Origin of the sequence: Nostoc sp. (assembly GCF_036917655.1) — a bacterium.
Taxonomy (GTDB): Bacteria; Cyanobacteriota; Cyanobacteriia; order Cyanobacteriales; family Nostocaceae; genus Nostoc.
Window position 1 is genome coordinate 1 of sequence record NZ_JBALCY010000053.1, and the last position, 57,671, is coordinate 57,671.

Sequence of the window (57,671 nt, forward strand, 5' to 3'; positions counted from 1 at the left end):
TTGAGGAGTTGACCACTGCTGACATCCCAGATTTTGATCGTCTTGTCACCACTTGCAGAAGCTAACTGTTGTCCATTGGGGCTGTAGGCGACGCTAATGACCCTATCGCTATGACCAGTCAGGGTTTTGAGGAGTTGACCACTGCTGACATCCCAGATTTTGATCGTCTTGTCAACACTAGCAGAAGCTAACTGTTGTCCATTGGGGCTGTAGGCGACGCTAATGACCACATCGCTATGACCTTCTAAGGTATTCACCTCGATCGCACGATTTTCTTTCGGCTCCTTTGGTTTTAAGTAAACTGCTTGCTGTAAAGTTGCTACAGTTTGCATTCGGGTATCGCTTCTTTCTAGCGCCGAAGGTGTGCGTTTGAGTTTTTCACCTGCCTTTAAGGCTGCTATTAAGGCATCTGCATATTGTCCAGATGCCAAAAACGCTTCTGAAGAATTATTAATAGCGTTAATTTCATTAATATCGGCTTGTTTTCTTTGCTCATTTGCCTCTTTTGCCGATCGCCATGATAAACCTGCCAAGCCAGCGAATACTAATACTGCGGCGACGGAACCAAAAAGGGCGCGTTTGAGAAAGTTATTCAGTTTCGCGTCACTCAGTTTTCTTTGTTCTCGTTCTTTTTCCAGTTCCGCCATCACCTGCTTTAACTTCGGTTCCTGTTGCTGGCGAATAAAGGCTGCGATGTAGTCGTGTACCAGTTGATAACGATCAGCCGGGTTCTCTGGTAACAAAACCACCAAGCCGGATTTGACAAAAATATCTAATACTAAATCTAATTTACTGATTTCAACAGCTTTATCTTCCCTAGCCTCTGATCCCCCCGCCTGTGGCGACCCCCTTAAAAAGGGGGTTGAAGAAATTAAGCCCCCCTTTTTAAGGGGGGTTGGGGGGATCTCCGAGAAGTAGGGGAGCAAATCGCGTTCCAACTCAGCGCGAGTCTTTAACGGGCGAGTTCCTTTTTCATCCGTCAGCAAATACAGTAATATTTCTGCTGCTTGCTGATTTTCTTCACCACAATCATTAACAACTTCATTCAAATAACGCTTAACCAATTCGTCCTTAGTGCCACGCTGCTGATATTCTGCCAGAGTTGTAATATTCTCCGTTTGCAGTTGCGCCCCCACAACCTGCAACTCAATGGGACGAACTTCACCCAATTCTCCGGCTAAATCTTGCACTAGTTGTTCAACTAAAGCATCCTCTAAGCGAAAACTAGTATTTTCAGTTAAACGCTGAATAATTGACTTTGCATCAGCAGGTGAGAAATTCCCCAACTTGTAAAGCACATTATTACTGAGAATGTCATTGCCAATAATCTTGAGACTAGGCAAATCATTGCACTCCAGCAAGTAATGGATGTAATCCACCCGCAGCGATAAGATAACCTTCACCGATAGAACATTGAGACACTCTCCCAGAAACTCAAAGAATTGCTTCCTTTGTGCAGGTTCGGTGTAAACAAAGAAAAATTCCTCAAATTGATCAAAAATTAACACCGTGCGGAGGTTGCGCTGTTCGTTTTCGCGTAGTCGAGTGATTAAGGACTTTGTAGAGACGCGATTCATCGCGTCTGCACTAGGAAATGAAGAAGACGAGAGAAGTAAAGAGTGGGTATTTTGAATATCAAAGGTTGAAGTTTCGAGTTCAGAGGTCGAACTTCCGAGTTCAGAGGTCGAACTTCCGAGTTCAGAGGTCGAACGTTGAGGTTCTAACTCTCCCGACTCAGTAAAGACGCGATGAATCGCGTCTCTACAAACTCCCCATTCCTCACTCCCTGCCAAAAGCTTCCCTAATTCTTCCACCCAGTTAGTATAAACACGCATTACCACCGGCAAATAATCTTGAATACCGATCGCTTTATTCTTTAAAGCTGGCACTAATCCCGCATTCACCAGAGAACTTTTGCCTACACCCGATTGCCCATGAATTACTATCAACTTATAATCAGGGCGACCCATGCGTTCAATTAAACGTTCTACATCCAATAGGCGACCAGATGCAGCAATTTCTGGGGCAATATTTCCTTGGGGAGAGTTTGAGCGCAATGTCTCTACAAATGCCTGTTTTGTAGCTTCTAACCTACCCGCACCAATAAAAGCCCGCAAACCAAATTGCTGTTCAATGGAACGCCGTTGCTGTTTGATTTTGTATGCTTTGAGATATTCTTTCTGCTCAAAATAAAGCTGCTGCAAAAACCTGAGAATATCCAAATAAAGCCTGACATCTTCTAGGGGATTACCCACATCCCTAGCAGTTTCTAAGCTGAGAGTTGCCTCTTGAATTTCACCTAAATGGTATTGAGAACGACCTAAGATAAATTGATATAAGCTCAAATCTTTTGATTTTAAAACCCTTTCAGGAATATCAGATAAAACCCCTGACATATTCGCTGATTCCAGATTGGGAATTGCCGCGAAAACTTTCAAGGCTTGCTTAACTAACTGATTTGCTTTCACCCAGTTATTTTGAGCTAAACCCACTTCAGCTAAAAAACCGTAATCCTTGGCTAATTCCCTTAGCTGGTTGTTAGTTTGATGGATTACTAAAGCTTGTTCTACAAGACTCTGTAACGTTTCCCACTTTTGCAAGTCTCGCAAGATATCACCGAATTTAACTACTGTATTGGCGATTAAATCTGGACTTTGAAACTGATAAATAAAATTTATATACTCTTGAATATAATGCCAAGTTGCTTGCCAATCTGGATGATTAATATCTTGATGTTTAAAAGCTTTGAGATAACAGCAAAAGCCAATCTCACCAAGGACTTTTAGCTGTCGTTCTAAATTACTACTTTGCTGCCATAGCTCAAAAGCTTTGTGATAATGCTGTAGCGCCGAATCTTTTTGATTGTTTATCTGTTTGATAAAACCTAATAAAGATTCTAAATTAGCTTGAATTTCTAAATTATAAACATCTGGTTGATTGAGTAAATCTCTTTGCGCTGCTTCTAACTCATTTTCCAGTTTAATATATACATCGGCGCTACAATTTAAGTTATTACTAAACCATTTATTAGCCGTTTCGCTGAGAAAATCTACTAATTCTTGTGTTGATATATCAAAATTTCTCGTAGTTGCCCAACTTTCCAAATCTGGTGCAAACTGTATTAGTTGCTTGTAGATTTCATCGTCAATCCACAACACTAAGGGAAAAGCAAAATTCTTGCGAAACTCTTCCCGCACCTGATTCGCAGAAGTTAACATCAGGGGCAAATTCTGCACTGATTCCAAACCCACAACCATTACACAGGCTGGTATTTCTTCGCTGAATTCATCCTGAATCGCAGTATAAAGAGTCCTGTGAGATTGCTGCACCGCCAAGACACGAATTTCGACTTGACAAATTTCCCGCAATCTGGAGATTAAGCGATCGCGCAAGCTAACATAATTACACCGGGCCAAAATCAGCTTAAACTGTCCCACAGAAGACTCAATCGCCCAAGCTAATTGTTGCAGAGTGCGTAGGTGTAGCCCGTCGTAGACATCGCTGTTTATATAGTGATCTTCTGGTGGTTGCGAGTCTGTCATAAGCTAAGGATTTAAGACTACAAAATTAAACTTCCTGGCGTTTTAACTCCTGTATCAATACTTGAGTATTACCCCACCCTAACCCTCCCCTTGTAAAGGGGAGGGAACTAGATTTTCCGGTTTCCCCCCTTGGAAAGGGGGGATTAAGGGGGGTAATTCAACTTGTCTGTACACTACCTGATTCCTCATTGCAACTCTCTGGCTTCAGCCAAAATGGGATTAACATCAAACCAAGACTCCCCACCATCCCGATATTCAAAGACAAACCGACTGCGGATTAGTTTTTGATATCCGTGGTCATCACTCACCTTTTTCCTTTCCTTGACATGACGTAACAATTGCCACTCATCATCAGAAATCGGTAACATTATTTCATTCCGCCGAGAACGAATAACTTGCTCTAAGGTTTCACGGGTGAGGGGAAGACTCATTTCTTCCATAATCCAGGTATTCAGTAGCCTCAGCACGTCCCGCACATGACCACCGCTCATTTTACATAATCGTTCTAAGCTAGCAGCACTATCAAAAATCTCGGTAACTTTATTTAAACGCTCCTCTGGTGTAAACTCAGGAAAAGCTCTAGCTAATACCATCTGCTGCATCAGTGCCATTCCCTGTGTATGAACACTGCCATCAGTCCTTTGTACAGGTACCATTGGTAACACCTTGGGATCTTCTGGGAAACGCTGGGTTAGCATTCCGTAATCGTTGGAAAACTTCAAAGCCAAGGGCATAGTGTAGAGTAGATGACAATTCAGCCTTGTCAAAAACTCACCCTGATCGACAAATAAATATTCCTGTTGCGGACGACCCCAAGGTTTGGCACGATTATCTATGCGGTCAAGATTATCGACAATTACCACTAGACCCTTTTTACCTTGCTGTTTGAGTTTAGCGATCGCAGGTTCCAACAATTCTTGATTAATCGCTTCCAGCAGCTTAGTTTTCTGCGGTGCCAAATACTGATTAAGTTTTTCTCGCAGCGTGGGGTCATTTTTCATCTTTGCCGTGATTTCACCAATGCCCACAGACAGAGACAACTTTTCTTTTTCTGAACTGACACCAAAATCGCCGACATTGGGAACCTTCACTTTGACTCCCGTCACCTCAGAGTTTAAGACCTTCCAAGCACCTTGGAGCAACTCATTAAACTTGTTGGGTGTCTCCAGTATAATTTTATCCAGACTTTGACTCACCCGCCGAGCGATCGCTAGTAGCACATCAGCAATATCGACATCAGTCATTTCCAAGTCTTCACTGGACTCAAAATAGACGACATGGAAGCCTAACTTTTCCAGTTCTGCCTGTAACCGTAATAGTTCTGTCGATTTTCCACAACCAATATGCCCAGTAAATAAAGTGCAGGTGGGTTCATTGGGCTTAAAATAAGTAATTTTCTGCATCAGCTTGCCAAGAATATCCCCACCTCGGACTGAGGAAAAATCTATGTAATACTTGCCATCAGAGCTATTATTAACAAACAGAGTTCTGCTGGGATCGCTAGCCTGATAAAATTCCCGTAAATCTATGGGCATAATGCTGGTAGTGCAACTATCTTGTATTGTCTTAGATATCCTTGTTCAAAAGGATAAAGTTATTTACATGTTTGCATCTCAATATTTCGGAGAATTTTTGCTTTTGCTACCTCAAAGGTGAGCTAATGGTTTTAGGACTGTTGTCCCTTGAGCGAGGTACAAGAGCCCCACCCCCTACCCCTCCCCGCTCTTCGAGAGGGGAGTATGAGGGGAGTAATATTTAAGTGATCTGCAAAAAACTAGACTCTTTTTTGATACTATTTAAGTCCGGACTCTTTAAATATTGATTGACGTATGAGCAAAGGTACCCTGTTTGATAAAGTTTGGGACTTACACACCGTTGGTACACTTCCCTCAGGGCTGACGCAACTATTTATCGGGCTTCACCTAATTCATGAAGTCACCAGTCCCCAAGCTTTTGCAATGTTACGCGAGAGAAGTCTAAAAGTACTGTTTCCAGAGCGTACCGTTGCCACGGTCGATCATATTGTGCCCACAGAAAATCAGGCGCGTCCCTTTGCCGATAGCTTGGCAGAGGAAATGATTCAGGCGCTCGAACATAACTGTCAAGAAAATAACATAACTTTTTACAATATTGGTTCTGGTAGTCAGGGTATAGTTCATGTGATCGCTCCCGAACTGGGACTTACTCAACCAGGAATGACGATCGCTTGTGGAGATAGTCACACTTCCAGTCATGGGGCATTTGGTGCGATCGCATTTGGTATCGGTACTAGTCAAGTCCGGGATGTTCTGGCTTCCCAAACCCTCGCCCTTTCCAAACTGAAAGTCCGCAAAATTGAAGTTAACGGCACTCTCAACCCAGGAGTTTACGCCAAAGATGTCATCCTGCATATCATCCGCACCCTTGGCGTTAAAGGTGGTGTGGGCTATGGCTACGAATTTGCAGGTACGACATTTGAGCAAATGAATATGGAAGAAAGGATGACTGTCTGCAATATGGCGATCGAAGGCGGTGCTAGATGCGGCTACGTCAATCCCGATCAAGTCACCTACGATTACCTCAAAGGCAGAGATTTTGCCCCCAAAGATGCAGATTGGGATCAAGCAGTGGCTTGGTGGCAATCCATCAAGAGCGATGCTGATGCCCAGTACGATGATGTGGTCGTATTCGACGCTGCGGAAATTTCTCCGACAGTTACCTGGGGGATTACTCCTGGTCAAGGTATCGGTATCAACCAGTCAATACCTCAGCCAGAAGAACTGCTGGAAGAAGACCGATTTATTGCCGAAGAAGCTTACCGCTACATGGATTTATATCCTGGTCAACCCATTAAGGGCACCAAAATAGATGTCTGCTTCATTGGTAGTTGCACCAACGGCAGAATTAGTGATTTGCGAGAAGCTGCGAAAATCGCCAAAGGTCGCCACGTTGCAGAGGGAATCAAAGCCTTTGTTGTCCCTGGTTCTGAAAGGGTGAAGGAAGAAGCGGAAGCTGAAGGACTGGATAAAATCTTTCAGGAAGCGGGATTTGAATGGCGTGAACCGGGATGTTCGATGTGCCTGGCCATGAACCCTGATAAGCTACAAGGAAGACAAATCAGCGCCTCCTCCTCTAACCGCAACTTTAAAGGAAGACAGGGTTCATCCTCCGGTCGGACATTGTTAATGAGTCCGGCGATGGTCGCCACTGCTGCGATTAAAGGCGAAGTCTCTGATGTGCGCGAGTTGCTGTAACCCCTCCCTGCAAGCGAGGGGAATGGAGAAATCTCAATTATTCAAGTAAGAACTTAAGTTTATGGTGAGTGAAGTTAAAACAGTTTCAGGGCGCGGTATACCCTTAGTGGGCAATGATATAGATACCGATCGCATTATTCCCGCGCGATATTTGAAAGCCGTTACCTTTGATGGGTTAGGCGAAGGCGCGTTTATTGATGACCGGAAAGCACTTAAAGGTGAACATGCCTTTGACCAACCCCAATACCAAGGCGCGAAGATTTTAATAGTTAACCGTAACTTTGGCTGTGGTTCATCACGGGAACATGCACCCCAAGCGATCGCAAAATGGGGAATCCAAGCTTTAATCGGTGAAAGCTTCGCCGAAATCTTTTTCGGTAACTGTGTGGCAATGGGCATACCTTGTCTGACAGCCGATGCTGTTACTGTTAAACAACTGCAAGAGTTAGTCGCTGCCAATCCCCAAGCTGCCGTGACAGTGAATCTGGAAACTTTGCAAGTGCAAATTGGTGATTACACAGCCCCAGTTGCGATCGAAGAAGGTACCAGAAGCACATTTATTTCTGGAACTTGGGATGCTTGCGGTCAGTTGGTGGCGAATGCTGACCAAGTTCAGGCAACGGCTGCAAAATTACCCTACGTCGGTTGGGGCAATTTAGCCGCGAGTTATAGCATTTCCTAATGACATGAAGTACATCATAGCCCCCTCCCTCGCTTGCGGGGAGGGGGTTGGGGGTGGGGTTCTTGTACTTCACTCAACTGAGAAGCGCTATAGTATTCTCTCATTCCCCGGCAGAGCCAGGGAATGCTCATTGATGGACTGCCGTCGTCATTACCGCAATGCACTAGGCGTTAATATTGAGGTAAAGCTAACAATAGCCTGATCTGCTTGAAATTTAGTAGGGCAGGCATATAAAAAAGTGACTTTAAACCATGTCATTATTAAACACTCCCCTCACTAAAGAAGATTTCATCAACTCTGGCTGGCAGGACGTGGTTAAGAGTAGCGAGAGAAAAGAGTGTTTGACTTATACCAATTCTCCATGAAGATGCACTAAATTATTAGAAGCAGAAACTTTCTTTGCAGGGTCATGGGAAATAACTTTCGAGCCGAGGTATGTGAAAGCCGTGAAGAACTACAACATCGATTGCGCCATGCGCTGACAGCTACAACTAAAGAACGGTTGCAAATGCTGTATTGGATTAAGACCAAAGCGATCGCCACAAGACAGGAACTATCGCAACGGCTCTTACGAGACGAATCAACAGTATACCGATGGTTGAAACGGTACAAGCAAGGTGGTATTGATGCATTACTCGAAGTTAAAACAGCCCCAGGCAAGTCAGGTTTAATTTCAGAAACTGTAATGAGTCAACTACATGAACGTTTAGGTCAACCTCAAGGATTCAGGAGTTACAGCCAAATTCAAGAGTGGCTCACTCAAGAGTGCCAGGTTGTAGCTGCGTACAAGACTGTACACAAAATTGTGCGCTACAAACTCAATGCCAAATTGAAAGTACCACGCCCCCGCAGTGCAAAGGCTTTGCCTGAAGTCCAAGACGCATTTAAAAAAAACTTCCAGAAATAATCCAAGTATTATTGCGTTATTTGGGGACGGATAAACAAGTACGTTATTGGTGTCAAGACGAAAGTCGTTTGGGACTCAAAACCCTTACTGGTCGTACAATTACCCTCAAAGGAGTTAAGCCTGTAGGCATTGTTAGTTGGCAACGGAAAAACTTTTACCTGTATGGTGTGGTCGAACCAGCAACTGGAGATAGCTTCTTCTGGGAGTTTTCTCACCTTGATGGTACGTGTTTCCAAGATTTTTTAGACCTTTTTTCAAAAGCATACCCCGACGCCCTGAATTTGGTACAAATGGACAATGGCAGTTTTCACAAATCTTTGGACTTAAAATGGCCCAATAATATCATTCCAATTTTTCAACCTGCCAACAGTCCTGAGCTTAACCCCATTGAACGCTTATGGGAAGACATTAAGTACAAATTGTCCTGGGAACACTGCACAAATTTAGATGAGTTGCGGCAGAAGCTAAAATATGTTCTTGATTCCATTTCTCCGGAAGCGATGCCTACGGCGGTAAACTACGCTTCGATTTGTGGATGGAATTACATCACCTCAGCTTTATTAAGTGCAACTTCATAGAGAATTGGTATTACAACAGAGTCTTCTGGAATAAGGCACAGGAAGCAAAAGAGGCAGGAAATGTCAGAGAACAGTCTGTCTTTGAGATTCTGGTGGTTGTGACTGATGCTGCAATCCAACCGCGATCAAATGAACTGTTGAAAATCCCTTGTCTAATTTATTTCCATCTGGAATTATTAATGAGATGGGTATTTAGGAGGATGGGACAATATTCAGAAGAAATTCTTTGATGAAGGTGCAATCTTTGACAAAATTCGAGTTAAAAAATCTTAGAATTTTCGTTATCTAATCATCTTCTCTAAAGCAATTTGCAAATCTTTTGTCAAATCGCTCACAGCCTGTCTAGTCGCATGGCGATCGCCCTGACAATTACCAGAGCGTTCCGTAACTGAAATTGGCTCACCCACAGTGATTTGTGCCTGTCGCAAACCTAACTGAGGTCGCCCTGGAAGTGTTGTATCCTGAATTCTAGAAAGCATATCGAATACAAGCAAAGCTGTTTCCGCAAACCGTTCCGCAGTCGGTTGTTCCTGAATATAAGTGGCTGTGACTGCAACAAAACTTTCCACTATCCGCATATGCCGCATTCGCAAGTCTGCTTCTTGGGCAATCCAGTCTGCCAAACCGCGTTTAAAGGGTGGTAAAGCATTGATATCTGGCAAATCTTGCCGATAAATGTAATTCCAGCCAGCCTCTTCTAAACGGCGACAGCGGTCAATAAAATTACCCTGCGCTTGAACTCCAAAATATTCCTCGGTAACTTGTAAAGACTTATCTAGTAAGCGATGAAGTCGCGCAATCAACACCTGATTAGGACTAGTAGATTCATCAGTTGAGATGGTTTTTGGGATGTCTTGATGATAGAAGCGACGATAAAACTCTTCCATCTCGGTAATAAGATATTCAGCCAATCTCCAGAGGCGTTGATAGTAAATCTCTTCGCAATCACCCTGAGCAATTTCCTTAACTGGCAAGCCACTATCAGCTTCCAACTTACTCAGCAGCCAATTCAGTTTAGACCAAGGTGGCTCAACGTAGCGATACTGGATAGCGATCGGCACAATGATTACAGTCTCAGTCCGGTTGGCTTTTTGCAAGTCTTCCACACACCAGAACCCCATTTGAGCAACACCGGGTTCCAGTGGGCTAACAATACCACTATGACCATTAGTACCGCCTTCCGGTGCAACTGCGATCGGTAGTTCGCCATTAGCAAACAACTCCCGTGCTGTTTGAATAGCTTGCCGATCTAATCGCCTACCGCGATGAACCGGCACACCTCCTATCCGAGAAAACAACTTACCCAGCCAATCTCCAGCCCAAACCGTCATCCCCCGATCATAAAGAAAATAGCTGTGAACAAGCGATCGCAGTGTAATACCTTCTTGACGAGCAACCTGTGGCACAATACGGGAAAGCAAATATAGCATACAGAGAGGATCTTCCACCTCTGGATGGCGAAATGCCAACAAAAAGCGAATTTTTCCAGCCTGAAATTGTTGATAAAGTTCAGCTAATACCTCAACATTTTTGGCTTCAACACCGACAATACCAGCCGTTAGCCAAGGTCGAGTGCGGAACCGTAGTGCGATCGGCAGTAACCACCGAACAATCTGGAGTACCAGCAGGTTAAACCGTTGAGTAATAAATTTCAGTGGTGGTTGAGTAGACTGAATCGATCTAGGCAAGTCGCTCTCCAGATTGTATTTTTAGCGATTGTACAACGTGGGGTCTTAGTTTTGTGTAGACGTACAGAGAAGTCTAAGGGACGAAAGCCACTTTCGTCAGACATGGCTCCGTTTTACCTCTCCAATGATAGACACTATGATCGAATAAAAAAATTATTTTCGATGTTTAGGAAAATTGCGTAATAGATACCAAAATACAGCTAAGTTCAACAAGAAAATCAATATTTTTATAGGAGAGATACCCCGAATCAATTCATAAATCTCTGGTGGAATACTGATACCTACAAGCACCAATACTAAGACATGTGCCCAACGTTTTTCGTACCACAAACCAACAGCTTCAATAGTAGTTACAATAGCATATATCCCTGTGCCAATGCCGCTAAAGGCCAGAGTTCTGGGATTTAAGTTAATAACTTTCTTTAAAAGCCAATTAATAATTATCGATTTCCCTTCTAAAACATAATCGTCTGAAAAAGCCTCTAGAGTTTGATAATTTTTTAATGTCAACAATAAAGCGATGGAAGTAGCCATAAGCAGTAAGGCTGTAAATGATTTGTAGAGAACAATTGCGATTAATCCGAATGGACGCTTTTTCAAACAACCCCCCTAAGTATATATAAGCTTAACTTGGATTAACTGGCTATGAATCATGCCAACTAAAACGCGATTCTAGCAGTACTTAATCACCCCATATTTACTATTTTTCACTTTCTCCAAACAAGTAAACTAAATGTTGAGTATTACACTAATCCTGACAGCTTCATAGACTCACCTAAATGGGTGAGAAAGAATTCAACCAATTGGATGACCTAAATGTAGGAGGTTAAGGTTTACAACGAAAGAGACACTGTTACTAAAAATAAAGTAATTAAACCTTACATGGTTAAGAGGTTGTTTGAAAAGTGTTTAGCTGTGATTTTAGGCACTTCTAGATCCCCCCTAACCCCCCTTTTTAAGGGGGGAACCGGAATCAAAGTCCCCCTTTTTAAGGGGGGTTAGGGGGGTCTTCTCCCAAGGGGAGACGCTAAAAGCGATGGGGAGACCCCAAGTGAAGCAAGTGGCGTGGATTTAGAGGGTTCTAGGAACTAGAACGTTTTGATACCGACAAGGGGACTTTTAAAACATCCTCTAAGGATAACCCTATGAAACTTGTAACTTTGATTAATTCTGTAGTTATTATTGGTGCTTTTGCGCTTACATCTGGAATTGCTAACGCTGAACCACCCACAAATAACAACTACGCTGATGCTGGGCAAACAAACATAGCTATCAACTCTAACACATTAAGCAGTAATTCTAAGAATGTCACCTACCTCAAACCCTTTAATCTCGTTTCTCTTGCTTACCAAGGTGGTTTAGAGCAGCAGGGCATTCCCAGTGGAGGAACTTTGATCTTTGAACGCCAGAACAGAAATATTGTTGCGGAAGATTTAATTAAGGCTGCTGTCAGTGCTAATAGATTACCGCCGCAAATTTTGATCGTTCAAAATTATCTTAGTGCTGTCAAGTCACAGTTCACTTCATTATCTAGAGATTTCTCTAACTAAGTACGACTTTGAATAGGGGCAATTAAATGCAATACCAACTTCCCTCTCCTCTAACCCCTTCCCTACCAAAGAAAATAAGCCTATTCCTTCATAGCGAATGGGCTTTTGATTGACATTGGATGTGCGTAGGCGTAGCCCGCCGCAGGCATCGCACATTGAGATAAATCATTGTAATGGAGGTTAGCGGACTCGAACCGCTGACATCCTGCTTGCAAAGCAGGCGCTCTACCAACTGAGCTAAACCCCCATAAAATTAAAATAGTAGGTAACTTTGATTGCCGTTGTTATTCTAACTTATATTGTTCCGTCACCAAAGGGATGAAGCCAGAAAATATCCAAGTTGTTGCAGCACTGTATAAATTTGTCAAGCTGCCAGATTTTGCCGAGAAACAAGATCCTCTGCTGTCTTACTGCCAAGCACAAGGAGTCAAAGGGACAATTTTGCTGGCACAAGAGGGGATTAACGGTACAATTGCGGGTTCACGTCAGGCGATTGATTCTGTTCTCTGGTTTCTGCGTTCTGACCCTCGTCTAGCAGACTTAGAATACAAAGAGTCCCATACCGAAACCCCTCCCTTCGAGCGGATGAAGGTGCGGTTGAAGCCAGAAATTGTTACTTTGGGGATGCCTGAAATTGACCCAAATGAGCAAGTTGGCACTTATGTTAGTCCCCAGGAATGGAATGATTTGATTTGTGATTCAGAAGTAACCGTGATTGACACCCGCAATGATTATGAGGTGAATATCGGTACTTTCCAAGGAGCAGAAAATCCTCAGACTAGCTCATTCCGGGAATTCCCTGATTATGTGCGCCATCACCTCGACCCAACTAAACACAAAAAGGTTGCTCTGTTTTGTACGGGCGGTATTCGCTGTGAAAAAGCCTCATCCTTCATGCTTGCCCAAGGCTTTGCAGAAGTCTATCATCTCAAAGGTGGCATTCTTAAGTATTTGGAAGAAGTTTCAGCCCAGGAAAGTTTATGGGAAGGCGAATGTTTTGTCTTTGACGAGCGGGTAGCCGTTAGTCATGGGTTAGAGGAAGGAAGTTGTGAGCGGTGCTTCAGTTGTGGGCGTCCGATTTCTGAAGAAGATAAAGCGTCTGGTAAGTATGAGGAAGGTATCTCCTGTCCCTATTGTTTTGATAGCCTCACGGAGGAAAAAAGAGCGCGTCAGCAGCAAAAATGGCGTCACTATCAAACCCAAGTTGGTAACAAAAATCGGGATATAAGCTAACGCCAGTCCCCTACGGCAGGAAACCCACCTACAGCGCTTTGACGAAGGATTTGAATGTTATGTTTTAATATCTGGTAAACAATGGCGGACAGGTAAAATTAGAGGCAGCCTAGAATTTTGCCCTGATGAAACTGAAATTGCAGAAAACCAAAAAAATAATTGCTTAGACATCAATCAAGAAAGCTCTCCGCTCGATGACCTTCGGCAGCAACTCAAGGAAGGTGAGAATTAATATCCAAATTGGAACTGTCGATGCCCGTTGATATACACCGATATAATAGAAAATTATCTGTGTCCGTCTGCGGTAAAAAAACCAAAATGGTATGGACTCCCTTACATGCAAAAATTCATCGTACCATCCGATCGCGCCACTTATTTGAGCGCAACCAGCGGCTATTAATTGCTGTCTCTGGCGGACAAGATTCTTTGTGTTTAATAAAATTACTTTTAGATTTACAATCCAAATGGGGATGGGATTTAGGTATTGCACACTGCGATCATCGCTGGCGTTCTGACTCTCAAGCTAATGCTAATCACGTCGAAAACTTAGCTAAAACTTGGGGTATATCCTTTTATTTAGAAACAGCGAACGAACCTATAAATAGTGAAGCTGCTGCACGCGATTGGCGCTATCAAGCTTTAAGTGCGATCGCTCAAGCAAATAATTATCAGTATATACTTACAGGTCACACCGCCAGCGATCGCGCCGAAACTCTTTTATATAACTTAATTCGCGGTACTGGTGCTGATGGCTTACAAGCCCTGACTTGGCAACGCCCTCTAACTGCTGGCATTATGCTAGTGCGTCCACTTTTAGAAATCACTAGATTACAAACAGAGCAATTTTGTCAAGAGTTTAAATTACCAATTTGGGAAGATTCTACCAATCAAGATTTGCAATATGCCCGCAACCGCATTCGTCAACAGCTAATACCATATTTGCGAGAAAATTTCAACCCCCAAGTAGAATCAGCCTTAGCTCAAACGGCAGAACTTCTCCTAGCGGAAGTGGAATATCTCGAAAAAGCTGCCCAGCAGTTGCGAGAAAAGGCGATGTTATGGGGCACTTGTACTGAGCGACTTGTGCCGAGCGGAGCCGAGGTAAGTCGAAGTATTGGGCATGAAGAAGATTCCTTTACTCCTCTTCTTCCCTTGCGGTTAAATCGTCGGGTATTGCAGAAAGCACCATTGGCACTGCAACGTCGGGTGATGCGTCAGATATTGCAGCAAATATTGACTGATGCACCTAGTTTTGAACACATCGAAAAATTAACGGCTTTAATTATAGCACCAAACCGATCGCAAACTGATCCATTTCCTGGTGGTGCGATCGCTCAAGTAGAAGGCGACTGGATCTGCTTGAAATAGTTATTTAAAGTCTTTTTGTTATCAGGGACGATGCACATTATTATTTTTATAATCTTAAGAGAATATGCAGAAAACCATTCAGATTGTCAGGAAGCATTAAGCAATTGGTATAAGTTTGCCAATAAAGCGAAATGGACAAATTTAGTTGAAGTACAGCAGGTTTTTCCTAAAGCTGAAGCTGTTGGTAATTTTACAGTTTTCAATATTAAAGGAAATAAATATAGCGGTGTGCAGTTCAGTGACATACAAAAACTTTGCTGAAATGATTTGACAGCAAGGACTTTGGTGTTCTCATCCAATCGATAACCGCTATATAGCTTTTCCTAATCAAATGAGGTACATCATAGCCCCCTCTCGAAGAGCGGGGAGGGGGTTGGGGGTGGGGTTCTTATACCTCACTCAACTGAGAACCGCTATATCGCTTAATTGTTAGTATAGATTATGAAGTACAGTTAATTTATATTAAGTATATCCTCACCCATGCGGAATACGATAAGGAAAACTGGAAAGATGACCCTTACTTTTAATCCAGATAAATACAGGGAATTATTAACAGCTTATCTTCCCAAGCTGATAAAAAGTGAAGCTGAGAATGAGCAAGCTTTAGGGATAGTGGAAGATTTAATGCACCGGGAACGCACCCCAGAAGAAGACGAACTTTATCAGTTATTAATTACTTTAATTGAAAAGTTTGAACAAGAATATTATCAGTCAAACCAGCAGAATAATCCTGTATGTATGTTGTTATTTATTTTAGAGGAATCTCAGAGAAGTAGAGATGATTTAGTAGCGGTTTTAGGGACAGAAGATTTGGTTGATAATATTTTAAATGGACAAGAGAAGATAAATACAGAACAAGCGCGTAAGCTTGGAGAGTTTTTTCATGTAGAATCTAGTTTATTTATGGAATAATAACTCAAAAAAATAAGTTAGAGCTGAAGCCTAACTATTTTTTCTCAAATATTCAGTCTACTGATTATCTGTGAGGTTGCATAGAACAAGGGGCTTAAGCCCCTTGTCTCACCAAAGCCCCAAAACTTATTAAGAGGCTTGTAATTCTGGCTGAGGCATTAAACTTTGGAGAGTATGACGCAACTGAGCGATCGCTTGGAGTTGATAATCACCAGTTTCCTGGAATTGATTCAAAGATTCTCCAATTCCTTGCAGATTTTGCCGTAATCCATCTAGAGAATCCTGAATTGGTTGTAGTGCTTCTTGATAAAGATTCACCCGACCCCAATACTCGGCGATCGCTGTTCTCAGGGACAGCAAGTTTTCCTCAAGCGCTTTGAGTTCTTGGCGTTTTCCATCCAAATCGTGAGTTTGATTGTCAATCATTCCCTGATTTAGCTCAATACCAGCACGGATCTGCCCAATCTCATGTTCCAGCTTTTGGATTTCCTGTGAATATTCTTGTCGCTGGGTTTCAATTTGTAACAGAATCGGTTCTAAATTAATTTTGTTGTTACCTTCTTCTTCATCAGTAACAGTATGTCCTTGCCGCCGTAGCAGTACAACTTGGTGTTGCTTGAGAAACTTCTGATGCTGTAGCATATTGCGGCGTTGTCCCACTAAACTGGAGTTTAGCATCTCATAGAGGTCTTTTTCATCCGTTAGTTCCAATTCAAAATTGATGTGGTCATGGTCAGATGCGTGATTTATTTTAGTTTGCAGTTCTTCTATAGTTTCTTGTTTATATTTCAGTTCTTGTTCTTGATCGTGAACAAAGCTAGCGTCTATTTCCAACTTATATTGCAAGTCTTGCACTATTTTTTGTAGTTCTTCTAAAGGCTTTTTCTCCAAAGCTTGCACATCAACTTCCTGTCCGAGAACTACATTACCAGATGTTGCAGCCAAAGACTGAACCTGTTGATATAACTCTTCTTGGTTTCGTAACTGCTCTTTGATTATCCGAGCATACTCTTGCTTGCTGGTAAGGTCTGCTGTATTCACCTGCAATTGGGCTGTGTGCTGGGCTAGAGAATTTTGTGCTTCAAGACATGCGTTTTGGCGATCGCTCAATGTTTGTGATAAGCGCTCTACCTCTTCTTGCTGTTGAGCGATCGCAGTTTTTTGCTCCTGGAGTTTTTGCGAGTGTGGGGTTAAAGTAGCTTGCTGCTTTTCGAGCAATTCAAAGGCCAGATGCAGCTGTTCTCTGACTGTTTCCGTGGGAGCAGCACGACTAGACAAGCGATCGAGTAACTCACTCATCACCCGACTTTGCTCCTCATCCAAAACCGTCCCTTGTTGAAAATCCGCTTGACGTTCTTCTAGGCGACGCTGCTCACCCCGCAAATGCTCCCAAGCGCCTTCCAATTCCTGGCGGTTGCGATCAACTTCTGTTTGTAAGCGTTCAATTTCCTGGCGCGAGGTGTCAACTTCCTGTTTTTGCTCCTCTAGTTGTTGTGACTCATCCTCCATTTGTTGCAACTGTTCTGATCGGACTTCCATGTCCATTTCACGGCGATTTAACTCTTGCGCCTGAAACGTCAGCGACTGCTTCCACTGATCAATCTCATCTTCCTTGAGCTTAAATTTCTCCAATTGGCGGGAAAAATTCTGCAAAATGTTGACTAGTGGACGCCCTGCTTCTTGAATCCGCTGCACTTGACGATTCGGATTCAGTTCAGCCAGTACTAAAGCACCATCATTTAATTTGTTTGCGTCTTCAGCGGCAATCACTTCTTCCGACACAGTACTCCAATTCTGGTCAGTTCGCTGACAAGCTAGCAGTTTCAGTTCGGTTTTAGCACCGCCACCGAGTAAACCACCTTTCTGTTTTTGTACTTCTGCTAAATACAGCACACCGTTAGTCCTTTATTGATGCACTTAAAGTTCGTGTTTTGGGATATACCTTAAATAATTCTGTTAACTTGTCTCACTGAACCGAAGTTTAGGAAAACAAGACAGACAAAACTATAGACGCGAGATTACGCTTTGATACTTATAAAAGCGACTTGATCGCGCCTTTATATTTTGTACTGATGACAGTGATGATGACTTCCGTGTTAACACTAGCTTTGTCGAAGTGTATTACGAAAGATGAAGGTTTATAGTTTAATGTATTCTCGCATTACAACAAAAAACAGGGTGATAATGTTTCCAATACTCCATAATCAATACTTAAAGAAGAAGTCAGAATTTAGAATTCACAATTCAGAATTCAGCAATACTTAAGGAGTACTTTTTAGATAAATGCAGGGAAATTTAAATGAAATTGATATTTGCAGTATCCTGCAATTGATTGAGTTGGGACAGCGAACTGGGCAACTATGGGTAAGAGCTACTAGCTCTCACCATAACAACAAACTGGGTGGAGAGGGAGCAAGCATTTATCGCCCCAAACAACAGTCTTGGTTTGTCTTTTTCCTGAATGGTCAAATCATCTATTGCCAAGAAGGCGAGAGTAGTTTATCCAGAATTAGCGATTATTTACGTCATTACCGAGTTGAGATGCGACTCACCGACAAACAAATTGCCTCCCTACCATCAACCGACGCGCTAGAGTATGCCTATCTTTGGGCACTCTTGGAGCGGAATATCATTAACCCCAAGATAGCTGCTAGTATCATTCACGGCTTGGTGCATGAAACCCTCTTTGACCTGTTGAGCTTACACCAAGGTAACTTCATTTTCCATCAGGGTGCAGCACTTGCCCCGCAATTAAACACTTTCGAGATTGCGCCTTTTGTTACAAAAATTACGAAGCAGGTGCAAGAGTGGAAGCAACTGTATCCACACATTCAGTCTCCAGAACAATTGCCAGTGCTATCTGACAAGGTTCAGCTACAATCCTCGCTACCAGAAGCAACCGTGAATAAGCTACGACATTGGGCTGATGGTAAAACATCCTTGCGTCAGCTGGCTCGCTATCTCAACCGAGACATTTTGACAGTCGCTAAGGCAATATATCCATATGTGCAACAGAGTTGGCTACAACTAGTATATTCAGTCACAACTAAACCAGATACCCAAACGGATAGCTGGGAATTGAAGGGAAAACATCGGGGGCGGATAGTATGTCTTGACGATGCGATCGCCATCGGTGAGACTATAAATTCCATCTTACAACCACAAGGTTATGAAGCGATCGCTCTCACCAATCCTTTAGAGGCATTGAGTCTAATTTTTCAGCTCAAACCGGATTTAATTTTATGCGACATTGCCATGCCGGAATTGGAGGGGTACGAGGTTTGCGCCATGCTGCGACATTCAACAGCATTTCGGCTCATACCGATTATCATGCTTACTGGTAAAGATGGATTTATTGATCGAGTCAAAGCTAGCATGGTCGGGGCAACAGATTATTTAACAAAACCATTTACAGACACTGAGTTACTCATGCTCGTGGAGAAATATATCAACAACCAATGAAAATTGGGCATGGGGCAGAAGAATTTTAGATTTTGGATTTTGGATTTTGGATTTTGGATTGAACATCTAAAATCTAAAAGACGCTGGATGACTCGCTAACGCAAATCCAAAATTGGGGAGGCATAGGGCATGGGGCACATAAAAAGATCCAAGATTTGTTGATCTACTAAAAGATCACGTAAAAGATGTTATCACAGAGTCAGCCAACTCAGTGAAACCTCAATATCCAGGAAAATAGTCAAAAACTAGAATTAATTTATACAGTTAATACTTGCGGAGGAATCGGGGAATGTTCCAAATAGGAACGTCTACATCAGGAGGTAGATAGACACTTATGAGTACAGTTCTGATTGTGGAAGACAGTATCGCGCAAAGGGAGATGATTACAGACCTCCTAAAAGCAACTGGCCTAACTGTTACCCATGCCAGTGACGGATTAGAAGCATTGGAGGCAATTCAAATAGCACCTCCCGATTTAGTGGTATTGGATATTGTCATGCCCCGGATGAACGGCTACGAAGTTTGTCGGCGGTTAAAATCTGATCCAAAAACCCAAAATGTCCCTGTGGTTATGTGTTCTTCCAAAGGCGAAGAATTTGATCGCTATTGGGGCATGAAGCAGGGTGCAGACGCCTATATAGCCAAACCGTTTCAACCAACCGAGTTGGTGGGAACAGTCAAACAACTGCTGCGAGGATAAGGATAAAAGCAATATGGTCAGCAAACCGGACTTTTTAAGTGGCAGTGGTCAAGACCATTTCCGACCTGAATTACAAGTAGAAAGTCCTGAAGGTGAGTTACATTTGAGGTTTTACATTCCCTCGCATCAGGAGTTTGCACTACAAGCAACTGGCATCCGGGAGGTAATTGAACTAAGTCCTGATAGAATCACCCCGATTCCTAATGCTTCTCCTTTACTTTTGGGTACTCTAAATTTACGAGGTCGAGTTATTTGGGTGGCTGATTTGGGTCAATTTCTTGGGGAAGCAAGTGCATTAAACACGGATAGAGCTGAAATTCCGGTGATTGCCATTGAAGAGCAAGACACAATGGTGGGTTTAGCAGTAGAGGAAATCGGTGGTATGGATTGGCTGGATGTCCAAAATCTCATGCCACCAAGTAATGTTCCAGATACTATGGCTCCCTTTTTACGTGGAGAGTGGTTATTACGTGCTAAAAATAATCAGTGTCTACGACTGCTCGATCAAATAGCAATTTTACGGAGTGCGCGGTGGGCAGGATGAAATTGGAGGAGGAAATGGCAGCAAGTATTGATAATTACGAGCCAACATATCAACAGGCGATGACCGCCTATGTTCAAAGAAATTATGAGGTTGCCGCCACTTTAGTTGACCAAGTGGTGCAAAATTTACCAAATGACCCCAACTCCCATTTGTTAAGGGGTCACATCTACTATGTTTTACAGCAGTACGATGTAGCAAAAGAAGAATATCAACAGGTATTAGGCTTGACTAACGATCAAGAAATTATTGGTTTTGCCAATAATGGAATTGAGAATATCAATCAATATTTACAGTCATTCAGTGGGGAGATTGATACATCAGGTAGTCAAGAGCAAATAAATTCCCCAGAGATATCTGATGCACTGGCATATAGCGAACAAGAATTAGAAGATTTGGGGGCTAGTGAGGAGTTTGACAGCAAAAACCTTGATTTGAACTTTTTTGGCGAGCATCAAGAAACTGTGAATGGCATTGAAGAACCATCTTCAAAAAGTCCATTTGACATCCCCACAGAAGATAGTATTGGAACAGGAAAAATATCAGATTCTTCTACAGCTTTTGGTGACGACCCTTTTGCATTGAATGAAGAATCACAGGAACAAGAGCCAAATAGCAACTGGGAGGATAAAACAGAATTAGAGTTGCCTGCTTTTTGGCAGGAAGATATGCCAGAAAATAGTCTAGAAGAATCATTAGTAAATAGTCATTTCTCAGATAATGGGATAAATTCTGATCACGGGAATTCAGCTATTGACAATAATAACTCTTCATCTGCTAATTCCAAAACTGGTAATAGTGAGAATAACTTCCCTGATTTGTTGAGTGAAGCAAAGTCTCCAGAACTGAGTCTTGGGAATTTAGAATATAAAAAATCTAGTTTTGGAGACGAAACTTTACTCATTGTTGAAGAAGAACTGAGAAATGGTTCGTCAACGACAAATAACTTGGAATACAGCAGTCAGTATGAATTGGCTGAAACCGAAGCACATAATTGGTTGAAACCAAGAGATGTGGGAACAGAATCAGCTTTTGTGCCTGATTTATCTGATGATTCTTCATCTTTTAGAAGCAATCTACCTCTGGAAGAAAAGCAGTTTAAATCAGGTAAAGTTATCGATAAAAATAGCTTTGAGGACGATGAAAATTTTGATATAGAAGCATTTGAGTCTGCCTTTGGCTCAGAGGGGTTAAGCTCTTATGAAGACTCAAACAATATACTAAATGGAGAAAATTCTAAGAGCAATATCGAGTTTTTAGATGACTTTGAGGAATTTGACGATTTAGGCAACATTCCAGGGTTTGACCTGATGGAAGGAGATTCTAACTTCGGTGATCTAGCAATGCATTCTGCTCCATCAGAAACTAGTAACAGTGGCCGCCCTCAAAGCGCGGAGGCTTTTTTAAATAATGCAGCTGCTAACGATCGCGAAGAGGAACTATTCACGATGACTGGTTCCCATGAAGCAGTTCCAGTCTTTAGCCAAACAGATGTCTCGAAACTAGAACCCAATGTCAGCATCGAGCAAGGATGGTTAGCACCATTAGAGAATGCCTCCATAGAAAGGAAACAATGGTTAATTGCTGGAAGTGTGGGCATTGTCTCGGCGCTGGTTGTAGCCACAGTTAGCTTTGTCGCCACCACATTTTCTCCAGCCCAACAACGAGAATCAGTCCGAAACACAGGTTGGGCAATGTCACTCGCATCTGGGATTGCAGGTTTTGCTACCGCAGGCTTCATGGGGAATCTTGCACTCAAACAAATTCGGCGCACAACTAATGATCTCCAAACTCAGTTTGAGGCTGTACGCCAAGGAAATTTGAATGCTCAAGCCACTGTGTTTTCCGAAGATGAATTGGGGCATTTATCCACTGGCTTTAATGAAATGGCGCGGGTAATTTTCACGACGACAAGTGAAGCCCAACGGAAAGCCGATGAACAAGAGGAAGCTAAAGAAAACCTGCAACGTCAGGTAATTCGCCTGTTGGATGATGTGGAAGGAGCTGCTAGAGGAGATTTAACAGTCCAAGCTGAAGTGACAGCAGACGTACTGGGAGCCGTAGCTGACGCCTTTAACCTGACAATTCAAAACCTGCGGGATATCGTCCAACAGGTAAAAGTGGCAGCGAAGGATGTGACAAAAGGTGCAACCAACTCCGAAACCTTTGCTAGAGCCTTATCTGGTGATGCTTTGCGCCAAGCAGAAGAGTTGGCAGTAACGCTGAATTCTGTACAGGTAATGACCGACTCGATTCAGCGGGTAGCAGAGGCGGCGCGGGAAGCTGAAACCGTCGCCCGTGATGCTAGTACGATCGCTCTCAAAGGTGGAGAAGCAGTAGAAAATACTGTGGCGGGGATTTTAGAAATTCGGGAAACCGTTGCCGAAACCACTCGAAAAGTGAAGCGGTTGGCAGAATCTTCCCAAGAAATTTCTAAAATTGTGGCGTTGATTTCCCAAATTGCTTCCAGAACAAACTTGCTAGCACTGAATGCTAGTATTGAGGCGGCAAGGGCGGGAGAAGCTGGACGCGGGTTTGCGATCGTCGCAGATGAAGTGCGCCAGCTAGCAGATAAATCTGCTAAATCCCTGAAGGAAATTGAACAAATTGTGATGCAAATCCAAAGCGAAACAGGCTCGGTGATGACCGCGATGGAAGAAGGCACACAACAAGTAATTAAAGGGACAAAATTGGCAGAAGAAGCCAAGCGATCGCTCGAAAACATTATTCAGGTAGCGAATCGCATCGATATTCTTGTGCGCTCGATTACCAGCGACACTGTGGAACAAACTGAAACCTCCCGCGCCGTCGCTCATGTAATGCAATCAGTAGAACTCACCGCCCAAGAAACTTCCCAGGAAGCACAGCGAGTCTCAGGTGCCCTACAACACTTAGTAGGTGTATCCGGTGACTTGATAGCCTCCGTTGAACGTTTCCGAGTGGAAACTATGGAAACCAGGTAACAAAGTTAGGAGTTAGGAGTGAGGAGTTAGAAATAAAAATCACAACCCACATTTCACAACTCATAACTTGGAAAAAAGTTAGGAGTTAGGAGTGAGGAGTTAGAAATAAAAATCACAACTCATAACTCATAATTCATAACTCATAATTCATAACTCATAACTCATAACTCATAACTTTTGCTATGCTGCCGGAACAACAACAGCGGATTTTGGGTTACTTTATCGAAGAAGCCAGGGATCACCTGAACACCATTGAACAGGGGTTGCTGAATTTAGAGGGTACCCTGAACGACCCGGAAATGATCAGTGAAGTCTTCCGGGCGGCTCACTCCATCAAAGGAGGAGCGGCGATGCTTGGATTGACTAGCATCCAGCATACCTCCCACCGTCTGGAAGATTGTTTCAAAATTCTCAAAGATAATCCGGTTAAGATTGACCAAAAGTTGGAGTCTTTATTTCTTGGTGTATCTGATACCCTAAAATCGCTGTTAGAGCATTTGAGTGGGCCATTTGGTCTTTCTGAAGATGCAGCTAATACTTTAATGTCAGAAACTGAGCCAGTCTTTCAATGGCTGTATCAGCATCTGGAACTACTTGTAGAACAAGGAAAAAATGGAGTAGCCAGCAGTCCTGACGCAACAGAACTACACACAACCTCTGTAGAGAATGTCTCCACACTTACAGAACTTTTCCTGCGGCGAGATATTCCCAGTTTGGCAGAAGACATCCATCACGAATCTCCAGAAATATCTTTCTCGGTAGCACCGCAGGAGGTGCGAGACGCTCGAGGACTCGCTAACGCTGCGCTATCGCCCTTGACGTTGGCGCAGCCAGACGAACACGGACTCGTTGGCGCAGCCTCTGGTATTGGCGCAGCCTCTGGTAGAGTTAAGGCTGGGCTATCGCCAGTCACTGCTAAAGAAAATCATGATTGGGGCGAGTTCCAAGCCCAAGTGCTGCAAAGACTACGGGAAATGTTGCAACTGTTTAAGCAAACAACAACACCCTCAACTCGACAAAACCTTCAGCAATGCTGTTACCAGTTAGTCAAACTTGGTGAGACTTGGAAGTTGTCCAAGTGGTGTGGTTTGTGTCAAGCAGCAGCCAGTGCGATCGGCAATCCCGAAAATACTTATCTAACTTTAGCTAAAATTGTCATTACCGAAATCAAGCAAGCTCAAGAATTAGTCCTGCAAGGTAGGGAAGCCGAAATTGCAATTAGTCAGCAACTAGAAGCACTTTTGAGCTTTGCAGAAATTGAGTTATTAGAAACTACTCCTGATTTGTTTGATAAACAGTCTGCGGCTTTGACAGAATCATTAACTGTCTCAGAGCCAATTTTATCTGGTAACACCGAGCCGTTAGTCATAACTGACCTAGCCGAGGCAACTGAGGAACTGAATTTAGACGAGGATATTAGCGATAGCGCAGCCTCTTCGAGTCCACAAGCGTCTCGCTACGCCAACGTCAAGGGCGATCGCTCCTATCTTCAGTCAAAAGGGACACTACTAAACGCTGCAACTCACACTAGTCTTGCTTTCACTGCACATGAGGAAGCACATCCAATCAGTAGCAATCTTGACCCCAATGGCCCAGAGGTAGGAATAGCTGAGTTAAATACGCTTGCCGATTTATTTGAAGGTGAAAGTCCCGAACTAGATGAAAGCTGGCATCGAGAAGAAACCTTAGATATTGTTGCCACCGATGACTTTGGAATTGATTTCAGCAGCACTGACGCTGAGGATGTTCATAGCGATTTATCCGATTTACTCTCCTTTGATGAAGAGATAAGCAAAGAGCAGCACCCAAGAACCACAGCCACGACAGAAGATTTATCCCTGTTATTTGGCGAAAACTTCCTAGAAAAGGAGAATTCAGAACCACAAAATCAACAAACATCTGCTCCGACTCTAGAGTTGAGCGATATTAACGCACTTAATATAAATTTAGACTCTTCTACTACAGAGAATTTACAAGAATTTACTGATATTCCTAGTGATCCAAACCAGCCTCCTAGTGAAATTGTCCAAAATAGTGTTGACAAAAAGGATGTGGTTGAAGATTTATTGACACCGGCACTAGATGATGATGGTGAACTATTGCCTACAGGCGAAGTGACTCAACCAGAAACTGAAGCGATCGCCAGTGTGGAACTATCTATCAACCAACAAAACAGTTTTGATAACTTATTCTTAGAAACTAGAAATGCAAATTGGGTAGAAGAAATTACTCCTAGTGACTACATAGAATTACCCCAGCAAACAGGCTTGTCTTTGGACAGCCTGTTTGTAGAAATGGAAGAACAGACACTACTGCCTACAAGTGAACCAGAAATCGGTGATTTATTTGATACATCTCCAGCAACGGCACCTGAATTTTCTCAATCAGAAAATGATCTGAGCAACTTCTGGAACCAGGAAACCACAGAGGAACAGGACGAATTCGATTCCTTAATTGAGCAGAATGTGGAAAGGGCGTTAGAGGAGAGTTTGTTTGCTACGACTGATGATATTTTTGCCGACAGTCAGCAGCCTATACCTTCTCCTATAGCCAGTTTTGACATAGAAGAAGATTTTGATCTCAATTTCCAGCACCAAGAGCAGCTAGATTTGATATTCTCATCAGATTCTGGAGATGATTTATTTGATGAGTTAGCACCGAGTAACTCAACTATTTCCCCGGCAATCAGCGATCGCATCCAGCCCTCTACGCCGGAAACGCCGTTGTTCGCGCAGCATCCAGAGTCAGAAATTCTGACGCGATCGCAACAACCAGAAGCTTTAGATTTTGTTCCAGAATTTACCAATCAGCCCCCAGAGATATCTGCTGTTGATCTGGGACTTGATTCATTCGGCTCTTTCGATGAAAATCCGCAACTACTATTTGAAGATGTAGCTACACATAACTCCACCTATATTCAGATGGAAACCACAGATAATACTGTGGATGGATCGGCTACAGAAGCTTCTTTAGATATCAATTTTGGTGAAACTTCAGATTCAGCCCAAGCACAGCCAGATGATTTGTTCGGCTCTTTCGATGAAAATCTGCAACTGCTGTTTGAAGATGTAGCTACACATGACTCCACCTATATTCAGATGGAAACCACAGATAATACTGTGGATGGATCGGCTACAGAAACTTCTTTAGATATCAATTTTGGTGAAACTTCAGATTCAGCCCAAGCACAGCCAGATGATTTGTTCGGCTCTTTCGATGAAAATCTGCAACTGCTATTTGAAGATGTAGCTACACATGACTCCACCTATATTCAGATGGAAACCACAGATAATACTGTGGATATATCGGCTACAGAAGCTTCTTTAGATATCAATTTTGGTGAAACTTCAGATTCAGCCCAGACAAGCCCAGAAGTTTTAGATACTGAGGATAACAATAACTTAGAAACTGCCTTTGAGTTCACAGAAAATACGGATTTTGAAAGTACAGAACTGGGTTTTGCAAATGATTTATTGTTTACAGAAACTGCTCTGCTAGAAGCAGGAAAACAGGAAGAATTAGGAGAAAATGCGGCAACGATTGACTCACAAGCTGTCAATGACTTTACACAAACGGTTATTCAGGAAGATGTAGAAACTGATTTATGGGATCTAGGAGAAATATCTGAAACTGCACCAGTGTCAGAAGAAAAAAATGCTATTGTTGCCTCAACAGAAGAATTGGCAACCACAGAAACCATTGAAGAAGTTGCTCCAGAAGATGAATTTGCCGACTTGGCAGCATTATTAGGAGAGGAAGTAGTACCCATCCCCAAAGCTACCTCAATACCAGAAGTAGATTTTGCAGCCCTGGAAGAATTGCTAGGTACAGATAACGACAGCGATGTCTACGACGGGCTACGCCAACGCCAGCCCCTCAACACTCAACCAGTCTTGGCTAAAAATGCCATTCCATCACCAGGCATAGATGAATTTGGTGACTTGGAGAAGTTGCTGGCAGAAGCAGATCAAACAATATCCCATTCACCTTTAGTAAAATCAAACACTAGTAACAATCTTCGCCCCTCTACTCGTCGATCTGCAAGATTTGAAGAAACGATGAAGGTTCCAGTAAAGCAACTGGACGATATGAGTAATTTAGTTGGGGAGTTGGTGGTAAATCGCAATACCTTAGAGCAGGATCATGAACGGCTGCGGCAGTCATTAGATAACTTGCTGATTCAGGTACAACAGCTCTCGGATGTGGGCGCAAGAATGCAAGAGTTGTACGAGCGATCGCTACTGGAAGCCTCTCTGTTAGCTGGACGCAAAAAGAAAGACTCCGGCTTCCAAGCCCCTGATTTCAATGCTGATAGAGGTTTTAGCGAGCTAGAAATGGATCGCTTTACTCCCTTCCATACACTCTCCCAGCAGATGATTGAGCGCATTGTGCGAGTGCGTGAGTCGGCAAGTGACATTGATTTTGTGACCGAAGAAACCGAACGAGTAGCAAGGCAGTTCCGCCAAGTAACCACCCAGTTACAAGAGGGATTAACAAGAGCGCGAATGGTGCATTTTGCCCAAACTATCGATCGCTGGCGGCGAGGAGTGCGCGACAACGCCATCAAGTGTGGCAAACAAGTGGAGTTGGTGATCGAAGGTGGCGATACCTTAATTGACAAGATGATTTTGGATCATCTGACCGATCCGTTAACTCATATGCTGAATAATGCGATCGCTCACGGTATTGAAACGCCAGAAGAACGACAAGCTGCTGGTAAACCACCCGTGGGAATCATTACTATCCGTGCCTTCCACCAAGGCAACCAAACGATCATTTCTGTAGGCGATGATGGTGCAGGCATCGATTCAGCAAAGGTTAAGACTAAGGCAATGAAGATTGGCATGATTACACAAGCGCAGGCAAAAGCCATGTCTCGCCTGGAAGTCTACGATCTGCTGTTCCAGTCTGGTTTTACGATGAAAGACCAAGCAGATGAAATTTCTGGTCGTGGTGTAGGTATGGACGTAGTGCGCTCCGAGATTAGCGAAATTCGGGGGACAGTGACCACCGATTCTGCACTCGGTAAGGGAACCACCTTCACTATTCGTCTGCCACTGACTCTGAGTATTTGTAAAGCTCTCTGCTGCGTCTCTGATCGAGCCAGGATTGCCTTCCCGATGGACGGTGTAGAAGATACGCTGGATATACCATTGAAAAATATTCAGCACGATGCCAATGGCCAATCATTTATTTCCTGGCGCGATACGGTGCTGCCATTCCGACCCCTGAAGGAACTTTTAACCTTCAATCGCCAAATCAGTCGGGGTAATGTCTATGGTGGCACCAGAGATGATGATATGGTTTCTGTAGTCGTGGTGCGATCGGCAAATACCCTGATTGCTCTACAGATTGATCTGGTGTTAAGCGAACAAGAAATTGTAATTAAGCAATTTGAAGGGCCAGCGCCTAAACCCATTGGTGTCGCTGGTGCTACAGTCCTTGGTGATGGTCGAATTATGCCTATTGCTGACGTGCTGGAAATAATTGACATCTTCCAAGGACGGATTTCTACAGAAATTGGTGGCAATTCTTGGCAACAGAAAGGTACTCCCCAAGACACCTCTCCTGCGAAGATTGATCCAACAGTGCTGATCGTCGATGACTCAATTACAGTCCGAGAATTGCTATCCCTGACATTTAACAAAGCAGGTTATCGCGTAGAACAGGCGCGTGATGGCCAGGAAGCTTGGGATAAACTCCGCTCCGGTCTGCCTTGTGATATTGTATTTTGCGACATCGAAATGCCCCGCTGCGATGGTCTGGAGTTACTCTCTCGCATCCAGAAAGACCCTAACCTCAACCACCTACCGATCGCTATGCTCACCTCGCGGGGTGCAGACAAGCACAGACAAATTGCAGCTCAACTCGGTGCTAGTGGCTACTTTACCAAGCCCTATCTCGAAGAAGCTCTACTTGAAGCTGCGGCGCGGATGTTGAAAGGGGAAAAACTACTTGTTAGCAGTACGAGTAATGTTTAGTGACATTCCCACCCCTTGAAGGGGTGGAATTCTTGGTTCATGCAGTCCACAAAACATGATTAGTTTCCCAATCAAACCCGTGCGAAGTTAGCTTTTCGCCCTACTCCTGTTTGGCATCAGGTGCGGGTGAACCCGGTACGTATTTGACTTGCTCGATCGCACCAGTGTATGTAAAGACCCCATATTTTTTGTAGAGATCCCATGACACGGGACTCCGGGCATCTTTACCGATGTCTAATCCTTCATAGGGAAAGCCACCAAACGTTAGCCCCAGCTTACCCGCCGCGACTTGCTGCCCGTTGACAAAGAGTGTTCCAGACCCCTGGCGCTTGCCCAGTGCATCGTAATTCAAATCGATGTTAAGTTGACCTGGCTGTAGCTGGACTGCGGGAAACTTAATTGACTGACCATAGTTATTGTGTTCGTAGAACAGCTTGCCATTGTCAATATAGAAGATATAACCAACTTCCTGTCCACCGTGCGCCAGAATCACCCCGCGATCGCTTGCTTTATACTGAGCCTTCACCTGGATGGTATAATCGCGATCGCTCACCAAGGGCAAAATGTCTGGTTCTAATACCAACTCACCTGCATGGAATGTCTTTGGTTTCACTTTCTCCTTAATATAAGGCGGCACCCCTCCATGTTGCGGGGATTCTAACAGGGGATAAACTTGATACTTGAATGCTGCTGCATCAAAGGCTGCTGCCAGTTTTTTGACTTTCTCTGGATACTGGTTGGCCAAATTGTTGCTTTCGGAGTAATCTTTGTTCAGGTTGTACAACTGCCACTCGGAATCACTTAATGGTTTCCCAGTCTGATGATCGGTGACAGCATACCAACCATCTTTGTAATACCCTCGATTGCCTGAATTCTCATAGTATTGTTCAGTTCTTTGTTCCGGCGCGTTGGCATCATTAAACAGATAGGCAAAGCTGATACCTTCGAGAGGTTTCGTGGGTTTGCCATTAAACCTGTCAGGATGCTTGATGCCTGTCAATTCCAGGAGGGTAGGTGTAATGTCTGTGATGTGCGTAAATTGTGTCCGGGTAGCACCCAAATCTTTGATTTTTGCGGGATAGGAAACAATCAATGGATTCCGTCTACCGCCCCCAAGGGTAAAGAACTTGTACAGCTTCAGGGGTGTATTGGAAACGGTTGCCCAGCCAATAGGATAGTGAGGCGCAGTCTGAGGACTACCAATCAACTCGAACCGACTGATATCTAGGGCTTTATCGTCTGGTAAACCGGAGTAATGTCGGGCTACATTCGTCGTACCATTTGCCCCGCCTTCTCCAGAACCCCCATTATCAGAAGCAACAATAATAATTGTGTTGTTGAGTTGTCCTGTGGATTCTAGATACTCATAGAGTTTGCCAAAGTTTTGATCCAGGTTATCAACGAAGGCTGCATAGGCTTCCTGGTAACGAGCAAATAGCTTTTTATCCTCAGCCGATAGTGTATTCCAAGCTTTAACGCCTGGATTTGGGGGTGGTAGTTGAGTGTCGGCAGGAATTAGCTTTGATGCAAGTTGCTTCTGATACCGTTGTTGGCGTAGCACGTCCCAGCCGACATCATACTTGCCTTTGTATTTGGCAAGGTCTGCTGGATGAATATTAAACGGTGAATGAACAGCATTGTTGGCAAAATACAAGAAAAATGGCTTGTCTTTTGACTTAGTTTTTGCTTGTTTGAGCAATGCGATCGCTTTTTCTGTCCAGTAGTCAGTGGTGAGGAAATTCTCAGGATAGCGATCGACTGAAATCGGCGTATTGTCTTCGTAGAGAATATGGGGTGTCTGGGGATGTTCCAATCCATCTAAAAAGCCAAAGAAATGTTCAAATCCCCGTTGTAACGGCCAAGAATTTAATGAAGCGGTGGCGGTGCGATCGTAAGTTTGAGTCAAATGCCACTTACCTGTCAGCAGCGTAGAATAGCCGTTGCTACGTAAAATTTCTGCCAGAGTCACGACATTGCTTTGAATTTCACCCGCATAACCGGGAAAACCAGGGTTTGCCTCAGCAACCCAACCGACACCCGCAGAGTGGGCATTTAATCCCGTCAATAAAGATGCTCTTGTGGGAGAACAAAGCTGATGCGTTGTGAAGTTGCTAAACCGCAGTCCGTTAGCTGCCAATTTATCAATATTCGGTGTCCTGATTTCTGAACCGTAGGGGCCTAAATCCGAAAACCCCAGATCGTCAATTAGGAAAACAACAATGTTGGGGGCCCCTTTTGGTGCTGCGGTGGTGCCAGATGAAGCCAGAGATTTTTTGACTAAAACCGATGGTGGCTGTGGAGTCCACCAAGGCGTTGATTCTGCCAAGGTTCTGCCGATTTTGCCTTTAAATCCAGCATAAGCTTGCGTACTTGTATCACCTGCTCCCTGAGTAGAGTTCTGGGCTAAACTGCTGGCGATAGTTGTGCCAGTAACCAGCAAGATGCTAAACACAACCAGTGTTAACCAAGCAGTTGGTGAAACAAGTTTTTGCTTGACTTTTTGAATGAATGATGAATTTCGTTTTCTGTTCAACAGACCTGCCTCCTTACAAGCAATAGTACTTAAGCCAGCACATCACTTATGCTGGATCAAAAATGCACTCATATTCCTGCTGATCAATTGCGTAACCACACCCAGATTGTTTACTTCGGGAATGTGTGGTGGAATTACTTTTCCTGCTGTATCCAATGCAAGCAATACATCAGTAGGACTTACGCAAAATTGTCTCAAAAACCTGATTTTTCGTAGCGGTAATTCATGAATTACCGCTACTTCTTTTTTGCGTAAGTCCTGATCAGGTTTTTCTAATGGTAGTATCTTCCCCTTAACAGAAGGTTTATAGTACAAACAAATGCGAGTATTATACTATATGTCTACCGGATTATCGTAGTATTAATTTAAGCCAAAACCCATACCCGATTTATTCTTCTGTAAGGGTACTGTCTATTAATTATGTAAATTGTGTATATAAAACTACAGCAAGCCTACCTTTAGTACTGAGTCTAAAATTTGCACTGTCATCTGCTCAACTTTATATATACAGGAGGAAGGAATTTGGTATCCCTAATCATTTGTCTATACCAAAATCTACGTTAGCAAGAGAACAGATCAAACATCTAAGCAAAAGATACTATAACGATGCAAAACTACGTTCTGAGCTCTAATAGCAGTGAATTTGGCTATACACCGCCTATAAAAACGCAATATGTAGCTTTTCTGTAGTTGACTAGTGGTAGATTTAAGTTACTCTTAAAGCGGATCGCTTCCTCTAAGAATCTACCCTGACAGAACTGTATAAAGATATAGTTAAATTTAGCAATTCTGTCCGAGATTTTGAATTTGCAAACTGAATAGTTTGATACGGCGCTCAAAAGCCTGATCCACTACCCTAAACAAGGTAGTCAATTAGATGACTCAATATCATCTCTCTGGTAATTGTAATGAATAGTTTACAATACCAATGGATGAGAAAATCTAAAGAAAATATAAAAGAGACTCAACTGTGGTGTCTGGAGGACAAAAGTGTTTCTGAGACTAGCACATCAACATCGACAATTCGTCCAAGACTTGGTAATGAACCTGCAAGCCTTGGCGATTGTACTAGAGCGGCGCGGGTATCTTGCTTCCTGTTACACCTGTGGCGACCAAATGAATAGTGCATCGTTTATGGTTAGCTTGGGTGATAACCATCTGATTCGGTTTTTAGTGTCCGATTACGGGATTACTTGGACGGAAATGCGGGATGACCGCGAATTAATGAAGTTAGAGGGTGCGGAGGCAATTAGCCAATTAGACGAACTGGCTAATCTTGTCAAGCAATCTACGCAAACCGATACAGGCTCTAAAACTCTTGCCAAGAAGTATTAAGGTTCCAAAGGTCGATCGCAAATTAGAAATTGATTATCGGTAACTGGTAATGGTGGCTTAGTTGGCGATCGCTCTTAACCTATTCTCCGTTACCATTAAGTGATTGGCTCGTGGCTGGCCCATCGCCCACTTTTTTGTATCTGCCAAAATCTCACTAGCCGGATTTTGAGCCTTTAGCTGGAAGATGTTAAAACACACCCAAGTCAGAGGTTGGGTCGTTGGGCGCTCCTCTTTGCCCAAAATTTCATCAAAACGCGAAAACTTCTCTACGAGACGCTACGCCAACGTTAAGCTTCTCTACGAGAGGCTACGCCAACGCTAACGCAGTTTTCGTTAGGGCTATGTAAAAGGATTCAGTAATGGAATATCGCAGCTATCGAAATCGCGGATGTTGCGCGTTACTAAAGTTAGCTGGTGAATTTGGGTAGTAGATTACTATCATTATATCTGCTTGACTGTGTGTTTTCCCTAGTTATGAATTTTTACTCCTATTCTCCATTACCAATCAAAATAAAAGGTGCCCAATAGTATGGGTGACTAAAGTCACTAACTGCTGTAACGGGTACATTGTGACTTTTTCCCTTCCAGTCTCCAGTAATTAATGAGATTTGAGCTTGTCGTAAAGCTTCAGTTTTAGTTAAATTATCAGTGGAGAGGATACCATAAAAAGCACTCATGAGTGCTTGTGTACCACCATCATCCACAGACCACAACGAGGCGATCGCAGCTCTTGCGCCGGTTTGCTGCATCTGATAGCCAAAGCCCAAAATTTCCTCACCGTTACCCAACTTGCCTCCCAAGCCGGTTTCACAGGCGCTCAACACTACCAAATCTACATGGGGGAGTGACCAAGTGGCGACATCTCTAAAGTTAACGCGATCGCCATTCCCGAATAAAATAAACGAATCTTCTGGTTTACCCACCACAAAGGCTGCATGAGTCGCTAAATGGACAATTGTATAATCATCCATTTGGGGTACAGCGACTTTGGGGCTAAAGGCATCGTCTAAAAGCTTCGTAGTTTCAGGAACCGTAGCGGCTAAGTTTTCCACTTCCCGCGTTGCAAAGGGCAAACCAACGAAAGCAACCTGCCGATTACCAACTTTGATTTGATAATTACCTTTAGTAAAGGCACCGGCTAAAACCCGCAAAGTAGATTGTTTTGGGGTGTTTAAGTTAATCAGGCTGGCAGATGTAATGTGATTCACATTGAAGCGCTGCACTAGCCATTGTTTCCCATCATATAAAGCAGTTAAAGGAATGTAGCGTAACTGGTCATCTGGAGCGTAAATCAGAGTTTGTGTACCTGATAGCTTCAGGTCTTTTTCTATCGGTTTAATTAGCCAGTCATACAATTGGCGTGCAGGTGCTTTGATATTTCGACTGGGATTGATTAAAGCTTGGCGGAAAGCACCAATTGTCTGATAGAGGGTTTCGCGTTTTACAGCAACGGTACGATGAATTGGTGGGGATTCAGGAGTGACCAATACCAATTCCAAACTATCTTTTAAAATCAGTGGATAGAGTAGTGCCGATTTTTGAGGTAATCGCGCCAAATTACCCCGAAGTTCGTTGAGACTCTCCAAATCCAAATTTTGCCGCCTAGCTGTCCGGCTAATTTGCTCTACCTGTGCTTTCACTGAAGGACTATTGATAAATTCGTTAAATTTATCTAGAAGTTGCTGTTGATTTAGCACTAATTGCTCGATCCGTTGTTTCTGTTCGAGCGATCGCTCTTTGGGGGAAATTTTCCGTAGTGTTGTCAGTTCTTTACCCAGCACAACAGCACTATCCAGGGTTTGCTCTAACTTTTGTTTAATTGGTTTTTCTGTAGCCGCTATATTAATACCCTTAGCAGTCCGTTGATTACCTGGCACAGTCTGAAGATATTCCTCTAGTTCTTCAACTTTGAGTAAATCCATTGTTCTTTGTGCTTCGGCAACACGTTCCTGTTTGAGTAATCGTTCACCCAAAAGGCGATATGTCTGGCTAACAGTTATGGTGTAAGCCTCTGGTTGTGGCGCACTCAGCGCTGATGGATTCAAGCGAGCTTTCTCACGATTAATCAAACAATGCTTATAGAAAAAAATTGCTAACTCTGGTTGGTTTTGGATATCAAATAAGTAACCTATGTTACTGTAGGTTTTGCCAAGTCGAACGAGATCCCCAAGTTCTTTATTAATTAATAGGGCTTGCTGATAGGATTGAAGTGCTTCAGGATACTTCCTTTGACTTTGGTAGATTCTGCCGATATTGTTGAATGTTACCGCTTCCCAAGAGCGCTCTCCAAGTTCTTGGCTGATGGCTAATGCTTTCTCCAATCTCTGCAACGCTTCTTGTGATTGACTTTGCCGAGATTCTTTGATAGCTTCTTCGTTGAGCCTTTCAATTTCTGAGAGCTGATTATTCTTGGGTAAAGCTTGAGCTTTTTCTCCCGAGTCGTACCTAAATTTTGCATTTGTGCTTACCTGGTTATTTTCTGGGTAAGCCATCCCAAAACCTAGTAAACTAAGTAGAGTCAAAGTAACAACATTCACATACCGAAGATTAGGCTGCATAACAAAACACTCCCTATACTCGGAAGTGTAAATATTAAATCAAGAAGTCCAGCAACGCAATTAATTTTTATGCTATTCAATAATTTGGAAAATTTATAGGTGCTTGGAAAATTGAAGATGTCAGAAGAAAAACCCAGCCAACCAAAACTACCACCAACTAGCGCCCTTGACAATCCATCAAGTCATGAATTTGGGAATTGGTTTGAATATCCTGTCAGAGTGCAACCCCACCACACTGACTATGCCGGTCTTGTCTGGCACGGTTCCTATATAGCTTGGATGGAAGAAGCACGGATTGAATGCTTGCGATCTATAGGGATTGAATTTGCCGATTTAGTCGCTATAGGTTGCGATTTACCAGTTGTAGAACTGTCTGTGCGCTATCACCGGTCAATTCAATTGGGTATGGCAGTGGTGGTAAAAACGCGCATGGCTGAGGTGACTGGCGTCCGCATCAATTGGGATTATGCCATTGTCTCAACTGATGGACAACAATTATACGTCACTGCCAAGGTGACTTTAGTAGCTTTAGATCGCGAAAGAGGCAAGATTATGCGTCAGTTGCCGCCGAGTTTTAAGGATGCATTGGCTAAGATTTCAGCATTAAATAATGATTGACCGTGCCAATTTTAGATTTTAGATTTTAGACTAAAGAGTTGAAGAATTAAAAATTATTTCGGTTCATGTCCCGTTTAAAGTGGGCGGAACAAATCCAATATCCAAAATTTAAAATCATCTTGCCCCGTACCCTGAGCGTAGTCGTTCGCGTAGCGTCTCGCAGAGAAGGGTGGTCGGGGTCAATCCAAAAGACGCTCGATAATCGATTTTTACTTGCCACTTTGGATCTGTGACAGATTTTGAGCAAACTGCGTTGCGTAATGCCAAATGTCTTGTGGAGTTATGCCAAAACCGATATTTAATAAAACAAGGATTGCCGCAATAGTCAATGCATTGCTCACGGTTGCTTTCAGCAACTTCCACAATATTATGAAGACTATCCAAGCTACAATCAGCATAGCAATCATATATATTAATTCCTTAATAATTGCCCTTGTCTGAGAGTGTGTTTCTTCAGAAAGGGTAAGTTTTTATTTTGGTAACAATCACTGGTACAAAAGATGCTGAACCCAATTTTTAATATCCACTATAATGCAATACGCTTGGGTTAAGGATAGTTGTAGGTTGGTTTTGCTTTTTGGCTTTAACCCAAGCGTATTGCACTATAATGAGGATTTTTGTGATAATTAGCCTGCGGATATCTTACCTAAAAAGGAGATAACTATTGATGTGAAATGCCGCTTTTTCTACAAAGTTTTTGTAAAGATTTTTAATTTTTATTTGGAGATAAATTATAGATATACATAAAACTGATGGCTGATCCGGAAGCCACTAATTATCTTCAAGAAAGTTTAATTTGTTAACTTTTTGTAGTTCGGCGAGTCCGTCTTTGCTATCAGGTTAAATGATTTCCATATTAATTGGATTAGAGGCAGGCGATTAAAGATTGGGGACTAGGCATTAATTTCTAATCCCCAATCCAATCTAAACTAAAGGCTTTTATCGCAGAGAAATTATCCGCGAGTGAGTTTCTAACTTTTCAGTCGCTGTTAAAACTTCTTGTCTTGCCCATTTATCTGCTGCCAAAATGTCATCTAAAGAGGGATTTGCACGGTTATCATTTTGATGGCGATCGCACACCGATTCGATACACCGGGGAATATCTAAAAACCGAATTTTTTCATCTAAAAATAAAGCCACAGCTTGCTCATTGGCGGCATTCAACACCGCTGGCATTGAACCACCAGCTTTACCCACAGCATAAGCCAACTGCATACAAGGATACTTCTGGTGATCTGGTTCACTGAAGGTTAAATTTCCAGCTTTGACTAAATCTAGTCGTTCCCAGTTGGTGTAGATGCGATCGGGCCAAGATAGAGCATACAGTAAGGGTAAGCGCATATCTGGCCAACCGAGTTGGGCTAAAACTGAAGTATCTTGCAGTTCAATCAGCGAGTGAATAATGCTTTGGGGATGAATGACAATTTCGATATTGTCATAATCCAGCCCAAACAGAAAGTGAGCCTCAATTACTTCCAGTCCTTTATTCATCAAAGTAGCAGAGTCTACTGTGATTTTCCGCCCCATCGACCAATTAGGATGCTTCAAGGCGTCAGCAACAGTTACATCTGCTAACTTTTCTACATCCCAGTCTCGGAAAGCCCCACCAGATGCAGTAAGCAAAATTTTCCGCAAGCCTGCTTTTGGCACACCTTGGAGGCACTGAAAGATGGCAGAATGTTCGGAATCGGCTGGGAGTAATTTTACACCGTGTTTTTCGACTAGGGGTAGAACCACAGGGGCCCCAGCAATCAGGGTTTCTTTGTTCGCTAAGGCAATATCTTTACCAGCTTCAATAGCTGCGATCGTCGGTAGCAAACCAGCACAACCAACAATACCAGTGACAACGGTTTGGGCATCGCCGTAACGAGCGACTTCTATCACTCCGGCGTCACCTGCCAGTAAAATCGGTTGGGGATCGAGGTCAATGATAGCTTCTTTGAGCGCTGGTAATTTATCTTCTGAGCAAATTGCTGCTATTTTCGGTCGAAACTGCCGAATTTGAGCAGCCAACATTTCAACATTGCTCCCAGCTGCCAATCCCACAATCCGAAACTGATCTGGGTACTGAGTGACAATATCTAAAGTCTGAGTACCAATAGAACCAGTGGAACCAACGAGAGTAATCGCTTTCACAATTGCTTAAGGATTTACAGACAACTCTCACTATAAATTGCTTGGGACTCTTTAATAACAGCAATCACTATAATCGATACACTGACGCCAAGGAGAGACGCAAAGAAAAAAAGAAAATATCCCCGTGTCGTCTTGTCCTCGTCGCTGCGCCAGCCCCAATCCGTCAATTTCAACTCGATAGACTGCTAGCACGGCACAAATCCAGCTACGATCTCAAACCAGACAAGTTTTAAGCCCCTTCTTAAAGGCAGGCAAACTGACGCCACAGTATGCTAGCCACAAAATTAATGTGGGAGGTACTTTAGCAGCTGGAATTTTTGATATTGTTATTTCAGTAATTCCTTTGGTTTGATAATAGATAAATCTCAAAAGTTGGATGAATATTTGCCATGAAAAATAAACAACGAGATATGATGAATCTCCTGAATAGAATGTACGAAGATGAACCCTACTTTAGCCCAGTAGATTACTTTAATCAGTCTATAAATGAGTTGAAAAAATATAATATTGCAAAAATATTAGCTGACCAAGCTAAATTTACTTGTCAATATGTTCTTAACTTTATTTTATCGACTCCGTTACTATGGATGAATAAGTCGGTTAAAGACTGGGTTATAATTATGTCCGCATTGAACCCCAGACCAAAACAATTTAAAATAGATATTGACGATGCAGGTTATATAGATATTCATTTTATGTGTAAATACATGAGAGTTAATGCTATAGAACTATTTTTGCAACAAGAAAAATTCAGCAATGAAGATAAAGAAAAGCTCCTTCTCTACTCCAATAAAGTAGCAGTAGATTTATTTATGGATGAGTTAGATATAGAATTTCTAGATGGTGAGATTTTTGTCCATCGAGATCAAATAGAAATTGCAAGATTAAATCTTATTTCTAGTGGAATAATTAATCAACTTAAATATACTCAAGATGAGCTTCGTGAATACATACAAAAAGAGCTAAAAGCTTTTTCTATACTTGAGGAGTCATAAGTGTAGCGAATACTAAGTGCAACAAGAACCTGATAATTCACTTCATTCACTCTCCCGAATTGGGTGCAGATGACACCATCTAAGCAAACATCTCCGCCTCAACTTCTTCAAACTCCAACATCACCACCCAACGCTGATCACTGGTTAGTGTACTAAGTAGTTATTTAACATATTCCACATAGGACTCTGCCCCATCAAGAATTATTAAGTTTTTTACTTATATAGCGTTTACGTTCATCTATCCATCCCACTCAAACAACTTCCCCTGTTCACAAGCAATTCCCTACTGCGGAAATTTCGCCAGCAGTTCAATTTACATAATAACTAGACAAAATTTGTATTTATAAATACTATATTTTTAATGATAAATTCCGAGAAAATTGGCAAAAGTAACCAAATAGGAAATAATTTCAAGTAGTTGCCGATTTGTCCAGTTTGTTAATTATGTTGGTGGAGGATTTAATATGCAAAATATTACTCATAAATTGCTGTGTCGCAGCCATAGGTGAAAGGATGCATAAAGGAGTTTGTTGAAGCACTCAACCTTATGGCCAAAGTTCAGATAGTTATAAAAAAAGTTTTATGGAAAAATGATTTCCTGTTTCCAGCAGCAATATGGCTTGCCAGCCGAATATTCATCTGGACAGCTATGTTGCTGGTTGCGCCAAAACTACCGTTACCAGCAGAAGAATTTTTACCCCGTTTTGGCTGGGGCGTTTTTGATGCCTGGGATAGTATGCATTACCGAACGATCGCTACTTCTGGATATGAATTTGTGAATGACGGCAAGCAACATAATCTTGCCTTCTTTCCGCTGTTTCCTTTAAGCATCTGGGTTTTGATGAAGTTGGGCTTACCGTTTGAATTAGCAGGTACGTTGGTAAACAACCTGACATTTTTGGCGGCGCTTTACTGTTTATACTTTTGGGTTAAGGAGCATTATGGCATCAGTGCAGCGCAGTGGGTTACTGCTGTGGTTTCCTGGTATCCATCTTCGATGTTTACGGGGGTGATTTACACAGAGGGGCTGTATTTGTTTTTGAGTACGGCGACTTTGCGGGCGTTTGATCAAAAACAGTATGGCTGGACTGCCCTTTGGGGCGCGATGGCGACAGCAACACGTCCTACAGGTATGGCATTAATTCCAGCATTGGCGATCGCAGCGTGGAAAGAACGCCGACCACCCATTGCCTATATAGCTGGTTTTACTACCGCTATTGGCATACTTCTATTCAGTTTGTATTGTGCGATTTATTTTGGCGATCCTTTAGCTTTTATCGAAGCACAGCGGGGATGGCGACCAACTCTAGGGTTTGATTGGCAAGGTTGGTTAAATATGCTCATGCAAATTGCAGTTGGCAGAAAAAATTGGCAATATGGTTGGGTTCAAAACTCCTCTGGTGGGATTGAAGACCCCTGGTATCTCTTGTTGTTGGGCGTGATTGTTGCCAGTGGCTATCTTTTATGGCGTTTCCGTCAACGTTTTAGTTCTGTAAAATTATTCTATGGCTTTTATGCTTTAGTCTTATTTTTGTTGATTCTGGCGAGCGAACAGTGGATCAATAACTTGCTCAACTTGTTCATGGTCTTGGGTGGTGGCTATGTGTTGTGGCGCTTACACACGCAACTGACCCCAGTTACAGTTATTTATGGCTTTTGTGGTATTGGTTTGCTGCTAGCCTCTGGAGGCACTATCTCCTTGAGCCGTCTCGCCTACGGTATTGTGCCTTTGAATATAGCCATTGGTGTGCTGTTATCTCGCCATCCTCGTCAGGGATATTTAATATTGGGCGCTTTTGTGACAGTACTAGCCAAAATAGCTGTAGGATTTGCCCAAGAGCGCTGGGTTGGTTAGAGGGTTTGATCCATATGTTTGATTCTTTATAGGACTGCTATATTATTTTGTTCATTACTGATATTTTAAAAGTGGATTAATGGCAAAAACTTCATAATATTTGTTACAGTTTTTAAAGTTTTTAATTCTGGTATATCTGGTTTTAATTGTTCTGCGATCGCTAATTTTTGTTCAGCTTGTGCAGGTTGAAAGTTATATAAATAAACAAAAGCTAAATAAAGCCATGTGTAAGGATTTTGAGCATCATATTTAGTTAATTCTATTAAATTTTGGATTAATTCTGGGACTTGGCGCTGTAAGAGTTGTGATAAGACTAGAGTGTAACGCCAATTTAAGTTATTTGGCTCTCTTTGCAGATGATAATTACCCGCAAATTCAATTTGTTTTAAATAATCTTGAGTAGGATCATATTGATTGAAATTATCTATCTGCACAAATATATTATTTAATTTACCCTGCTGTAACTCTTGTGCTAGTTGTGAAGTTCGGGTAACTAAATCTAAAGCTGGCGATTTTTGTACTGTTCCTACATCTGTCACATTTACAGTAATATCTGGAATATTTAAAGATGTAATTTTGTTGTTTCTTCTATCTAAATATAGTGCTGATAGTTTATATTTTCCTACTGGTAGTGTTTTGGGAATAAATGTGGCTAAGGCTTCTTTCACCCGGAAAGTTCCTTCAGGATGACATTTGATCCCACAGTATAAATTACCCAAGCCAATGGCATGATCATGATCCCAAGATGATTGACTATTTTGCCATTTTAACAGTAATAAACCATTTTGTAAATCATCCCATGAACCTGTTATCTGATAGGTTACAGGGTTATTTTTATCTAAAATTAATTGCTGAGAAATCGCAACTTTTTCTAGACTAATTACAGACTCACTATTACTTAATTTTTGAACAACTACCTGAGGAGTTTTGGAGTTATATAATCTAATTTTATCTCCATTAGGTAATATCCAATCGCCCTGTAATTTCAAATCAGTAGAAGATTCGACTAAAAATTTTAATTTCCGTTTAGTCTCTCCCCTTTCTCCCGGTTCTTCTGGTTCATTATCTCTGGTGATATACCAAGAAAAATATTGTAAATCTTGCTCTACATGAGATAATTTCGTTGTTAATTTTCTGCCATATACGCGAAAATCTGCTAATGTCCCAAAATAATCTAAAGTAAACTCATTTATCTGAGGTGTAGAAACGGGAATTACCCCTAAAGTTGACCTTAAATATAAATTTGTTTCGGTGATTTTATTTATCAGTTTTCCCAAGGGATATTTGTTACCATCATTATTAGGTAAATGTTTCCCACCCCATGCTTGAATTAGGGGTAATGGAAACAAATTATTGAGTAACACTATGCTACTTAATACCAGAGTTGCTAATCTCAGTCTATCAAAATATATATTTTCAATTAAGTTGAATATATCCGCCAAGATTAAACTAATTATAGGAAAGCATGGCAGAATAAATCTAATGTCTTTATTTGTGCCCAAAGAACAAATTATATAGCTAGTCACTAAGGTAACTAATAACCAAATTCGAGCCGATTTATGGAGATATCCTGGAATTAAATCAGTAGTAAATTGATATTTAATAAGATAAACCAATAAAATGCCAATACTCACGAATAATATTGGGAAACCGACGCTTTCTGGGATGAGCTGTGGATAGTATAACCATCCAGCAATAGTTGTGGGAGAAGGATCACCCTCCCCTTTTCCGACTTGGTTAGCGTTTAATGCCGATGTAATAATTGTTAACCAATTTAAGCCATACCAAAAACCACAAATTAACCAAGCTATCATCAAAGATGAGCAAGCTTGAATTAGCTTGATGAATTTACGTTTTCTAATAAAACTAATTAATGTCCAAATACTAGGAACTAAAATAAAAATAAATCCTGTAGGTTTAGTCAACAAGATTAAACCTATTCCTCCGCCCAATATGATAGTTAACCCCCATGATAAAAACCCAATATAACTATCTTTCCAAATTGTCAGAACTGTGAAAGTTACTATAACAATTGCTGTCAAACCATAATCTAATAAATAATCTGTCCGCATAATTCCCAAAATAGGAAATAACAGACAAAATATGCTGGCAGTGATGCTAGTTTTTCGGTTTTGAAATAAAAAATTACCTAAATGATACACTGAAAGTATAATCATCGCAGTATACAATAAGTTGACCAAACTTGCTTGGTCATATCCACGTCCAAACAACATCAAAAATGGTACGGTGCAAATATATACAAAAGGAGCGCGATAACTTGGAGTTAATTGCCACAGAGATAACCACCAATTTCCTGAGAAGATATTGAAGTTTTGAAAAATTCTATAATGATGTAATGCTGTCGTTAAATGTGCGCTTTGATCATAGGATGGAATCGATTCATCTAATAAAAACCAACTTCGATCTATAGCTAATGCTATCAGCCAAATTATTAAGAGGATGATATAGTCTTTTCGATGTTGATAATTGTCAAAATAACTCATATTTATTTGCTCAAAAACAAAGTTTAACCAATTATATATCTTTCATGTATCGCCGTTTCACTAATAATCCAAGTTGCTAGTTATGTGTTCAGGCGATCGCATGGATCAGGAAGGCAATAAAATTCCCTCCTGGAAGTAAAGTATATACTGATGCAGTATACACTGATTACACCCTAGAAGATGAGTTAGAGACAACGAGCAAAATTTTTCTCAAAGTTATGCGGAAGAAGAACTCTAAGCGTCAATACCCTGGTTGGGAAAAATACATCAAATAACATCCGCAGCATTATATTGAAACCGTTTTTAGTAGCATTACTTGTATTTTTCCTAAGTCAATCCATGCAGTCACATACAAAGGGTTTTTACTTGAGTTAAAAGCATTTATTTTTGCTTTTACTCTCAAGCAGGCTTTTCTTTGATGAGTAATTTCAAACACTTAAAAACATTTAAGTAACTGAATGCTTAATTAACACAAATTAGCAGTGGCGTTATGTGCCACTGCTAATTTGTCCTATGCGTAGCCCGCCGCAGGTATCGCACAATTGTGATCGGTCTAAAATTGAGAACCCGCAACTTGGATTACTAGGGATTTTTTTATATGACTGCTTTTACCTGAAAACAAATTAAATGAGAAAATCAAGAAAATAATTATCTATTTGGGTTTTGTATATATTTCTCAATAATTAACGACTTAATCGTATTTTTTACACAAAACCGCCTAGTGAGTTTAGGTAGATATATATTTGCAGTACCTTTCTTTTTTCTAGCTTTAGGATATTTCTATTGTTGTTTTTCGGGAAAAATAACATATAAAAAATCTATTATTTGTGATGATTGTATCCGCGATCGCTCTTGTGCAACAATGGATTAATTATGGAAAAGATCAATGGCTGGGTTAAAAGGGAAAAAAACAGTTAATTAATAATTTATGGTGAAATCAGTGTAAATCCTTTAGCTGTGCCTATAATTTTACTCCTGAAGGGTGGGATAAAGCCAGTTACCAGTACGGGAAATTTTTCTGGTGCCATAGCGTAAGTACTTTAATTCCAGTATCGTAAAGGAGAGTTTGCCAAAAATATCAGCCATAAAACTAGAGATATTAGCAGCAAGCTAAATAACCATTCTTTTTCTCGAAATAGAGGCATATCTGAAATCGAGATAATTATCTCAAAATTGGTTAGAGGCTTTGATCCATTAGTTGATTCTTTAATTGGTAATAAGTTGAATTGAAACTTCCTAATGAATGTATCCAATCAAACGAAGATAGCGATCGCTTCATTATTTCTAGGTGTAGGTGCTATATCTTTTGGCTCTATTTTTATGAAATTGAGCGAAATTGAACTCAGCCCCAATGCCACTGTATTTAATCGTTTTTGGCTTAGTAGTGTAGTCTTCTTGCTCTGGAATGGATACAAGGCGATACGTCAGCGACTTTCCTCAGACAAACCTGTAGAACAGCAGAGCTACACCAGTCAGGATTTGTGGCTATTGCTAGGTGCTGGTATTCTTTGGGCTGCCACTTTAGTCTTTTTGGCTTGGTCGCTGACTCAAACTAGCGTCGCGATTTCTAGTGTGTTGCATAATCTCGCCCCCATATTTACTAGCTTAGGGGTGTGGCTGTTATTTCGTCAGCGTTTTGAGAGGCAATTCCTGATTGGGATGGTCATCGCGCTTGGGGGAGCGATCGCCATTGAATTTGAGGAACTGCAAATCGCCACAGACGAAGTTCAAGGAGGTTTAACTGCGAGCATTTCTGCGATTTTCTTGGGTGCATACCTGCTGATTGTAGAAAAATTACGAACCAAATTTTCTCCCACCACAATCCAGTTGTGGATCTGTGCGATCGCTGCTCTAGTCATCTTCCCCATACTTTTGTTCACTCAAGATCAGCTTTTCCCCTCTACAGTCAGTGGGTGGCTTTGGGTAATTTTCCTAGCTCTGATTTGCCAAGTTTTAGGTCATGGGCTTTTGACTTATAGCCTTGCTAGGTTTTCCTCTGTGGTTGTCTCCTTAGTGCATCTGTTGGAGCCAGTATTTAGCGGCATTTTCGCTCTTGTAATATTTTCGGAAAAATTAACTTTCTCAAATTGGGTAGGTTTCGCTGTAGTTTTAATGGGTTTATACTTAGCCGTATCTAGCCAAGCTACTGTTAATTTGCCGTTTCAGGAATCAGTCAAAAATATAGTTAACACTTTCGTTAAAAGTATGACGACCAAACTGTCATTACTAAAGCTACAATTCTCTGAAACACCTGCTTTATTAGGAACTGTATCATTATTTTTTGCCCTAATTCCCATATCTTTAGCACCATCTCTGACTAAATTGTGTCAACAAGAAATTGGTGCAAATGCTGTAGTATTTCATCGCAGTTGGATTGCTACAGTTGTCTTTGGGCTGTGGAATGGACTTGAGGCTTTGGGCTACCAACAGCCTGATAACCAATCTCTAGAACAGAAGCCTTTTACCAGACAAGAAGTGTGGCTATTGTTGGCAATGGGAACAGCTGCTGGAACCTACCTTCTTTTGTGGGCTTGGTCGCTGAGTCAAACTAGTGTTGCCAACGTGGCTTTACTATCTAATTTGAACTCCTTATTTGTTGCTTTAGCTGGGTATCTGTTTTTCGGTCGCCGCTTCGATCACAGATTCGTTATTGGTCTGGTCATAGCCTTGGGAGGAGCGATCGCGTTTGAAATCAATAAGGTGCAATTTGCAACTGACCAAATACTAGGTGATGCATTAGCATTGCTAACTGCGATTTTCATGGCTACGTGTATGCTGCTGATAGAAAGACTCCGAACCAGATTTAGCACCGCAACTATAATGCTGTGGCGCTGTGGAGTCACAACAATGCTTCTACTACCCGTCCTCCCATTCGTCGAAGATAGGCTGTTTCCCTATTCCTGGACGGGTTGGTTTTTCATCATTTTTCAAGCTCTTTTTTGCCAAGTGTTGGGTCAGGGACTTTTGGCTTATAGCCTCAGTAGAATTTCTTCAAGCGTCGTCGCCGTCACGCTTCTTCTCGAACCAGTCCTAGCTTCAATTTTTGCTTGGTTCATTTTTTCAGAACAAGTAGGTTTGTTTGAGTGGGCGACTTTTGCCGTAGTTTTAGCGGGTATCTATCTAGCCCAATCTAGTCAATCCATTGTTCAAGTAACGAACGAAGGATCGTAGTATTGGGCAAATATAATCAGACTGTTGGCGAATCAATGGGGGGTCTAACCCATCAGCCCCAATCCATCTTAATTTCTTTAATTTCAGTGCCTTGAAACGCACGGGAGCTATGAGCAATCAATTTATTGCAGGGCGAGAAAGCAACGTCAAATTGAGGTTTTAGGGGTGGGGGGTTTAACAAGAGAGTGAATTGACCAACAGTCTCATATGATTCGCTACTACATAAACGTAGGCAAAGCCTTCCCGCAGGGTAGTCCGCCTACGCGGAAAGCATAATAAATCAAGGGTTTTAAGGTAAAGTCTCGTGTAGCCAAGCCAGTACCGTCTTCTCCCATTCGTGAGAGGCTAGCGCCTTCTCTACGAGAGGCTTTGCCAACGCGGAGCGGATCGTAGAGAAGGGGGTTTCCCCCATGAGCAACTGGCGTGCGACTTCTAGTCGCTCAGTCGAGTAAAAAATTAGACTTTACAAACATCCTCTTAGATGTACTTGCTTCAATTACTCTTGATTTAGTATTTGAACACTGCCAAGACTGATACAATTTATAACGAAAACTTCCGACAACACATTATTAAAAATAGTGAAACATCAGTTCAATAGGCTGTTAAACTCTTTCCCATCCCCGGTTACTGGATACTTCACTATTGGCATTATATTAGCAGTGGTAATTCGATTAGTTTGTGTTCCGAATAAATCGGTGGACTATAAATATTTTTTAGAGCCTTGGTATGATTTCATTGCATCTCATGGCGGCTTCAGCGCTCTAAAATATAGTTTTGCTGACTATACGCCCCCCTACCTTTACTGGATTTTAATTTCTACCAATCTGCTATCTGGATTGCCGAAAATTCTGGCAATCAAGCTTTTTGCTATGACTGTTGATTTTCTTTGTGCATTTTTTACTTACAAACTTGTCCGACTAAAATACCCAGAAGGGAAAATAGCAACTTTTGCTTTTTTGGCAGTTATATTGAGTCCGAGTGTTATTTGTAATAGTGCGTTATGGGGTCAATGTGACGTTATTTATGCAACAGGATTAATTGCCTGTATTTATTTTTTATCTATTCAAAAACAAATTTTAGGATTAGTTAGCTTTGGCGTAGCGCTTTCTTTTAAGTTGCAAGCTATGTTTTTAGCACCTTTATTATTGATTCTGTTGCTAAAAAAAAGAATTTCTTGGTATTATTTACCATTAATTCCATTAGTATATATAGTTTTAATATTGCCAGCTTGGTTTGCTGGCAGACCAATGTCAGAATTGCTGCTAGTATACTTTAACCAAGCTAATAAATATAAAGAACTCGCTAAAAATGCACCTAATCTTTATCAATGGATTCCCAGTAATTTTTATAATATTGTTGTTCCTATAGGTTTAGCCTTAACTATATCTGCAATATTTTTATTTGCATACATTGTTTATAAAAGTAGACTAGAAATTACTCAAGACAGACTGATACACCTAGCTACAATATCAGTTTTCTTTATGCCATATATCCTGCCCAAGATGCACGACAGATACTTCTATCCTGCCGATATATTTTCTCTTATCTTTGCCTTTTATTTTCCCCGATATTTTTGGGTGGCTATCGTCGTGCAAATGTCCTCATTTTTCGGCTATTTAGGGACTCCCATATATATCCAGTTGTTTTCTGTACCTTTAGGTTTCACACTCTGGTTTGTTGTGCGAAATTGTGACATGATTTATCCAAAATTAAAAGCGGAGTCTCGCTAAAATATCAATCAAAAGTTAAATTATCTATCTGCAAAGATGAATATAAGGAAAAAAAATTTGGCTAATGGCTTATTTTTTGTCATAGCAATGTGGCTGTCTAGTAGGCTTATAATAGTCATCACTATGTTACTGATTGCCCCATTATTTCCAAGTTCATCAACTGGCGTTACTGCTACGTTTAGCTGGGATGTTTTCTCTGCTTGGGATAGTGTTTGGTATGAGAAAATTATGACTTCTGGTTATGATTTCTCCAGTGACGTAAAGGAAATACACACAGTTGCATTTTTCCCTTTATTTCCATTGTTAAGCCGGATCATTATGTTCATCGGCTTGCCTCCTAAAGTGGCAGGTATATTAGTTAATAATTCGGCTTTTTTAGCCGCCTTGTTCATACTTTATTCTTGGGTACAGGAGCTTTATGGCACAAGCGCAGCACGATGGGCGACAGCTACTTTAGCATGGTGTCCTTATTCCCTTTATGGAACCGTAATTTATACTGAAGGTCTGTTTTTGTTGTGTACCACATCTGCGTTACGAGCTTTTGATAAAAAGCAATATATTTGGGCAGGATTCTGGGGAGCATTATCTACAGCGACGCGACTACCTGGAGTTGCTCTCATCCCCGCTTTTCTGTTTGTTTCTTGGAAAGAACGTAGAGACATAAAAGCCTATATTGCCAGTTTAACTGTTGGTTTGGGTATATCTCTGTACAGTCTTTATTGTCAAATTCAATTTGGCGACGCTTTGGCTTTCATCCATGCACAAAAAGCGTGGCGTGGTGATGCAACAGGGTTTGCTTGGGAGGGTTGGTGGCAGATGCTGATGCAAATTACGGTAGGTTTCACTAATTGGAAATATGGCTATATTAAAGACCCTTTATATCCGTTATTATTTTTAATAATTATTGGTAGCGGCTGTTTATTATGGCGCTTTCGTTTACATGTGGGGATGATTAAATTCCGCTATGGATTATATTTTTTATGGCTATTGTTGTGGTCATTGACAGGAGATGAATTAGTCAAAATTGCACTAGTTTTTGGTGGGATATATTTACTATGGTTATCACGAACCAAAATTCCTCTTGTTGCTGTTGTCTATGGGTTTTCTTGCTTCGCTTTAATTTTAAGCACAGGGATTACACCCTCGGCTGAACGCTACGCTTACGGCATTGTATCTCTGTCAATGGCATTCGGGTTATTACTTTCCCATTATCCTCGTTGGGGATACCCAATTATGTACTTTTTTGGAATACTAATGTTCACATTTTCTATTCGATTTGCCCGCAATCTTTGGGTAGCTTAGGTTGATTAATATCATTCATTGGTGGTTTACCGATAAATAAGATCTCTAACTTCTTTGAGAAGTTAGGGATCTTAGGTAATCTACTATTAAGTATTTGTTAGTATAATTAACTTTTGGTAATCAGTGTAAATCCGTTAGCTGCTCCTATAATTTTACTACCAGTTAAATTGATTTGGTGTAAAGCCCCATTATCTAATAGCAAATAAGATTTATTAGATAACATTTGTTGTAAAAGTGGCACAGTTGCAGAAGTTACCTTGCAGTCGCTGTAAAAGTCCAAACTAGGACGCCCATAAGCAAAAGATGTGTAAACTGTTGTTCCTGGTGAAACATTTGCCCGAATTAAGTCTGCTACTGGTTTAACTGGAAAAGCTTCCTTTAATTCCCAAATCCAAGATTGCGAACTTACCAACAGGGTTAAAACTAAATACATCCCTGTAAATAACACTGGAATAAAGTTGCGATCGCGCTGTTTAATTAGCCATGCTGCGATACTCATACTTATTGCCAAAACAATACTCATCACTATCAAAATAGGCTGTTTCTTAATAAAAAAGTAAACACAACCTCCTAAACCAGCAATAGCAATAATAGCCATAAATATTGTCCAACTTCGCACTCGAAAATGACGATTATGCCAAACTTCGCTCAAATTAGCACCAATTGCCAAAGCTAAAAAGGGATATACAGGCATGACATACCACGGGAGTTTAGTTCTCATAAAAGAGATAGTTCCTAAATAAACGATTGTGCCTAACAGAACTAAAGAACCCCAAGTCTGATCGCGTTTTTTCCAAGCTAAATAAAGACCTCCAGGCAAAAAGAGCAACCAGGGAAAACCATATTTGAGTAATTCTAATAAATAGTACCAAACAGGACCGCTATGACCTTCAACAGGTTGTATAAGCCGATCAAAGGCTTGTGCTTGAAAATGCACTTCTAAGAAAGTATTACCATAATGTTGCCATTGATCAGTATACCAAGCGATCGCAGGAGCATTTCCTAACAAAATTCCCACCCAGAGATAGGGACTTTTCAACAAAGCTAATTGTCGATCTGCAAGCAGAAATAAACAGGCGATCGCCCCCAATAGCAAAACTATCATCCCCTTTGTCAGAATAATTAACCCCAGACAAAATCCCACGCCTAGAGCATATTTTCGGTTCTGACGTGCCTTCAAAAGACAAAACAACAACAGCAAGAAAAAAGAAATAGTCATCCCATCTAACATTGCTAGTCGTCCATGACGCACCACAGGCAACATTGTCAAGTAAACTAAAGCAGCAAATAGAGCCGGTAAACTTTGCTTAAAAGCCAAACGCCCGACTAAGTAAAGCAAAGGCACTCCCAAGGCAGTTAAAACCGCACCAGGTAAGCGTGTAGTTAACTCTTGCACTCCTCCTAATTGGTAACACCAAGCAATTAACCATTGCATCAAAGGCGGTTTTAATAAAAATGGTTCTCCTTGAAGGGTGGGATAAAGCCAGTTACCAGTCCGGTAAATTTCTCTGGCGACTAGAGCGTAAGTACCTTCATCCCAGTCTCGTAAAGGGGAGTTTCCCAAAAATATCAGCCATAGAACTAGAGATATTACTAGTAAGATAAATAACCATTCTTTTTCTCGGAATATGATCGTTCTGTTTATGAATAGCTTTACAATATTTGGGCGATACATTTAGGGCTGATTATGGTAGTGAATAATATTGCTAATTATGTCTCTAAAATACTCACGATGGATACTTTTTTGATGCTATGAGGAAAAAACTAAATCAGCCTGGTTATCTTGGTTGGATGATTGGCGTGAGTGCCTTAATTTTGTTTGGGTGCAGCAGCTTAAGACACCAGTTGTTTCAATCAACCGCTTTTGACTTAGGAATTTTTGACCAAGCGGTTTATTTAATTAGTCAAGGGCAACAGCCTATTAGTTCTTTCATGGGTTTTCATATTCTCGGCGATCATGCGGCTTGGATATTCTATCCCTTGGCTTTACTGTATAAAATATACCCCAGTGTTTACTGGTTATTTGCCGTGCAGGCAGTTGCCTTGGCATTAGGCGCTTTGCCTACTTGGCATCTAGCCCGTCAAGCTGGACTGAAGGAAAACCAAGCAATAGCGATCGCATTTGTATATCTCTTGTATCCGTTGGTGTTTAACGCCAATTTATTTGATTTTCACCCAGAAGTGATAGCTGTACCACTACTATTGTCTGCGGTTTTAGCAGCACGGTTAGGTCATGTAGGGTGGTTTTGTTTAAGTATTTTCCTGGTCTTGGGATGTAAAGAGGTCTTATCCCTCACTGTTGCAGCAATGGGAGTTTGGTTACTTTTGTTTGAAAAGCGGCGTTTATCTGGTGCGATCGCTCTTGGCGCTGGTGTGGCCTGGTTTCTGATTGCTACTCAGGTAATTATTCCTTTTTTCAGTGGTGCAGAAGCAGGAGCAGTTGGACGTTACAGCTATTTAGGTAATTCAGTTCTAGGCATTGCTAAAAATATAGTGTTTCAGCCCGGACTGATCTTGGGAAAAGTTTTTTCACTAGATAATTTGGAATATAAGGTGGCGACATTGTATTAAATATTTCAATAAATATCTCTTTGTAATATTTAACGTTAAATTCGTTTTTATAATTTATTTCGATTAATATTTCTTCGTGTTTTGTATTTTGGTCTTTTATATTTTGTATTTGTAAAACTTTTCCTTTAATGCCATACGTAATTTCTGCTTGAAAGCGACTAACTTCTCTACCAACCAAAAGATTCCAGAGGTTATCGTTATCCCCAATTACTTCTACAAACCTTTGAACATTGTCAATCTGTAAACCGCTATCCATACTCTGCTTTACTCTTACTCAAATGCTTACAGCGACTTAAGCGCCTATTCTTAGTTTTCCCGCAGACAGAGCATAATTAACAGTGAAGCAGAAATTATAGAAGGAATAAGGTTAGATTCATCTGCTATTTGTGTTTTTGTCGTATTGGTAGACAACAAAAAAACGGTAGATAAGTTTTGTCTTCTACCGTTTTTTGAATATTGATTTTTATCCGCCTATTAATAGATTTTACTTAGTAAACTTCATCGTGACTACCAATATCTACAAACACAGCATCGCCATCATCTGTAAAGTAAAAAATTACTCTCTTGTCAGAATCTACACTAAAACTCCATAAGTCTTTAAGCTTACCTAACAACTTATGAGTTTTTAAACCCTGATCAAATGGATCTGCTGTAAACTGCTCCAACTTTTGCCAAAACCGTTCTTCTCAATCTACATTCTTTTGAATTCGCTTTTTAAAAGCACGTTTAAATGAAGAACTGAAACTTACTTTTAACATCACTCTTCTAGCAGTTGTCTCAGTTCATCGATATTTGAGGAAAACTTTAGTTCACTATTTTGCTGTTCTACTTGCGCCGCCTGAAAATTTTGATAAATCTCTTCACGCCTTTCTTCCCGTAGATATTGCTGTAATAACAGTTGAATTTCTAACTTCTCTTCACTAGAAAGACTTTTAATTGCTTCAACTACATCACTGAAGGTCATGATTTGGAATACCTTTTAGTGGTTATCCGATCAATCTAACATGGTAACGATAAAGCTAAAATTTTAAATCCTATTCAATCCCTTGGGGTAATAATTCTCATTGCTATTGATAGAAAGCCAATATATCCAGAAAGCAACTATAGCAATCCTAAATCATTTGTGAGAAACAAAATCGCTGAAAAGCCTATAAATACGTACTTTTAATCTCCGTATTTTCTCACGTTTCAATTCGGATTGCTATACAACTCATCAATTGTTACTAAACCGCCCTCGGTAAACTGTATGATAAGTTCACGCTCATCAAGTAAAGCGTACCTAATAGAGGTAGCCGTCCTGTAGCAAGTACATTCACTTCCCGTTCTTCTCCATTCCAAATAATGTTAGCTTGATGTACTGGCAAGATTACATTACTATTGTCAGCTAAATTGGCATACATATCATAAACAAAAGAAAAACCCAATAGAGTAACTGCTGTTGGGGGTAAGGAAAGAAACTCTGTAAAACCTGTATCGATAACAAATTCAATAGTAAAATCTGGTTGATTGGGCAGTCGAAATATGATATTAACGGTTGCGCGTCCGTTCTTGACAATACCAGAAATCACCGATAATCGCGCTCCATGTCACCACTGAAGGAAACAGCGACTTTGTAACCAATGCGAATACCAAAAAGTCGAGCAAATGGGTTTTTATTACGTAAATATCGTGCCGATTCTAAGCCTGTTTTATCAATTGCGTATTCACCTGTTTCTATATCGATAATCACCATTTTACCGATGTTTTCTTCTCGTTCTACTTGTTGACAAATGCTATTTTCATATAATTCTTTCGCACGTCGCCCAACTTCTTCGCGGCTTAAAAGTATGCTTTGCATAGCTTTGCTCCTTTGTTGCTACTGTGTACTAATTCTACTTGATTATTTGTTGTGGCTTCAAACTGAATTTTCTACTGTTATCTTTGGGTTAAGCAAGAAGACAAATAGCGATCACCTGATTTTCTTTCTCTGACAAATGAATCAATTTAAAACTATGGCGATTTCAGATCACTAAAATACACCTAACACAGCTTGGAGTCAGGAGTCAGAATATAAAGTTCTCCTGAATTCTGGTTTTGGACTCCCCAATAATCGGGCGTATTGCAGTATTGCACCCAACTGAGAACCGCTATAATTCCGCAGCTAACACCCTACCTTGAACTGATTCAAACTCATCTTCTAGTAAATATAACTTCGCTTCATCATAGTTATTACTAGAAAATACAACTTTATAACCCTGTGCCGGATCATAAATCTGACAGTTATCTTCACTGTCGCAAAGCAATAAAAGAACATATGGAGGGGAATGACTTGGATCTATCCATACTTCCATAAATTCCCAGTTATTCTTCATTTGATCTTGTGGGGGAATAACACGGTATTCGTCCTCTGCATTAGACATATTCAAACAAAAAAACGGTAGAGCAATAAATACTCTACCGTTTTCTAATTTTCTATTTGAGACTTAAATCTCAAACCCTAAATCTTACTCAACACCTTGGGGTAACAATTCCCGACGCTGTTCAGAACTAACTTGTACAACGCCATTTTCATCCACATCAACGATCGCAGTATCGCCATCTTTAATGCGCCCAGACAGAATTTCTTCTGCTAGGCTATCTTCTAACAGGCGCATAATCGCTCGACGTAACGGCCTTGCGCCGTAGCTGGGACTGTAACCTTCAGTGATCAACCGATCCTTGAAGCGATCGGTGACTTCTAAGGTGATACCCTTTTCCGTCAAACGACCAAATACTTCCTTGAGCATAATTTCGGCGATTTGTGTTACCTCCGGCTTGCTCAACTGACGGAAGACGATAATTTCATCGAGTCGGTTGAGGAACTCTGGACGGAAGTATTGCTTCAATTCTTCGTTCACCAAAGAGCGAATCCGGTTGTAAGTTGACTCGGTGGCATCTTCGGAGAATTCAAAGCCGATACCACTACCGCCTTTTTCAATTACCTTAGAACCAATATTGGAAGTTAAAATCAGCAAGGTGTTTTTGAAGTCCACCGTGCGACCTTTGGCATCGGTTAACCGACCGTCTTCCAAAATTTGCAGCAGCATATTGAATACATCGGGGTGTGCTTTTTCGATTTCGTCGAACAACACCACGGTATAAGGACGCCGCCGCACGGCTTCGGTCAGCTGACCACCTTCGTTATAGCCAACATAACCTGGAGGCGAACCAATCAGCTTGCTGACGGTGTGACGCTCCATGTATTCCGACATATCCAAACGGATCATCGCTTCTTCCGAACCGAAGAAGTATGCAGCCAAGGACTTCGCCAACTCGGTTTTACCTACACCAGTCGGCCCAGAGAAGACAAAGCTAGCTATGGGTCGATTGGGATTTTTTAAACCAACACGAGCGCGACGAATTGCCCGTGAAACTGCTCTCACAGCTTCATCTTGACCGATTAAACGCTGATGCAAGGTGTCTTCCATGTGCAGCAGCTTTTCAGATTCCGATTCGGTGAGTTTGCTCACCGGTACCCCAGTCCAGGAAGCGACAATGTGGGCAATGTCCTCTTCTGTAACTACAGGTTCTTCACCTTCAGTGCCAGTTGCATTGGTCTTGCTTTGAGCGATCGCCCGGATTTCAGCTTTGATTTCCATCTCGCGATCGCGCAATTCTCCAGCTTTGTCAAAGTCTTGAGAGCGCACCGCATCATCTTTTTCTTTTAATATCTGACGCAGCTCTTTGTCTAACTCTTTGGCTGCGGGTGGCAGCTGGGAGTTAATCAAGCGCACCCTAGAACCTGCTTCATCAACTAAGTCGATGGCTTTATCTGGGAGGAAGCGATCGCTAATGTAACGATCTGATAATTTCGCCGCCGCAACCAATGCTTCGTCGGAGATTTTCAGTTTATGGTGTTGCTCGTAGCGTTCGCGCAGACCATATAAAATTTCAATTGTTTCATCAACTGTAGGTTCGCCAACCATGACTGGTTGGAAACGCCGCTCTAGTGCTGCATCTCGCTCGATGTGCTTCCGGTATTCATCTAAGGTTGTAGCACCGATGCACTGCAACTCACCTCTGGCCAAAGCTGGCTTGAGGATATTCGCTGCGTCAATAGCACCTTCTGCTGCACCCGCACCAATTAAGGTGTGTACCTCATCAATCACGAGAATGACATTACCCGCAGAGCGGATTTCATCCATGATTTTTTTCAAACGTTCTTCAAATTCACCCCGGTATTTGGTTCCTGCTACGAGCAAACCAATATCCAACGTGACGACGCGTTTATCTTCGAGGATGTCAGGGATATCTTTAGCGGCAATGCGTGAAGCTAAACCTTCAGCGATCGCGGTTTTACCAACCCCTGGTTCCCCAATTAGCACTGGGTTATTTTTAGTTCGGCGACCCAATATCTGAATCACCCGCTCAATTTCCTTGGCGCGTCCCACCACTGGATCGAGCTTGTTGTCCATTGCCATTTGGGTCAGGTTTGAACCAAATTCATCCAGAGTCGGGGTTTTTGTGCGCCCGGATGAACCGCCTGGTGAAACTTCGGCAGTTTCTCCCAACATGCGGATGACTTGGGTTCTTACCTTAGATAGATCCACACCGAGGTTTTCTAGCACCCGGGCTGCGACGCCTTCCCCTTCGCGGATTAGGCCCAACAGCAGATGCTCGGTGCCAATGTAGTTATGCCCTAGTTGGCGTGCTTCTTCCAAGGAGAGTTCTAAAACTCGCTTCGCCCGTGGCGTAAACGGAATTTCCACGGCAACAAAGCCTGATCCCCGTCCTATAATTTTTTCAACTTCAATTCGGGCATCTTTAAGATTGACGCCCATTGATTTCAGCACCTTCGCAGCCACACCAGTGCCTTCGCCAATCAGACCCAGGAGGATCTGCTCGGTTCCAACAAAGTTGTGACCTAAACGGCGGGCCTCTTCTTGGGCCAGCATGATTACCTTAATGGCTTTTTCTGTGAAGCGCTCAAACATGGCTTTATCCCATCATCTGCGGTCGTGCCGGTATGCTGATTTTAGCACAGGCAAAGCTTTTGGATGCCTGT

40 protein-coding genes, 1 tRNA gene and 4 pseudogenes are annotated in these 57,671 nt (G+C 41.8%); 26 read left to right on the forward strand and 19 right to left on the reverse strand.

Going from position 1 to position 57,671, the window contains the following annotated elements:
• Together V7K30_RS18215 and V7K30_RS18220 are read right to left on the reverse strand one after the other, a co-directional pair.
• The coding region (locus tag V7K30_RS18215) for an nSTAND1 domain-containing NTPase (RefSeq protein ID WP_442941075.1) at positions 1-3,542 on the reverse strand (3,542 nt) is incomplete at its 3' end.
• A 185-nt stretch (positions 3,543-3,727) separates the two neighbouring features.
• Positions 3,728-5,077: a P-loop NTPase fold protein gene (locus V7K30_RS18220; RefSeq protein ID WP_335001575.1), complete on the reverse strand. Its 1,350-nt coding sequence runs from the start codon at positions 5,075-5,077 to the stop codon at positions 3,728-3,730.
• A 294-nt stretch (positions 5,078-5,371) separates the two neighbouring features.
• Between V7K30_RS18220 and leuC the strand changes: the two genes are divergently transcribed.
• The 5 genes from leuC to V7K30_RS34290 all read left to right on the forward strand — a co-directional run bounded on the left by leuC (position 5,372) and on the right by V7K30_RS34290 (position 9,172).
• A complete protein-coding gene (gene leuC, locus V7K30_RS18225) occupies positions 5,372-6,775 on the forward strand; it encodes a 3-isopropylmalate dehydratase large subunit (RefSeq protein ID WP_335001577.1) in 1,404 nt (467 codons plus the stop codon).
• Positions 6,776-6,836: 61 nt separating this feature from the next.
• Positions 6,837-7,457: a 3-isopropylmalate dehydratase small subunit gene (gene leuD / locus V7K30_RS18230; RefSeq protein ID WP_335001579.1), complete on the forward strand. Its 621-nt coding sequence runs from the start codon at positions 6,837-6,839 to the stop codon at positions 7,455-7,457.
• A gap of 409 nt (positions 7,458-7,866) precedes the next feature.
• Entirely contained in the window at positions 7,867-8,364 is a 498-nt protein-coding gene (locus V7K30_RS34280; RefSeq protein WP_442941076.1) for a helix-turn-helix domain-containing protein, read from the forward strand.
• Between the two features lie 11 nt (positions 8,365-8,375).
• Positions 8,376-8,942, forward strand: coding sequence for an IS630 family transposase (locus V7K30_RS34285; RefSeq protein WP_442941077.1), 567 nt, complete (start codon positions 8,376-8,378; stop codon positions 8,940-8,942).
• Positions 8,900-9,172: a DUF7380 domain-containing protein gene (locus tag V7K30_RS34290; RefSeq protein ID WP_442941078.1), complete on the forward strand. Its 273-nt coding sequence runs from the start codon at positions 8,900-8,902 to the stop codon at positions 9,170-9,172. Before V7K30_RS34285 ends, V7K30_RS34290 begins: the two co-directional genes overlap by 43 nt.
• A 51-nt stretch (positions 9,173-9,223) precedes the next feature.
• On the opposite strand, the gene V7K30_RS18240 is transcribed toward V7K30_RS34290, so the two are convergent.
• Together V7K30_RS18240 and V7K30_RS18245 are read right to left on the reverse strand one after the other, a co-directional pair.
• Entirely contained in the window at positions 9,224-10,630 is a 1,407-nt protein-coding gene (locus tag V7K30_RS18240; protein WP_335001583.1) for a lysophospholipid acyltransferase family protein, read from the reverse strand.
• 153 nt (positions 10,631-10,783) lie between these two features.
• The gene (locus V7K30_RS18245; protein ID WP_335001585.1) at positions 10,784-11,230 is read right to left on the reverse strand and encodes a DUF2127 domain-containing protein; all 447 of its coding nucleotides are present in this window, start codon (positions 11,228-11,230) and stop codon (positions 10,784-10,786) included.
• Positions 11,231-11,775: 545 nt separating this feature from the next.
• On the opposite strand from V7K30_RS18245, the gene V7K30_RS18250 reads away from it, so the two are divergent.
• On the forward strand, positions 11,776-12,180 hold the full coding sequence (locus V7K30_RS18250) for a hypothetical protein (protein ID WP_335001587.1): 405 nt from the start codon (positions 11,776-11,778) through the stop codon (positions 12,178-12,180).
• A gap of 174 nt (positions 12,181-12,354) precedes the next feature.
• Here V7K30_RS18250 and V7K30_RS18255 read toward each other — a convergent pair.
• A tRNA-Ala gene (locus tag V7K30_RS18255) sits at positions 12,355-12,427 on the reverse strand.
• A gap of 71 nt (positions 12,428-12,498) precedes the next feature.
• Between V7K30_RS18255 and trhO the strand changes: the two genes are divergently transcribed.
• The 6 genes and pseudogenes from trhO to V7K30_RS18285 all read left to right on the forward strand — a co-directional run bounded on the left by trhO (position 12,499) and on the right by V7K30_RS18285 (position 15,693).
• The gene (gene trhO, locus V7K30_RS18260; protein WP_335001589.1) at positions 12,499-13,413 is read left to right on the forward strand and encodes an oxygen-dependent tRNA uridine(34) hydroxylase TrhO; all 915 of its coding nucleotides are present in this window, start codon (positions 12,499-12,501) and stop codon (positions 13,411-13,413) included.
• A 31-nt stretch (positions 13,414-13,444) separates the two neighbouring features.
• Positions 13,445-13,645, forward strand: a pseudogene (locus tag V7K30_RS18265) (KGK domain-containing protein); the annotation flags it as partial.
• Positions 13,646-13,731: 86 nt separating this feature from the next.
• Entirely contained in the window at positions 13,732-14,781 is a 1,050-nt protein-coding gene (gene tilS, locus V7K30_RS18270) for a tRNA lysidine(34) synthetase TilS (RefSeq protein WP_335001591.1), read from the forward strand.
• Between the two features lie 30 nt (positions 14,782-14,811).
• Positions 14,812-15,042 (forward strand): type II toxin-antitoxin system HigB family toxin, encoded by a 231-nt coding sequence (locus V7K30_RS18275; RefSeq protein WP_335001593.1) that lies wholly within the window; start codon positions 14,812-14,814, stop codon positions 15,040-15,042.
• A gap of 155 nt (positions 15,043-15,197) precedes the next feature.
• A pseudogene (locus tag V7K30_RS18280) lies at positions 15,198-15,308 on the forward strand (type II toxin-antitoxin system HigB family toxin); the annotation flags it as partial.
• Positions 15,292-15,693 carry a helix-turn-helix domain-containing protein gene (locus V7K30_RS18285; RefSeq protein WP_335001595.1) on the forward strand — a complete coding sequence of 134 codons (402 nt, stop codon included), beginning with the start codon at positions 15,292-15,294 and terminating at the stop codon, positions 15,691-15,693. The pseudogene V7K30_RS18280 and the gene V7K30_RS18285, both read left to right, overlap by 17 nt.
• A gap of 129 nt (positions 15,694-15,822) precedes the next feature.
• Here V7K30_RS18285 and hmpF read toward each other — a convergent pair whose 3' ends face one another.
• Positions 15,823-17,586 carry a pilus motility taxis protein HmpF gene (hmpF, locus tag V7K30_RS18290; RefSeq protein ID WP_335001597.1) on the reverse strand — a complete coding sequence of 588 codons (1,764 nt, stop codon included), beginning with the start codon at positions 17,584-17,586 and terminating at the stop codon, positions 15,823-15,825.
• A 390-nt stretch (positions 17,587-17,976) separates the two neighbouring features.
• Here hmpF and V7K30_RS18295 point away from each other — a divergent pair, with 390 nt between their 5' ends.
• The 5 genes from V7K30_RS18295 to V7K30_RS18315 all read left to right on the forward strand — a co-directional run bounded on the left by V7K30_RS18295 (position 17,977) and on the right by V7K30_RS18315 (position 29,340).
• The gene (locus tag V7K30_RS18295; RefSeq protein WP_335001599.1) at positions 17,977-19,155 is read left to right on the forward strand and encodes a response regulator; all 1,179 of its coding nucleotides are present in this window, start codon (positions 17,977-17,979) and stop codon (positions 19,153-19,155) included.
• Between the two features lie 334 nt (positions 19,156-19,489).
• The gene (locus V7K30_RS18300; protein ID WP_069073698.1) at positions 19,490-19,855 is read left to right on the forward strand and encodes a response regulator transcription factor; all 366 of its coding nucleotides are present in this window, start codon (positions 19,490-19,492) and stop codon (positions 19,853-19,855) included.
• A gap of 13 nt (positions 19,856-19,868) precedes the next feature.
• The gene (locus V7K30_RS18305; RefSeq protein ID WP_335001601.1) at positions 19,869-20,399 is read left to right on the forward strand and encodes a chemotaxis protein CheW; all 531 of its coding nucleotides are present in this window, start codon (positions 19,869-19,871) and stop codon (positions 20,397-20,399) included.
• 14 nt (positions 20,400-20,413) lie between these two features.
• Entirely contained in the window at positions 20,414-23,359 is a 2,946-nt protein-coding gene (locus V7K30_RS18310) for a methyl-accepting chemotaxis protein (protein ID WP_335001603.1), read from the forward strand.
• 182 nt (positions 23,360-23,541) lie between these two features.
• The gene (locus V7K30_RS18315; RefSeq protein WP_335001605.1) at positions 23,542-29,340 is read left to right on the forward strand and encodes a hybrid sensor histidine kinase/response regulator; all 5,799 of its coding nucleotides are present in this window, start codon (positions 23,542-23,544) and stop codon (positions 29,338-29,340) included.
• 100 nt (positions 29,341-29,440) lie between these two features.
• On the opposite strand, the gene V7K30_RS18320 is transcribed toward V7K30_RS18315, so the two are convergent.
• Positions 29,441-31,873, reverse strand: a complete 2,433-nt coding sequence (locus V7K30_RS18320; protein WP_335001607.1) for an arylsulfatase — start codon at positions 31,871-31,873, stop codon at positions 29,441-29,443.
• 990 nt (positions 31,874-32,863) lie between these two features.
• Between V7K30_RS18320 and V7K30_RS18325 the strand changes: the two genes are divergently transcribed.
• Positions 32,864-33,208 carry a DUF1815 family protein gene (locus V7K30_RS18325; RefSeq protein WP_335001609.1) on the forward strand — a complete coding sequence of 115 codons (345 nt, stop codon included), beginning with the start codon at positions 32,864-32,866 and terminating at the stop codon, positions 33,206-33,208.
• Between the two features lie 57 nt (positions 33,209-33,265).
• On the opposite strand, the gene V7K30_RS18330 is transcribed toward V7K30_RS18325, so the two are convergent.
• Complete coding sequence (locus tag V7K30_RS18330; protein WP_335001611.1) at positions 33,266-33,406, reverse strand: hypothetical protein; 141 nt, start codon at positions 33,404-33,406, stop codon at positions 33,266-33,268.
• Positions 33,407-33,696: 290 nt separating this feature from the next.
• Positions 33,697-35,766: a CHAT domain-containing protein gene (locus tag V7K30_RS18335; protein WP_335001613.1), complete on the reverse strand. Its 2,070-nt coding sequence runs from the start codon at positions 35,764-35,766 to the stop codon at positions 33,697-33,699.
• Positions 35,767-35,883: 117 nt separating this feature from the next.
• On the opposite strand from V7K30_RS18335, the gene V7K30_RS18340 reads away from it, so the two are divergent.
• Complete coding sequence (locus V7K30_RS18340; protein WP_335001615.1) at positions 35,884-36,384, forward strand: acyl-CoA thioesterase; 501 nt, start codon at positions 35,884-35,886, stop codon at positions 36,382-36,384.
• Between the two features lie 209 nt (positions 36,385-36,593).
• On the opposite strand, the gene V7K30_RS18345 is transcribed toward V7K30_RS18340, so the two are convergent.
• Both V7K30_RS18345 and dxr read right to left on the reverse strand, forming a co-directional pair.
• Positions 36,594-36,791, reverse strand: a complete 198-nt coding sequence (locus V7K30_RS18345) for a hypothetical protein (RefSeq protein WP_335001617.1) — start codon at positions 36,789-36,791, stop codon at positions 36,594-36,596.
• A gap of 532 nt (positions 36,792-37,323) precedes the next feature.
• On the reverse strand, positions 37,324-38,520 hold the full coding sequence (gene dxr / locus V7K30_RS18350) for a 1-deoxy-D-xylulose-5-phosphate reductoisomerase (RefSeq protein WP_335001619.1): 1,197 nt from the start codon (positions 38,518-38,520) through the stop codon (positions 37,324-37,326).
• Positions 38,521-38,909: 389 nt separating this feature from the next.
• Between dxr and V7K30_RS18355 the strand changes: the two genes are divergently transcribed.
• On the forward strand, positions 38,910-39,515 hold the full coding sequence (locus V7K30_RS18355; RefSeq protein ID WP_335001621.1) for a hypothetical protein: 606 nt from the start codon (positions 38,910-38,912) through the stop codon (positions 39,513-39,515).
• 547 nt (positions 39,516-40,062) lie between these two features.
• Positions 40,063-41,370 carry a mannosyltransferase family protein gene (locus V7K30_RS18360; protein ID WP_335001623.1) on the forward strand — a complete coding sequence of 436 codons (1,308 nt, stop codon included), beginning with the start codon at positions 40,063-40,065 and terminating at the stop codon, positions 41,368-41,370.
• Positions 41,371-41,435: 65 nt separating this feature from the next.
• Here V7K30_RS18360 and V7K30_RS18365 read toward each other — a convergent pair whose 3' ends face one another.
• Complete coding sequence (locus tag V7K30_RS18365) at positions 41,436-43,874, reverse strand: hypothetical protein (protein WP_335001625.1); 2,439 nt, start codon at positions 43,872-43,874, stop codon at positions 41,436-41,438.
• Positions 43,875-43,999: 125 nt separating this feature from the next.
• On the opposite strand from V7K30_RS18365, the pseudogene V7K30_RS34295 reads away from it, so the two are divergent.
• The 4 genes and pseudogenes from V7K30_RS34295 to V7K30_RS18380 all read left to right on the forward strand — a co-directional run.
• Positions 44,000-44,293 (forward strand): annotated as a pseudogene (locus V7K30_RS34295) (IS982 family transposase); the annotation flags it as partial.
• 820 nt (positions 44,294-45,113) lie between these two features.
• The gene (locus tag V7K30_RS18370) at positions 45,114-47,045 is read left to right on the forward strand and encodes a DMT family transporter (RefSeq protein WP_335001627.1); all 1,932 of its coding nucleotides are present in this window, start codon (positions 45,114-45,116) and stop codon (positions 47,043-47,045) included.
• Between the two features lie 578 nt (positions 47,046-47,623).
• Positions 47,624-48,775 (forward strand): hypothetical protein, encoded by a 1,152-nt coding sequence (locus V7K30_RS18375; RefSeq protein WP_335001629.1) that lies wholly within the window; start codon positions 47,624-47,626, stop codon positions 48,773-48,775.
• A gap of 36 nt (positions 48,776-48,811) precedes the next feature.
• Entirely contained in the window at positions 48,812-50,077 is a 1,266-nt protein-coding gene (locus tag V7K30_RS18380; protein ID WP_335001631.1) for a hypothetical protein, read from the forward strand.
• A 106-nt stretch (positions 50,078-50,183) separates the two neighbouring features.
• Here V7K30_RS18380 and V7K30_RS18385 read toward each other — a convergent pair whose 3' ends face one another.
• Complete coding sequence (locus V7K30_RS18385) at positions 50,184-51,752, reverse strand: ArnT family glycosyltransferase (RefSeq protein WP_335001633.1); 1,569 nt, start codon at positions 51,750-51,752, stop codon at positions 50,184-50,186.
• A gap of 77 nt (positions 51,753-51,829) precedes the next feature.
• Between V7K30_RS18385 and V7K30_RS18390 the strand changes: the two are divergent.
• A pseudogene (locus tag V7K30_RS18390) lies at positions 51,830-52,642 on the forward strand (DUF2079 domain-containing protein); the annotation flags it as partial.
• Between the two features lie 494 nt (positions 52,643-53,136).
• Here the strand turns inward: V7K30_RS18390 and V7K30_RS18395 are convergent.
• The 6 genes from V7K30_RS18395 to V7K30_RS18420 form a co-directional block, all read right to left on the reverse strand.
• Positions 53,137-53,313 (reverse strand): type II toxin-antitoxin system RelE/ParE family toxin, encoded by a 177-nt coding sequence (locus V7K30_RS18395; protein WP_335001637.1) that lies wholly within the window; start codon positions 53,311-53,313, stop codon positions 53,137-53,139.
• A 92-nt stretch (positions 53,314-53,405) separates the two neighbouring features.
• Positions 53,406-53,612 (reverse strand): hypothetical protein, encoded by a 207-nt coding sequence (locus V7K30_RS18400; RefSeq protein WP_335001638.1) that lies wholly within the window; start codon positions 53,610-53,612, stop codon positions 53,406-53,408.
• A gap of 259 nt (positions 53,613-53,871) precedes the next feature.
• Positions 53,872-54,216, reverse strand: a complete 345-nt coding sequence (locus tag V7K30_RS18405; RefSeq protein WP_335001640.1) for a clan AA aspartic protease — start codon at positions 54,214-54,216, stop codon at positions 53,872-53,874.
• On the reverse strand, positions 54,213-54,485 hold the full coding sequence (locus V7K30_RS18410) for a hypothetical protein (RefSeq protein ID WP_335001642.1): 273 nt from the start codon (positions 54,483-54,485) through the stop codon (positions 54,213-54,215). The genes V7K30_RS18405 and V7K30_RS18410 overlap by 4 nt, the downstream gene beginning before the upstream one ends.
• Positions 54,486-54,774: 289 nt before the next feature.
• Positions 54,775-55,047: a hypothetical protein gene (locus tag V7K30_RS18415; RefSeq protein WP_335001644.1), complete on the reverse strand. Its 273-nt coding sequence runs from the start codon at positions 55,045-55,047 to the stop codon at positions 54,775-54,777.
• An 84-nt stretch (positions 55,048-55,131) separates the two neighbouring features.
• Complete coding sequence (locus V7K30_RS18420; RefSeq protein ID WP_335001646.1) at positions 55,132-57,600, reverse strand: ATP-dependent Clp protease ATP-binding subunit; 2,469 nt, start codon at positions 57,598-57,600, stop codon at positions 55,132-55,134.
• Positions 57,601-57,671 lie beyond the last annotated feature (71 nt).

Bases quoted from the DNA above. Each gene is read 5' to 3' on its own strand.
- V7K30_RS18220 (WP_335001575.1), bottom strand. From the start codon at position 5,077: ATGCCCATAGATTTACGGGAATTTTATCAGGCTAGCGATCCCAGCAGA.
- leuC (WP_335001577.1), top strand. From the start codon at position 5,372: ATGAGCAAAGGTACCCTGTTTGATAAAGTTTGGGACTTACACACCGTT.
- leuD (WP_335001579.1), top strand. From the start codon at position 6,837: ATGGTGAGTGAAGTTAAAACAGTTTCAGGGCGCGGTATACCCTTAGTG.
- V7K30_RS34280 (WP_442941076.1), top strand. From the start codon at position 7,867: ATGGGAAATAACTTTCGAGCCGAGGTATGTGAAAGCCGTGAAGAACTA.
- V7K30_RS34290 (WP_442941078.1), top strand. From the start codon at position 8,900: ATGGAATTACATCACCTCAGCTTTATTAAGTGCAACTTCATAGAGAAT.
- V7K30_RS18250 (WP_335001587.1), top strand. From the start codon at position 11,776: ATGAAACTTGTAACTTTGATTAATTCTGTAGTTATTATTGGTGCTTTT.
- trhO (WP_335001589.1), top strand. From the start codon at position 12,499: ATGAAGCCAGAAAATATCCAAGTTGTTGCAGCACTGTATAAATTTGTC.
- tilS (WP_335001591.1), top strand. From the start codon at position 13,732: ATGGTATGGACTCCCTTACATGCAAAAATTCATCGTACCATCCGATCG.
- V7K30_RS18275 (WP_335001593.1), top strand. From the start codon at position 14,812: ATGCACATTATTATTTTTATAATCTTAAGAGAATATGCAGAAAACCAT.
- V7K30_RS18285 (WP_335001595.1), top strand. From the start codon at position 15,292: ATGACCCTTACTTTTAATCCAGATAAATACAGGGAATTATTAACAGCT.
- V7K30_RS18295 (WP_335001599.1), top strand. From the start codon at position 17,977: ATGCAGGGAAATTTAAATGAAATTGATATTTGCAGTATCCTGCAATTG.
- V7K30_RS18300 (WP_069073698.1), top strand. From the start codon at position 19,490: ATGAGTACAGTTCTGATTGTGGAAGACAGTATCGCGCAAAGGGAGATG.
- V7K30_RS18305 (WP_335001601.1), top strand. From the start codon at position 19,869: ATGGTCAGCAAACCGGACTTTTTAAGTGGCAGTGGTCAAGACCATTTC.
- V7K30_RS18310 (WP_335001603.1), top strand. From the start codon at position 20,414: ATGGCAGCAAGTATTGATAATTACGAGCCAACATATCAACAGGCGATG.
- V7K30_RS18315 (WP_335001605.1), top strand. From the start codon at position 23,542: ATGCTGCCGGAACAACAACAGCGGATTTTGGGTTACTTTATCGAAGAA.
- V7K30_RS18335 (WP_335001613.1), bottom strand. From the start codon at position 35,766: ATGCAGCCTAATCTTCGGTATGTGAATGTTGTTACTTTGACTCTACTT.
- V7K30_RS18340 (WP_335001615.1), top strand. From the start codon at position 35,884: ATGTCAGAAGAAAAACCCAGCCAACCAAAACTACCACCAACTAGCGCC.
- V7K30_RS18345 (WP_335001617.1), bottom strand. From the start codon at position 36,791: ATGATTGCTATGCTGATTGTAGCTTGGATAGTCTTCATAATATTGTGG.
- V7K30_RS18355 (WP_335001621.1), top strand. From the start codon at position 38,910: ATGAAAAATAAACAACGAGATATGATGAATCTCCTGAATAGAATGTAC.
- V7K30_RS18360 (WP_335001623.1), top strand. From the start codon at position 40,063: ATGGCCAAAGTTCAGATAGTTATAAAAAAAGTTTTATGGAAAAATGAT.
- V7K30_RS18365 (WP_335001625.1), bottom strand. From the start codon at position 43,874: ATGAGTTATTTTGACAATTATCAACATCGAAAAGACTATATCATCCTC.
- V7K30_RS18370 (WP_335001627.1), top strand. From the start codon at position 45,114: ATGAATGTATCCAATCAAACGAAGATAGCGATCGCTTCATTATTTCTA.
- V7K30_RS18380 (WP_335001631.1), top strand. From the start codon at position 48,812: ATGAATATAAGGAAAAAAAATTTGGCTAATGGCTTATTTTTTGTCATA.
- V7K30_RS18385 (WP_335001633.1), bottom strand. From the start codon at position 51,752: ATGTATCGCCCAAATATTGTAAAGCTATTCATAAACAGAACGATCATA.
- V7K30_RS18400 (WP_335001638.1), bottom strand. From the start codon at position 53,612: ATGACCTTCAGTGATGTAGTTGAAGCAATTAAAAGTCTTTCTAGTGAA.
- V7K30_RS18410 (WP_335001642.1), bottom strand. From the start codon at position 54,485: ATGCAAAGCATACTTTTAAGCCGCGAAGAAGTTGGGCGACGTGCGAAA.
- V7K30_RS18415 (WP_335001644.1), bottom strand. From the start codon at position 55,047: ATGTCTAATGCAGAGGACGAATACCGTGTTATTCCCCCACAAGATCAA.
- V7K30_RS18420 (WP_335001646.1), bottom strand. From the start codon at position 57,600: ATGTTTGAGCGCTTCACAGAAAAAGCCATTAAGGTAATCATGCTGGCC.